At 68.0% G+C, this 57,671-nt stretch carries 43 protein-coding genes and 2 pseudogenes (2 of these 45 running past the window's edge); 26 read left to right on the top strand and 19 right to left on the bottom strand.

From position 1 onward, the window contains the following. From CFB82_RS38160 to CFB82_RS38150, 3 genes are all read left to right on the top strand, one after another. Nucleotides 1-2,110, top strand: the 3' portion of a protein-coding gene (locus CFB82_RS38160; RefSeq protein ID WP_089487448.1) for an adenylate/guanylate cyclase domain-containing protein. It extends 1,346 nt beyond the left edge of the window; 2,110 of the gene's 3,456 nt are visible here — the last part of the coding sequence; its start codon lies off the left edge, out of view; the stop codon is at nucleotides 2,108-2,110. A 76-nt stretch (nucleotides 2,111-2,186) separates the two neighbouring features. After that, complete coding sequence (locus CFB82_RS38155; protein ID WP_069250056.1) at nucleotides 2,187-3,236, top strand: patatin-like phospholipase family protein; 1,050 nt, start codon at nucleotides 2,187-2,189, stop codon at nucleotides 3,234-3,236. 63 nt (nucleotides 3,237-3,299) lie between these two features. Continuing rightward, nucleotides 3,300-3,914 carry an HD domain-containing protein gene (locus tag CFB82_RS38150; protein WP_089487447.1) on the top strand — a complete coding sequence of 205 codons (615 nt, stop codon included), beginning with the start codon at nucleotides 3,300-3,302 and terminating at the stop codon, nucleotides 3,912-3,914. Between the two features lie 186 nt (nucleotides 3,915-4,100). Here CFB82_RS38150 and CFB82_RS38145 read toward each other — a convergent pair whose 3' ends face one another. Together CFB82_RS38145 and CFB82_RS38140 are read right to left on the bottom strand one after the other, a co-directional pair. Beyond that, nucleotides 4,101-5,189, bottom strand: a complete 1,089-nt coding sequence (locus tag CFB82_RS38145; RefSeq protein ID WP_089487446.1) for an aldose epimerase family protein — start codon at nucleotides 5,187-5,189, stop codon at nucleotides 4,101-4,103. Nucleotides 5,190-5,216: 27 nt separating this feature from the next. Continuing rightward, a complete protein-coding gene (locus CFB82_RS38140) occupies nucleotides 5,217-6,416 on the bottom strand; it encodes a XylR family transcriptional regulator (protein ID WP_089487445.1) in 1,200 nt (399 codons plus the stop codon). A 265-nt stretch (nucleotides 6,417-6,681) separates the two neighbouring features. Here CFB82_RS38140 and xylA point away from each other — a divergent pair, with 265 nt between their 5' ends. The 5 genes from xylA (at nucleotide 6,682) to CFB82_RS38115 (ending at nucleotide 13,473) form a co-directional block, all read left to right on the top strand. After that, nucleotides 6,682-8,004, top strand: coding sequence for a xylose isomerase (gene xylA / locus CFB82_RS38135; protein ID WP_089487444.1), 1,323 nt, complete (start codon nucleotides 6,682-6,684; stop codon nucleotides 8,002-8,004). 4 nt (nucleotides 8,005-8,008) lie between these two features. Beyond that, nucleotides 8,009-9,487, top strand: a complete 1,479-nt coding sequence (xylB, locus tag CFB82_RS38130; RefSeq protein ID WP_089487443.1) for a xylulokinase — start codon at nucleotides 8,009-8,011, stop codon at nucleotides 9,485-9,487. Nucleotides 9,488-9,610: 123 nt separating this feature from the next. Then, a complete protein-coding gene (gene xylF / locus CFB82_RS38125; RefSeq protein ID WP_089487442.1) occupies nucleotides 9,611-10,639 on the top strand; it encodes a D-xylose ABC transporter substrate-binding protein in 1,029 nt (342 codons plus the stop codon). A gap of 66 nt (nucleotides 10,640-10,705) precedes the next feature. Beyond that, nucleotides 10,706-12,265, top strand: a complete 1,560-nt coding sequence (gene xylG / locus CFB82_RS38120; protein ID WP_089487441.1) for a D-xylose ABC transporter ATP-binding protein — start codon at nucleotides 10,706-10,708, stop codon at nucleotides 12,263-12,265. After that, nucleotides 12,262-13,473 carry a sugar ABC transporter permease gene (locus CFB82_RS38115; RefSeq protein WP_089487440.1) on the top strand — a complete coding sequence of 404 codons (1,212 nt, stop codon included), beginning with the start codon at nucleotides 12,262-12,264 and terminating at the stop codon, nucleotides 13,471-13,473. The genes xylG and CFB82_RS38115 overlap by 4 nt, the downstream gene beginning before the upstream one ends. Before the next feature lie 141 nt (nucleotides 13,474-13,614). Here CFB82_RS38115 and CFB82_RS38110 read toward each other — a convergent pair whose 3' ends face one another. From CFB82_RS38110 to CFB82_RS38090, 5 genes and pseudogenes are all read right to left on the bottom strand, one after another. Further along, nucleotides 13,615-15,720, bottom strand: coding sequence for a TonB-dependent siderophore receptor (locus CFB82_RS38110; protein WP_089487439.1), 2,106 nt, complete (start codon nucleotides 15,718-15,720; stop codon nucleotides 13,615-13,617). Between the two features lie 135 nt (nucleotides 15,721-15,855). Then, nucleotides 15,856-15,955, bottom strand: a pseudogene (locus CFB82_RS44290) (LacI family transcriptional regulator); the annotation flags it as partial. A gap of 292 nt (nucleotides 15,956-16,247) precedes the next feature. Beyond that, nucleotides 16,248-18,206: a phosphatase PAP2 family protein gene (locus CFB82_RS38100; RefSeq protein ID WP_089487438.1), complete on the bottom strand. Its 1,959-nt coding sequence runs from the start codon at nucleotides 18,204-18,206 to the stop codon at nucleotides 16,248-16,250. A gap of 186 nt (nucleotides 18,207-18,392) precedes the next feature. After that, a complete protein-coding gene (locus CFB82_RS38095) occupies nucleotides 18,393-19,979 on the bottom strand; it encodes a methyl-accepting chemotaxis protein (protein ID WP_089487437.1) in 1,587 nt (528 codons plus the stop codon). Between the two features lie 139 nt (nucleotides 19,980-20,118). Continuing rightward, a complete protein-coding gene (locus tag CFB82_RS38090; protein ID WP_089449201.1) occupies nucleotides 20,119-21,639 on the bottom strand; it encodes a sensor domain-containing diguanylate cyclase in 1,521 nt (506 codons plus the stop codon). A 350-nt stretch (nucleotides 21,640-21,989) separates the two neighbouring features. Between CFB82_RS38090 and CFB82_RS38085 the strand changes: the two genes are divergently transcribed. Both CFB82_RS38085 and CFB82_RS38080 read left to right on the top strand, forming a co-directional pair. Continuing rightward, nucleotides 21,990-23,285 carry an MFS transporter gene (locus CFB82_RS38085; RefSeq protein ID WP_089449202.1) on the top strand — a complete coding sequence of 432 codons (1,296 nt, stop codon included), beginning with the start codon at nucleotides 21,990-21,992 and terminating at the stop codon, nucleotides 23,283-23,285. Between the two features lie 55 nt (nucleotides 23,286-23,340). Continuing rightward, nucleotides 23,341-24,123, top strand: coding sequence for a substrate-binding domain-containing protein (locus CFB82_RS38080; protein ID WP_089487550.1), 783 nt, complete (start codon nucleotides 23,341-23,343; stop codon nucleotides 24,121-24,123). A gap of 24 nt (nucleotides 24,124-24,147) precedes the next feature. Here the strand turns inward: CFB82_RS38080 and dctA are convergent, their stop codons facing one another. From dctA to CFB82_RS38055, 5 genes are all read right to left on the bottom strand, one after another. Next, complete coding sequence (gene dctA / locus CFB82_RS38075) at nucleotides 24,148-25,482, bottom strand: C4-dicarboxylate transporter DctA (protein ID WP_089487436.1); 1,335 nt, start codon at nucleotides 25,480-25,482, stop codon at nucleotides 24,148-24,150. 34 nt (nucleotides 25,483-25,516) lie between these two features. Then, complete coding sequence (locus CFB82_RS38070; RefSeq protein ID WP_089487435.1) at nucleotides 25,517-26,440, bottom strand: LysR family transcriptional regulator; 924 nt, start codon at nucleotides 26,438-26,440, stop codon at nucleotides 25,517-25,519. Nucleotides 26,441-26,611: 171 nt separating this feature from the next. Then, on the bottom strand, nucleotides 26,612-27,793 hold the full coding sequence (locus CFB82_RS38065; protein WP_089487434.1) for a fumarylacetoacetate hydrolase family protein: 1,182 nt from the start codon (nucleotides 27,791-27,793) through the stop codon (nucleotides 26,612-26,614). Between the two features lie 32 nt (nucleotides 27,794-27,825). After that, nucleotides 27,826-29,607 (bottom strand): IlvD/Edd family dehydratase, encoded by a 1,782-nt coding sequence (locus CFB82_RS38060; RefSeq protein WP_089487433.1) that lies wholly within the window; start codon nucleotides 29,605-29,607, stop codon nucleotides 27,826-27,828. Between the two features lie 318 nt (nucleotides 29,608-29,925). After that, nucleotides 29,926-30,963 carry a LacI family DNA-binding transcriptional regulator gene (locus CFB82_RS38055; RefSeq protein ID WP_089487432.1) on the bottom strand — a complete coding sequence of 346 codons (1,038 nt, stop codon included), beginning with the start codon at nucleotides 30,961-30,963 and terminating at the stop codon, nucleotides 29,926-29,928. Nucleotides 30,964-31,259: 296 nt separating this feature from the next. Between CFB82_RS38055 and CFB82_RS38050 the strand changes: the two genes are divergently transcribed. Next, nucleotides 31,260-32,606 (top strand): MFS transporter, encoded by a 1,347-nt coding sequence (locus CFB82_RS38050; RefSeq protein WP_089487431.1) that lies wholly within the window; start codon nucleotides 31,260-31,262, stop codon nucleotides 32,604-32,606. A gap of 232 nt (nucleotides 32,607-32,838) precedes the next feature. Here CFB82_RS38050 and CFB82_RS38045 read toward each other — a convergent pair whose 3' ends face one another. The 5 genes from CFB82_RS38045 to CFB82_RS38025 form a co-directional block, all read right to left on the bottom strand. Further along, nucleotides 32,839-34,311, bottom strand: a complete 1,473-nt coding sequence (locus tag CFB82_RS38045) for an NAD-dependent succinate-semialdehyde dehydrogenase (RefSeq protein ID WP_089487430.1) — start codon at nucleotides 34,309-34,311, stop codon at nucleotides 32,839-32,841. A 109-nt stretch (nucleotides 34,312-34,420) separates the two neighbouring features. Continuing rightward, on the bottom strand, nucleotides 34,421-34,912 hold the full coding sequence (locus CFB82_RS38040; protein ID WP_006749694.1) for an Lrp/AsnC family transcriptional regulator: 492 nt from the start codon (nucleotides 34,910-34,912) through the stop codon (nucleotides 34,421-34,423). A gap of 91 nt (nucleotides 34,913-35,003) precedes the next feature. Continuing rightward, nucleotides 35,004-36,404, bottom strand: coding sequence for an aspartate aminotransferase family protein (locus tag CFB82_RS38035; protein WP_089487429.1), 1,401 nt, complete (start codon nucleotides 36,402-36,404; stop codon nucleotides 35,004-35,006). A 163-nt stretch (nucleotides 36,405-36,567) separates the two neighbouring features. Then, nucleotides 36,568-37,494, bottom strand: coding sequence for a 2-hydroxyacid dehydrogenase (locus CFB82_RS38030; RefSeq protein WP_089487428.1), 927 nt, complete (start codon nucleotides 37,492-37,494; stop codon nucleotides 36,568-36,570). 12 nt (nucleotides 37,495-37,506) lie between these two features. Continuing rightward, nucleotides 37,507-38,367, bottom strand: coding sequence for a GNAT family N-acetyltransferase (locus CFB82_RS38025; protein ID WP_089487427.1), 861 nt, complete (start codon nucleotides 38,365-38,367; stop codon nucleotides 37,507-37,509). Between the two features lie 467 nt (nucleotides 38,368-38,834). Here CFB82_RS38025 and CFB82_RS38020 point away from each other — a divergent pair, with 467 nt between their 5' ends. From CFB82_RS38020 to CFB82_RS37955, 15 genes and pseudogenes are all read left to right on the top strand, one after another. Continuing rightward, nucleotides 38,835-39,503 (top strand): haloacid dehalogenase type II, encoded by a 669-nt coding sequence (locus CFB82_RS38020; protein WP_089487426.1) that lies wholly within the window; start codon nucleotides 38,835-38,837, stop codon nucleotides 39,501-39,503. A 194-nt stretch (nucleotides 39,504-39,697) separates the two neighbouring features. Further along, nucleotides 39,698-41,236 (top strand): methyl-accepting chemotaxis protein, encoded by a 1,539-nt coding sequence (locus tag CFB82_RS38015; RefSeq protein ID WP_089487425.1) that lies wholly within the window; start codon nucleotides 39,698-39,700, stop codon nucleotides 41,234-41,236. Nucleotides 41,237-41,320: 84 nt separating this feature from the next. Further along, a complete protein-coding gene (locus tag CFB82_RS43540; protein WP_179255513.1) occupies nucleotides 41,321-41,812 on the top strand; it encodes a hypothetical protein in 492 nt (163 codons plus the stop codon). Nucleotides 41,813-41,915: 103 nt separating this feature from the next. Beyond that, nucleotides 41,916-43,502 carry an ABC transporter substrate-binding protein gene (locus CFB82_RS38010; RefSeq protein WP_089487424.1) on the top strand — a complete coding sequence of 529 codons (1,587 nt, stop codon included), beginning with the start codon at nucleotides 41,916-41,918 and terminating at the stop codon, nucleotides 43,500-43,502. Nucleotides 43,503-43,581: 79 nt separating this feature from the next. Continuing rightward, entirely contained in the window at nucleotides 43,582-44,535 is a 954-nt protein-coding gene (locus CFB82_RS38005) for an ABC transporter permease (RefSeq protein ID WP_069250081.1), read from the top strand. 30 nt (nucleotides 44,536-44,565) lie between these two features. Next, nucleotides 44,566-45,522: an ABC transporter permease gene (locus CFB82_RS38000; protein ID WP_089487423.1), complete on the top strand. Its 957-nt coding sequence runs from the start codon at nucleotides 44,566-44,568 to the stop codon at nucleotides 45,520-45,522. After that, nucleotides 45,522-47,396 (top strand): ABC transporter ATP-binding protein, encoded by a 1,875-nt coding sequence (locus tag CFB82_RS37995; protein ID WP_089487422.1) that lies wholly within the window; start codon nucleotides 45,522-45,524, stop codon nucleotides 47,394-47,396. Before CFB82_RS38000 ends, CFB82_RS37995 begins: the two co-directional genes overlap by 1 nt. A 196-nt stretch (nucleotides 47,397-47,592) precedes the next feature. After that, complete coding sequence (locus CFB82_RS37990; protein ID WP_441300177.1) at nucleotides 47,593-48,870, top strand: NAD(P)/FAD-dependent oxidoreductase; 1,278 nt, start codon at nucleotides 47,593-47,595, stop codon at nucleotides 48,868-48,870. A gap of 23 nt (nucleotides 48,871-48,893) precedes the next feature. Continuing rightward, nucleotides 48,894-49,327 (top strand): annotated as a pseudogene (locus CFB82_RS37985) (helix-turn-helix domain-containing protein). A gap of 120 nt (nucleotides 49,328-49,447) precedes the next feature. After that, nucleotides 49,448-50,182: a cupin domain-containing protein gene (locus tag CFB82_RS37980; RefSeq protein WP_089487420.1), complete on the top strand. Its 735-nt coding sequence runs from the start codon at nucleotides 49,448-49,450 to the stop codon at nucleotides 50,180-50,182. Nucleotides 50,183-50,184: 2 nt separating this feature from the next. Then, nucleotides 50,185-51,510, top strand: a complete 1,326-nt coding sequence (locus CFB82_RS37975) for an NAD(P)/FAD-dependent oxidoreductase (protein WP_089487419.1) — start codon at nucleotides 50,185-50,187, stop codon at nucleotides 51,508-51,510. A gap of 133 nt (nucleotides 51,511-51,643) precedes the next feature. After that, the gene (locus tag CFB82_RS37970; protein ID WP_089487418.1) at nucleotides 51,644-52,921 is read left to right on the top strand and encodes an NAD(P)/FAD-dependent oxidoreductase; all 1,278 of its coding nucleotides are present in this window, start codon (nucleotides 51,644-51,646) and stop codon (nucleotides 52,919-52,921) included. Then, nucleotides 52,918-54,375, top strand: a complete 1,458-nt coding sequence (locus tag CFB82_RS37965) for an aldehyde dehydrogenase family protein (RefSeq protein ID WP_089487417.1) — start codon at nucleotides 52,918-52,920, stop codon at nucleotides 54,373-54,375. Before CFB82_RS37970 ends, CFB82_RS37965 begins: the two co-directional genes overlap by 4 nt. 73 nt (nucleotides 54,376-54,448) lie before the next feature. Continuing rightward, nucleotides 54,449-55,636: a M20 aminoacylase family protein gene (locus CFB82_RS37960; protein ID WP_089487416.1), complete on the top strand. Its 1,188-nt coding sequence runs from the start codon at nucleotides 54,449-54,451 to the stop codon at nucleotides 55,634-55,636. Nucleotides 55,637-55,694: 58 nt separating this feature from the next. Next, nucleotides 55,695-56,597 carry a GNAT family N-acetyltransferase gene (locus CFB82_RS37955; protein WP_089487415.1) on the top strand — a complete coding sequence of 301 codons (903 nt, stop codon included), beginning with the start codon at nucleotides 55,695-55,697 and terminating at the stop codon, nucleotides 56,595-56,597. Between the two features lie 203 nt (nucleotides 56,598-56,800). Here the strand turns inward: CFB82_RS37955 and CFB82_RS37950 are convergent, their stop codons facing one another. Together CFB82_RS37950 and CFB82_RS37945 are read right to left on the bottom strand one after the other, a co-directional pair. After that, nucleotides 56,801-57,205, bottom strand: a complete 405-nt coding sequence (locus CFB82_RS37950) for a cupin domain-containing protein (protein ID WP_089487414.1) — start codon at nucleotides 57,203-57,205, stop codon at nucleotides 56,801-56,803. Nucleotides 57,206-57,209: 4 nt separating this feature from the next. After that, nucleotides 57,210-57,671: the 3' portion of a carboxymuconolactone decarboxylase family protein gene (locus CFB82_RS37945; protein ID WP_069250092.1), read on the bottom strand. 18 nt of this gene lie beyond the right edge of the window; only the last 462 of its 480 coding nucleotides appear in the window; the start codon falls outside the window, past its right edge; it ends in the stop codon at nucleotides 57,210-57,212.

The following is a 57,671-nucleotide window of genomic DNA, read 5'->3' as shown; positions in this document are numbered from 1 at the left end:
GAATCAGCCGGTCCATCTGCTGTTCGAGGATCTGCAATGGCTGGACCGCGAAACGGAAGCATTTCTCACCGGCCTGATCGACCACGTGCCGGACGCACGCATCCTGCTGCTGGTGAACTACCGGCCCGAGTACCAGCCCGTGTGGGCGCGCGCGGCGCATTGCAGCACGCTGCGGCTCGAACCGCTCGGCCCCGCCGATGCGCAAGGACTGCTCGCGGCGCTGCTCGGCGACGATCGCACGCTCGTGCCGCTGAAACAGCGCATCCTGGAGAAGACGGAGGGCAACCCGTTCTTCATGGAGGAAGTGGTCCAGACGCTCGTCGAGGAGCGGTCGCTGCTCGGCGATCCCGGCCACTATCGCGTCGTGGAGACGCCGGCCACGCTGCACATTCCGACCACCGTGCAGGGCGTGCTCGCGGCCCGGATCGACCGGCTTCCGGTCGACGAAAAGGAACTGCTGCAGGCACTCGCGGTGATCGGCCACGAGTTTCCGTTCAGCCTGATCCGGCGCATTTGCGGCGAGGCGCCGGCGCGGGACGACGAACTGCGGCGACTCCTCGCCCATCTGGAAGCGGCGGAGTTCATCTACGAGTGCCCCGCCTTCCCCGAAGTCAATTACTCGTTCAAGCACGCGCTGACCCAGGAAGTGGCAGGGCGCTCGTTGCTCACCGAGCGGCGTACCACGCTGCACGAGCGCACCGCGCAGGCGATCGAGGTGCTGTTCCCGACTCGCATCGCCGATTACTGCAGCGAACTCGCGCATCACTACAGTCAGAGCGGAAACATTCCCAAGGCGGTCGAATACCTGCATCGAGCGGCTCAGCAGGCGCTGCGCCATGCCGCCCATCACGATGCGATGAATCACCTCGAATCGGCGCTGGCGCTATTGAACGGCTTGCCGGACACACCGGTGCGCGCGCATTGGGAACTGACACTGCTGCTGTCCCTCGGGCCGGTCCTGATGGATGTGCGCGGGTATGGCGCGAACGAGGTGGGGCGGATCTACCGGCGCGCGCTCGCGTTGTGCGAGCACACCGGCGACGCATCGCAGCGTTTCGCGACACAGCTGGGATTGCGGATGCATCACGTGGTGCGGGGCGAGTATGCGCTCGCCATCGAGCTGGGCATGCAGATGCTCAGTACGGCGCGGGATGCGAACGATTCACGCTTCCTCACCGAGGCACATAGCGCGCTGGGTTCGTGCCTTTTCCTGCAGGGCGACTTCGACGCGGCTCGCACCCAGATGGAACGAGCGCTCGCGCTTTACGATCCCGAGCAGCATCAGGCGCATGTCTTTGCACACGGGGTGGATCCCGGCATCCGGGCGCTCAGTTTCCTGGTGCTGATCCTGTGGATACAGGGGTATCCCGACCAGGCGCTCAAGCGCAGTGCCGAAGCGCTTGCGCTCGCACGGAACTTTTCCTATGGCCCCTCCCTGGCGTTCAGCCTGACCTACACGGCGCACCTGCATCAACTGCGGCGGGAGCCGATGCTGGCCGCCGAGCGCGCGGAAGCGGTCATTGCCGTATCGACGGAGCACGGATTGCCGTACTGGCTCGCATGGGGGACGCTGCTGCGGGGCTGGGCGACGAGCGCGCAAGGCAACCTCCCGGACGGCATCGCGCAGATGCGGCTGGGCCTCGACGCGCAGCGGGCGGCCGGGGGCGAAGACCAGCGCCCTTATTCCCTCGCGTTGCTCGCCGACAGTTACTGGCGAGCGGGTGACAGGGAGGCGGCACTGGGCATGCTGGACGAGGCCATGGCGGTCGTCGAGCAATCCGGCGAGCACTGCTACGAGGCCGAACTGTTCCGTCTCACCGGCCTCTATCTGGCCGGCGGGGCCGACCAGGAAGGCACGGAGCCCGAATGCGTCGACGCAGCCATCGACTGCTTTCACCGGGCGATCGCGCGAGCGCGCCGGCAAGGCGCCCGGGCGCTGGAGCTGCGGGCAGCGTCGGACTTCGCCAGGCTGTTGCAACGGCAGGGGAAGACTGGGGAGGCCACGCAAGTGCTGCGCGACGTCTATACCTGGTTCACCGAAGGCTTCGATACACGCGACCTGCAAGAAGCAAAAGCGCTGCTGGACGCATTGGGCGCGCAGGCAGAATGAATGAACCCGCGGCGAACGACGGCGCATCGTGTGACCCCGTGCCGTCCGCGAACCGCCGCTGCTCGAGGAGACGGGCATGACAACCACGCACGCGAGACGCCGCCACGATGGTCCGCGCAAACCGATCGCGCTGGCGCTACAGGGTGGCGGGATGCACGGCGCATTCACCTGGGGCGTGCTCGACCGGCTGCTCGAAGACGGCCGGCTCGACATCGAGGGCGTCTGTGCAACCAGCGCCGGCGCGATGAATGCCGCCGTGCTCGCGTGCGGGCTGCTGAAGGGCGGCGAGGACGGTGCGCGCGAGGCGCTGCACGACTTCTGGCAGGCGGTCGCGCGATCGGCGGAGCGCTACAACCCGTTGCGCTGGGTGCCGTGGCTGAAGGGGACGCACAGCTTCGGGCTCGATCATTCGCCGCTTTATGCGTTCACCGACATGATGCTGCGCGTGTTCTCGCCGTATCAGTTCAATCCGAACAACCTGAATCCGCTGCGCGAAGTGCTCGAGCGCCAGGTCGACTTCGACGCGCTGCGCAAGCACTGTCCGATCCGGCTGTATCTCTGCGCAACCAACGTCGAGACGGGGAAGATCCGCGTCTTCACGGGAGCGGACGTGTCGGCCGACGCGGTGCTGGCGTCGGCCTGCGTGCCGACCTTGTTCCAGGCGGTCTCGATCGACGGCGAGTACTACTGGGATGGCGGCTACATGGGCAATCCGGCCATCTATCCGCTGATCTACAACTGCTCGACGCGCGACGTCGTGATCGTGCACATCAATCCGCTCGTGCGTCGCGGGGTGCCCGTCACGGCGGCGGAAATCCTGAACCGGATCAGCGAGATCAGCTTCAACTCGTCGCTGATGCGCGAGATGCGCGCCATCGCGTTCGTCACCGACCTGATCCAGCAAGGCACGATCAAGCGCGGCGAAATGAAGGAAATGCTGATCCATTCCATTCGCGCCGACGACGCGCTGAGCGCGTTGAGCGTATCGAGCAAGTACAACGCGGACTGGGGATTTCTGAGCGAGTTGCACGACCACGGGCGACGCGAAGCGGATGCATGGCTCGCGCATCACTACGGCAACATCGGGCAGCGGTCGAGCATCGACATACGCCGGGAATTTCTCTGAGCGCAGGGCGGTAACGTCGGCGCGGGGCGCACCGGTGCCGCCGCCACGGGCCAAGGAGCGAACGTGAACCAGACGCAGGCGCGGTTCGTCGCGTTGTGGTCGGGCAGCGGCGGAGCCCATGCCGAGGAGGTCTATCGCTTGGTGGCGGAAGGCTATTCGGAGCCGATGCGGCATTACCACACGCTCGCACATGTGAAACGCTGCTTGCGTCAGGTCGACCTCGCGCGCGGCGCGATGCCCGATCCGGATGCGGTCGAACTCGCGCTGTGGTTCCACGACGTGATCTACGTCCCGGGCGCGAAGAACAACGAGCAGCGCAGCGCCGACTGGTTCCGGCACCTGGCCGCCGGGCGCATCGGTGCGTGCGACCGGATCTGCGCGATGATTCTCGCGACGACCCACGTCGGAATCGCCGCGGATCCGGACACCCGTTTCGTGTGCGACATCGACCTGGCCGAGCTGGGCGCGTCTCACCGGCGATTTCGCGAAGACGGCCGCCTGCTCCGGGCAGAGCGCCCCGATCTCGACGACCGGGCCTACGACCTTCACGAACGGACGATTCTTCGCTGGCTGCTCGTCCGCCCGCGCATCTATCAGACCGACTTTTTCTACACGCGGTGCGAGGCGCGTGCGCGCGGGAACCTGAGCTGGCGGCTGGGCTTGCCGATTCAGGCGTGACGACGGGCAAGCTGTCGTGCATCGCAGGTGCCGCGTGCGTTGACGGGAAGCGGACGCCGCGAGCACCCGGTGCGCGCGTGCCCGCTTCGGCCGTGGTGGGCACGCTGCCTGTCGATCCGGCCGGTGGGGCGATCGACCGAAGCCGGCGCGAAGCGGACGGGGGCGCGACGATGCGGCCCGCGCACACTATGCGTGAACGGCTACCCGATACCGCGTGGTCTGCCGATAGACGGCGTCCGGATACAGGATCACGTCACCGCTCAGGCCGGCCATGTTGACCTGATCCGGAAAGCCGCCCGCCTCCAGGCACAGCGCCGCGTGTTGCGTGCACCGTGTACCGCCGCTCACGCGTACGCCGTCGAGATAGTTGCCCGTATAGAGTTGCAGGCCCCGCTGATCGGTCGACACGATCAGTTCGCGGCCGCTTTCCGGATCGTAGACGCGTGCAACGGGCCGGGCCTCGTGCGCACCGTCGCGCAGGACGAAGCAATGATCGAAGCCGCGCGCGCGGGCCAGTTGCGCGTGCGGCCAGTCGAGGCGCGCGCCGATCGGCGCGCTGTGCCGGAAATCGAACGCGGTACCCGTCACGTCGGCCGTGCCGGTTGGGATCAGCGCATCGTCCACTTCGAGAAACGCGTCGGCGTCGATCTGCAGCAGATGGCCGCGCACGTCGCTGCCCGGCCGCCCGTTCAGGTTAAAGTAGCTGTGATTCGTCAGGTTCAACGGCGTCGGTGCATCGGTCCACCCCGCGTAGTCGATTGTCAGCGTGCCTTCGTCGTCGAGCGTGTAGCGAACCTGCACGGTCACGTTGCCCGGAAAACCCGCGTCGCCTTCCGGCGAATCGAGCCGAAGCGTCAGCCCGCCGCAGTCGTCGATCACGTCCCAGCGCGCGCGATGAAAGCCGTTCGCGCCGCCGTGCAACAGGTTGCCGTTCTCGTTGCGGTCGAGCGGGTAGCCGATGCCGTCGAGTTCGAAGCGCGCACCGGCGATCCGGTTCGCCCAGCGGCCGATCGTCGCGCCGAGGTAGGCGCCGGATTCGAGGTACTCGGCCGGCGTGTCGTGTGCGAGCACGATATCGGCAAAGCGCCCCGTGCGGTCGGGGGCGAGCCACGACACGACGGTCGCACCGAGGTCGCTGATGCCGACGCGCATGCCGTGCGCGTTGCGCAGCGTGTAGCGCCGAACGGGCTCGCCGTCGGGCAGCGTGCCCCACGGCTCGGAAGGCACGCGCGCCGCGCCGTGCGTCAGGGATGAAGAATCGGTATCGATGTGCATGGGAGGAGGTCAGATGGGCGGCGGCCGTCAGTATGACGCTGAGGCGGCCGCGCGTTCCTGGTATTCGCGCGGCGTGCAGCCCAGCTCGCGCCTGAACACTGCGTACATGTACTGGAGCGACGTGAACCCGCAACGGATCGCGACCTCGGCGCTCGACGCCTGCCGGCCGGCGAGCAGCGCCTGCGCGGCTTCGAGCTTGTGGCGCAGGATTTCCTGGTGCACGGTGCGCTGCAATTCGCGCCGGAAGTGCTCCTCGAGCAGCGAACGCGATACGCCGACATAGTCGGCGACCTGTTCGGTCTTGATCCCCTGGCACGCGTACTGGCGGATGAAATGCCGCGCGCGCATCACGTGCGGGCTCGCCAGCGGCTGGTGGCGCGTCGATTCGAGCACGTTGATGCCGACCGGCGGCACGAGAATGCGCTGCCCGGGAAAGCGCGCGCCGCGCAGCATCCGGTGCAGCAGGTGCGCGGCGGTGCGGCCCATTTCCTCGGTGCCCTGGATGACGGACGACAGCGGAATGCGTGTCAGCGTGCGCGTGAGCGGGTCGTTGTCGATGCCGATGATCGCCACCTGTTCCGGCACCGCGATCCCGGCGATCAGGCAGGCCTGCAGCAGGTGCCGCGCACGCGCATCGGTCACGGCAATCACGCCGACGGGCTTCGGCAGCGCATGCAGCCAGCCGATCAGCTGTTCGATCGCGTGATTCCAGCCCGATGCGCTCGTCGACAGCCCGCGGTAGATCGGCGCATCGAGCCCGTCCGCGCGCGCGAGCCGGTCGAACGCGAGCTCGCGCTGCTGCGCCCAGCGGTTTTCCTGCGCGATGGGCAGGCTGTACATCGCGAAATGCGCGAGTCCCGCACCGATCAGGTGCGTGTACGCGAGCGACACGAGCTTCGGGTTGTCCGTCGCAATATATGGGACATCGTCAGGATACTGGGCCGGATCCTCGTACGACGAGCCGACCGCGACGATCGGCAGCGGCGAGCCGGCGAGCGCGTCGGCGACGGCGGGATCGTCGAAGTCCGCGATGATGCCGTCGCCGTCGAAGCGCTCGATGCCGGCGAGCCGGCAGCGGAAGTCGTCTTCGAGAAACAGGTCCCACACCACGCGCGTCGTGTGCAGGTACTGGCCGATGCCGCTGATGATCTCGCGGTCGTAGACCTTGTTCGCGTTGAACAGCAGCGCGATGCGATGCGGTGTCTGGGCGGAAGGGACGCGTGTCATCTCGATCTCGGGGCACGCGCGTCGGGGGCGCCGTGCCGTTGTCTCCGGGGCGCGCCCGGGTCGGCGGCGCGCGGTGTCTGGTGTTTGGCGATTGTAGGGCGGAACGTGCGCCGCGCGCAGCGGATGGCAAGAAACATTAAGCGTGCTGCGCAATTTCGCAATTGCCGCCCGGCAGGGGCGCGGGCACGATCCAGCCTACCGAATTCGGCCGCGTGCGCCACCACGACGCGCGTTGCGCCGCAACAAGACCCTGCACGGAGACGCCATGTCGTATTTCGAACACATTCCCGCGATTCGCTACGAAGGCCCGCAGTCGGACAATCCGCTCGCGTACCACCATTACGACCCCGAGCGGCGCGTGCTGGGCAAGACGCTCGCCGAGCATCTGCGGATCGCGGTGTGCTACTGGCACACGTTCGTGTGGCCGGGGCACGACATCTTCGGGCAGGGCGCGTTCCAGCGGCCGTGGCAGCAGCCGGGCGACGCGCTCGAGCGGGCGCGGATGAAGGCCGATGCGGCGTTCGAGTTCTTCACGAAGCTCGGCACGCCTTTCTATACGTTCCATGACACCGACGTCGCACCGGAAGGCGACAGCCTGCGGGAATATGCGGCGAATTTCGCGCGGATGGTCGACTATCTCGGCGAGCGTCAGCAGGCGAGCGGCGTGCGGCTCCTGTGGGGCACCGCGAACCTGTTCTCGCACCCGCGCTTCGCGGCCGGCGCCGCGACGAATCCGAACCCCGACGTGTTCGCGTGGGCCGCGACCCAGGTATGCCATGCGCTCGATGCGACGCACCGGCTCGGCGGCGAGAACTATGTGCTGTGGGGCGGCCGGGAAGGGTACGAGACGCTGCTCAATACGGACCTGAAGCGCGAACGCGAGCAGTTTGCCCGCTTCCTGTCGATGGTCGTCGAGCACAAGCACCGGATCGGCTTCACGGGCGCGCTGCTGATCGAGCCGAAGCCGCAGGAGCCGACCAAGCACCAGTACGACTACGACGTCGCGACGGTGCACGGCTTTCTCGTGAAGTACGGATTGCAGAACGAAATTCGCGTGAACATCGAGGCGAACCACGCGACGCTCGCCGGCCACTCGTTCCATCACGAGATCGCGAACGCGTTCGCGCTCGGCGTGTTCGGCAGCGTCGACGCGAACCGCGGCGATCCGCAGAACGGCTGGGACACCGACCAGTTCCCGAACAGCGTCGAGGAGCTGACGCTCGCGTTCTACGAAATCCTGCGTCACGGCGGCTTCACGACCGGCGGGATGAACTTCGATGCGAAGGTGCGCCGCCAGAGCATCGATCCGGAAGATCTGTTCTATGGCCACGTCGGCGCGATCGACGTGCTCGCGCTCGCGCTCGAACGCGCGGCGGTGCTGGTCGAGAACGACCGGCTCGACGCGCTGCGCCGGCAACGCTATGCGCAATGGGACGACGCGTTCGGCCGCAAGATCCTGTCGGGCGACTATACGCTGGAGTCGCTCGCGGCCGAGGCGCTCGCGCGCGGTGTGAACCCGCGGCACGCGAGCGGCGCGCAGGAGCGGTGCGAGAACATCGTGAACCAGGCGATCTACGGGCTGCGCTGACGCCATGTACATCGGACTCGATCTCGGCACGTCGGGCGTGAAGGCGGTGCTGCTCGACCGCGACGGCGCGGTGCGCGCGAGCGCGAGCCGCCCGCTCGCGGTGAGCCGGCCGCGGCCGCGCTGGTCCGAGCAGGCCCCGCGTGACTGGTGGGATGCCGCTTGCGGCGTGCTGGCCGCACTCGTTTCGGATGCGCGCGCGGCGGGTATCGATCCGCGCGACATCGACGTACTCGGGCTGACCGGCCAGATGCACGGCGCGACGCTGCTCGATGCGCACGGTGAGGTGTTGCGCCCCGCGATTCTGTGGAACGACGGCCGCGCGGATGCGGAATGCGCGGAACTGGAACGGCTCGCGCCCGCGCTGCGCGCCGTGGCCGGCAACATCGCGATGCCGGGTTTCACCGCACCGAAGCTGCTGTGGGTGCGTCGTCACGAACCTGACGTGTTCGCGCGCATCGCCCATGTGTTGCTGCCGAAGGACTACCTGCGCTACCGGCTGACCGGCGCGTTCGCGACCGATCCGTCGGATGCCGCCGGCACGCTGTGGCTCGACGTCGCGAAGCGCGACTACGACGACACGCTGCTTGCCGCATGCGGGCTGTCGCGCGCGCAGATGCCGGCCGTGTTCGAGGGCAATCGCGTCACCGGCACCCTGTTGCCGGCCGTCGCGCGCGCGCTCGGGCTGCGCGAGATCCCGGTGGTGGCGGGCGGCGGCGACAACGCGGCCGGCGCGGTGGGCGTCGGCATCGTGCGGCCCGGCGATGCGCTGCTGTCGCTCGGTACGTCGGGCGTCTATTTCGCGGTGTCGGACGGGTTCCGCGCGAATCCCGAATCGGCCGTGCACAGCTTCTGTCACGCGCTGCCGCAGACGTGGCACCTGATGTCCGTGATGCTGAACGCGGCCGGCTGTATCGACTTCACCGCGCAACTGGCCGGCTATGACGGCGTCGCGGCGCTGCTCGACGATGCCGAGACGAATGCACGCGCGAGCCGCCCGTGGTTTTTGCCTTACCTGAGCGGCGAGCGTACGCCGCACAACGACGTGAATGCGAAGGGCGTGTTCTATGGGCTCACGCCCGACACGCAGCGCGCGGATCTCGCGAACGCGACGCTCGAAGGCGTCGGCTTCGCGCTGCTCGACGGCATCGACGCGTTGCATGCGGCCGGGCTCGCGCCCGACAGCATCACGGTGATCGGCGGCGGCTCGCGTAGCGCGTACTGGACGCAGATGCTCGCCGACCTGAGCGGCCGTGCGCTGACCTTGCGCGCGGGCGGCGAGGTGGGGCCGGCGCTGGGCGCCGCGCGCCTCGCGCATCTCGCGCTCGAACCGGATGCGCCGCTCGACGACGTGTGCCCGCAGCCGCCGATCATCGCGGTGCGCGAGCCGGACATGGCGCGCCACGCGTGGTATCGCGACGTGCGGCGGCCGACGTTTCGCGCGCTTTACCGTGCGCTCGAACCGGTGTTTGCCACGGGCGTTTGACGTGCGGATCGCTGACGCGATGCTCATCGCACGTTGCCGTGCTTTGCAGTGACTCGATGCGGGCGGCGCATTTCGGCGTTCGCCCGGCGTTCGTGAGGTTGTCCAAAAACAAGGAGTGGAGACATGAGATCCGTGACGCGTCGTACCGTATTGAGTTCGCTTGCCGGCGCCGCTGCGCTGGCGATCCTCGCGCTGGGCACGCCGCTCGCGCATGCGAGCAAGGACAAACCCGAAATCGGCTTCTGCATCGACGACCTGCGCGTCGAGCGCTGGTCGCGCGATCGCGACTATTTCGTCGCGGCCGCGACGAAGCTCGGCGCGAAGGTGTCGGTGCAGTCGGCCGACGCGAGCGAGGAGCGGCAGATTTCGCAGATCGAGAACCTGATCTCGCGCGGCGTCGACGTGATCGTGATCGTGCCGTTCAACTCGAAGACGCTCGGCAACGTCGTCGCCGAAGCGAGGAAGGCCGGCATCAAGGTCGTGTCGTACGACCGGCTGATCCTCGACGCGGACGTCGACGCGTATATCTCGTTCGACAACGAGAAGGTCGGCGAGCTGCAGGCGCAGGGCGTGTTCGATGCGAAGCCGAAGGGCAACTACTTCCTGCTCGGCGGCGCGCCGACCGACAACAACGCGAAGATGCTGCGCGAAGGACAACTGAAGGTGCTGAAGCCCGCGATCGATCGCGGCGACATCAAGGTCGTCGGCCAGCAGTGGGTGCCCGAATGGAGCGCGTCGACCGCGCTGCGCATCACCGAGGATGCGCTGACCGCGAACAACAACCGGATCGACGCGATCGTCGCGTCGAACGACGGCACGGCCGGCGGCGCGATCCAGGCGCTCGCCGCGCAGCATCTGGCCGGCAAGGTGCCGGTATCCGGGCAGGACGCGGATCTCGCGGCGGTCAAGCGTGTGATCGCCGGCACGCAGACGATGACCGTCTACAAGCCGCTCAAGCTGATCGCGAGCGAAGCGGCGAAGCTTGCCGTGGATCTCGCGAAGGGCGCGAAGCCCGCGTTCAATGCGCAATACGACAACGGCAAGAAGAAGGTCGACACGGTGCTGCTGCAGCCGACGCTGTTGACCAAGCGCAACGTCGACGTCGTCGTGAAGGACGGCTTCTATACCCAGGCGCAGCTGGCGAGCCAGTAAGCGTACGACGGACGCGATGCGCGGCCGCCGCGACGGCGGCCTCGCTTACTGCGAGGCAATGAACGAATGACGGAACCCTTGCTGACGATGCGCGGCATCGTCAAGGCATTCGACGGCGTGAAAGCGCTCGACGGCATCGACCTCACGGTGCGGCCCGGCGAATGCGTCGGGCTGTGCGGCGAGAACGGCGCGGGCAAGTCGACGCTGATGAAGGTGCTGTCGGGCGTCTATCCGCACGGCACGTGGGACGGCGAAATCCGCTGGGAAGGCGCGCCGCTCGCGGCAACCGGCGTGCGCGACACGGAGCGGGCGGGCATCGTGATCATCCACCAGGAGCTGATGCTCGTGCCCGAACTGTCGGTTGCCGAGAACATCTTCCTCGGCAACGAGATCACGCTGCCGGGCGGGCGCATGAACTTCGCCGCGATGGTCCGGCGCGCCGAGGCGCTGCTGCACGAATTGCGGATCGACTCGATCAACGTCGCGCAGCCGGTCATGAATTATGGCGGCGGCCACCAGCAGTTGATCGAGATCGCGAAGGCCTTGAACAAGGACGCGAAGCTGCTGATCCTCGACGAACCGTCGTCGTCGCTGAGCGCCGCCGAAACGCGCATCCTGCTGGACATCGTGCGTGACCTGAAGCGCCGCGGCGTCGCGTGCGTGTACATCTCGCACAAGCTCGACGAGGTCGCGGCCGTCTGCGATACGGTCACCGTGATCCGCGACGGCCGGCATGTCGCGACCGAGCCGATGCGCGCGCTGACCACCGACCGGATCATCGCGATGATGGTCGGCCGTGAGATCCGCGACCTGTATCCGCGCGAGCCGCACGAGATCGGCGAGGTCGTGCTGGAGGCGCGGAACGTGACCTGTCGCGACGTGACGAACGCGCGCCGCAAGCGAGTCGACGACGTGTCGTTCAGCGTGCGGCGCGGCGAGATCCTCGGCGTCGCCGGGCTCGTGGGCGCGGGCCGCACCGAGCTGATGCAGGCGATCTTCGGCGCGTATCCGGGCGCGTGCACGGCGACCGTGCTGATGAACGGCCGGGTGTTGTCGATCCGTTCGCCGGCCGACGCGATCCGCGCCGGGATCGCGATGGTGCCGGAGGACCGCAAGCGCCATGGCATCGTGCCGCAGCTCGGCGTGGGCCACAACATCACGCTGGCGGTGCTGCGGCGCTTCGCGGCGCGCGGGCGGATCGACGCGGCCGCCGAACTCGATGCGATCCGCACCGAGATGCAGCGGCTCTCGGTGCGCGCCGCGCATCCGTTCCTGCCGATCGCGAGCCTGTCGGGCGGCAACCAGCAGAAGGCGGTGCTCGCCAAGATGCTGCTGGCCGAGCCGCAGGTGCTGATCCTCGACGAGCCGACGCGCGGCGTCGACGTGGGCGCGAAGGTGGAGATCTACCGGCTGATCTTCGCGCTGGCGAAGCGTGGCGTCGCGCTGATCGTCGTGTCGTCGGAGCTGCCCGAGGTGCTCGGGCTGGCCGATCGCGTGCTGGTGATCGGCGAAGGCGAGCTGCGCGGCGATTTCGTCAACCAGGGCCTCACGCAGGAACAGATTCTCGGCGCCGCGCTGAAGCCCGCGCGGCTGTCCACCGAACCCACCGCAATGAGCGCGACATGAATTCCGAACTCTCTTCCTCGACCCCGGCGACGCCGGATGCCGAAGCGCATCGTTCCGCCGGCCGCCCGGCGGGGCTGCCGCTTCGCCAGATCTTCGCGCGCTACAAGCTGCTTGCGCTGCTGCTGGCGGTCGTCGTGATCTGGACGTTTTTCTCGGTGCTGACGGACGGCGCGTTCGTCACACCACGCAACGTATCGAACCTGCTGCGGCAGATGTCGATCACCGGCATGCTCGCGTGCGGGATGGTGTTCGTCATCATCGCGGGCGAGATCGACCTGTCGGTCGGCTCGCTGCTCGGGCTGCTCGGCGGTGTTGCCGCGATCCTCGACGTCAACCGCCACTGGCCGGTCGCGGCGACGATCCCTGCCGTGCTCGCGCTCGGCGTGCTGATCGGGCTCTTCAACGGCTGGTGGTCGACCTATCGGCGCGTGCCGTCGTTCATCGTCGGGCTGGGCGGGATGCTCGCGTTTCGCGGGATCCTGCTCGGCGTGACGGGCGGCTCGACGATCGCGCCGGTGTCGGACGGCTTCGTGTTCATCGGACAGGGCTATCTGCCGCGCCTGGTGGGGGACGGCCTCGCGATCCTGCTGTTCGCGCTCGTGTTGCTGCTGGTGGTGCGGCAGCGCGCGACGCGGCGGCGCTACCGGCTCGCGGTCGCGCCGCGGTGGCAGGACGTCGCGAAGATCGTCGGCGCCGGCGCGGTGCTGTTCGCCTTCGTCGCGACGCTCGACCGCTACGGCGGTATCCCGGTGCCCGTGCTGCTGCTGCTCGTGCTGCTCGGTGCGTTCACGTGGATCGCGACGCAGACCGTGTTCGGCCGGCGCATCTACGCCGTCGGTTCCAACCTGGAGGCGACGCGGCTCTCGGGCGTCGATACCGATCGCGTGAAGCTCGCGATCTTTGCGCTGATGGGGCTGATGTGTGCGTTTGCCGGCCTGGTGAACACGGCGCGGCTGGCGGCGGGGTCGCCGTCCGCCGGCACGATGGGCGAACTCGATGCGATCGCCGCGTGCTTCATCGGCGGCACGTCGATGCGCGGCGGGTCGGGCACCGTCTACGGCGCGCTGATCGGCGCGCTCGTGATGGCGAGCCTCGACAACGGCATGTCGATGCTGGACGTCGACGCGTACTGGCAGATGATCGTCAAGGGCGCGGTGCTGGTGCTGGCGGTGTGGATCGACGTGGTGTCGCGGTCCAATCGGCGGTGAGGCGGGGCTCGGTCTGGGCAATCCGCGCGACCGGCGCATCACGGCGGATGCACTGCGCGCGCTGCTGCTGGAGCGCGCCGAAGCGCTCGCGTTCGCGATGCGGATGGCGGACGAACGCGATCGACCGAGGCCCGATGCGACCTAGAACGAATAGGCCAGCGAAGCAAACAGGCTGCGCGGCGCACCCGGCGTGACCCACAGGCTGTTGTACGAGCTGACGTAGGTCGTGCGGTTGAACAGGTTGTTCAGCACGACCGACGCCCGCAGGTGCTTGTTGACCTGAACGTAGCCGTTGAGCTGGACGGTCGCGTAGGCCGGCAGTTCGAACCCGTCCTGCGTGTTGGCCGTGTTGCCGGCGCGGCGCCCGACATAGATCACGCCGGCGCCGGCACCGGCCTTGTCCGCGAACGGAAGGGTCGTCTCGTACATCAGCAGCGCGCTGCCGCTCAGCCGCGGTACGTCGACGAGGCGTGAGCCGGGCGCCAGCACGGTATCGCGCGTGACCTCGGCGTCGACGTACGCGAAGTTCGCGATGCCGCGCAGGCCGTGACCGAGGTCGCCGCTCCATTCGAATTCGACACCGCGGCTGCGCACTTCGCCGGCCGCGCGCGAGAAGCCGGCATTCGCGGGATCGGCGGTGAGCACGTTGCGCTTGGTCACGTAGAACGCCGAGACGGTCGTGAGCGAGCGCGCGCCCGCCCATTTCGCGCCGGCTTCGTAGCCGTGGCCTTTTTCGGGATCGAACGCGTTGCCGCCGACGTCGGCGCCGTTGTTCGGCCGGAACGAGTACGCGGTGTTCGCATACAGCGACCACGCGGGGCTCATTTCATACACGACGCCGATACGCGGGCTCACCGCGGTCTGCAACTGGCTCGTCGTCACACCCTTCAGGCGGTTGTCGATCGACTGGTGGAAGCGATCCCAGCGCAGCCCGGCCAGGATTTTCCAGTGCGGCCCGAACGCGAGCGTGTCCTGCGCGTAGACGCCTTGACCGTCGTCGCGTTCGAGCAGGTTGGTCGCGGTGCGCGGCGTCGGCGCGGGCTGGCCGTAGACCGGATCGAAGATGTCGATCGCATAGGGCGCCGCGGCGCTCGGCGTGGAGCGCGTGACGAACTGGTCGTAGTTGAAGCGATACGCATCGACGCCCATCACGAGCGTATGGCCGATGCCGCCCGTGCGGAACGTGCCGGTCGTCTCGAGGCGGCCTTGCAGGTCGTTCGAGTGAAACGCGACTTGCCGGTAGCGGCGCCACAGCGTGCGGCCGTCCGGCTGCAATGCGAATGCCTCGGACGAGCGCCCCGACAGGTCGGTGTTGCGTTGCGCGACGCCCGCGTTGATCGACCAGGCTGAATCGATGCGATGTTCGAGCGTGAACTGATGGCCCGTGTTGCGCACGTCGTAGTCGCCGTCGCGCGGCTCGCCGAGGAAGCGCGACGCGGGGATCACGCCAAGCTGCCCGTTGACCGCCAGCACGCCGCGATCGAGCGGCGCGCGCTGACGGGCGCTCTCGAACTCGTAATGGAGCGTCGTGTCCGCGCCGATGTCCCACGTGAACGACGGCGAGAACAGGTAGCGTTTGCTCGATACCGTGTCGCGGAAGCTGCCGTTGTTCTCGTTCATCGCGACGAAGCGGTACGCGAGCGATTTCGTGACGGGGCCGGTCGAATCGAGTGTCTGACGCAATGCGCCGTAGCTGCCGGCCGACACGCCGATGGTGTTCGCGCGTGCGAACTGCGGCTGCTTCGTCGTATAGCTGATGATCCCGCCCGGATCGCCGCGGCCATACAGCGCGGACGCCGGCCCCTTGAGCACTTCCATGCGCTCGAGGTTGACGGTGTCGCGCGGCACGCTCATCCCGCGATTCCACGAAAAGCCGTTGACCAGGTAGTCGGTGCCGGACGTGTTGCCGTCGCCGGCGAAGCCGCGCACCGCGTAGTTGTCCCACAGGCCGCCGAAGTTGTTCTGGCGCGACACGCCCGCGACCCAGTCGTAAAGATCGTCGCCGCGCGTGGCGGCCACGGTCTGGATCAGCTTCGTATCGACACTGCTGACCGCGAACGGAATGTCCATCACGTCCGCCTCGCTGCGCGTCGCGCTCGTCGATTCGCGTGTGCGAAACGGCGCCGTCGCGCGTTGCGCGGACACCTCGATCGCAGGCAGCGCCGTTTCCTGTGCGTCCGCTGCACCCATGCCGGCCGTGCCGACGACGATGGCCATCGGTGCGGCCGCCCAGTTCCTCCTGCTCATACCTGTCCCTTTTTGTCTCGTTCGCGTTCGGGCACGGCGGGCGGCCTTGCGCCGACATCGGTGTTCCAAACAGTACATTCGCGCGGCAATTTAATGCAAATGAGAGGCATTTGCAATCGTAATTTTGAGATGGGCCCGACAGCCCGTCGGTCGTCCGGTTCGGCGCGGTCGCCATTTGCGATTGCGAGTAGTACGGGCCGACGATCCGCACCTTCGAATGGGTCTCGATGTACTGGCCGCGGCGATCAACTGTCGGAACCGGAGAAGGGCTTGCTCGGCGAGGCGCTGCGGTTGCTCGCCGAGACGCGCGCGTGCGCTGGAATTCCGTGTCGAGGTGAACCGGCGCCACGCCGGATGTCCACGACTTCAACCGGCCGACGATCATCGAGCGGCAGCGACGCTTCGGCACGCGGTCTTGCCCGTCGGGCGAAGCCGGCACGGCGGCGCCCGCCCGTTTCGCGTGAGCCGGGGCTCACGCGAAGCCGCCCCCGAGCGGCCTCGCTGCCAGGATCGATGCCCGGCGCCGGTTACGCCGCCGACAGCGTGACCGACACACCCGTCGCGGTATAAACGGGCGTTGCCTTGAACCCGTCGACCGTCACCGTCGCGAACTTCGCGGCCGCCGCCGCGCCGTCGATCAGCGCGATGGTGTCGCCGGCCTTCGGCGCGTAGCCGTTCACGAATTTCACGTGCAGCGTGCCGCCCGTGACGGTGAGCGGGCCGCCCACGCGCAGGCGTCCGCCGCCGTTGCCGTCGATGTCGAGTTCGAGCGTCGTGTTGTCGAGCTGCGTATAGCGGGTCGCGATCGTCACCGGTGCATTGGCCGCGATCTTCACGCCGCCGCCCGGGCCGACGTACACGTCGCCCTTGCCGAACGCCGTCGTCGACGCGGCCGCGAGCGTGCCGCCGCTCACCTGCGTGCCGCCCGTGTAGCTGTTGTTGCCCGCCAGCGTCAGCGTGCCGCTGCCTTGCAACGTCAGCTTGCCGGCGCCCGCGACGTCGTTGCGCCACAGGTCGGCCGCATTGAGCCCGCCCTGCGACGCATCCATCGACACGACCACGTTGCCGTTGAACGCGCCGTAGCCGTCGGCGGCCGCGAACAGGTTCAGGCGCCCCCAGCCTTCCGCATCGTCCATGACCGGATAGCCGGACGGCAGTTCGGTCGTCTTCAGCACGACGCGCCGCTGCTCGGCGCTCAGGTACGGGAAGCGCGTCTGCAGCAGGATCTCCGCGCCCTTCGGCACGACGGGCGGCGCGTCCGTCGATTCGATCGCGCCGAAGCCGAACGTCATGCGGCGCAGGAATGCGGCCTTGTTCGTCGCGTAGTCGGCGAACCGGTCGGTCGTCGCCGTACCGGAGTGCGCGAAGGCGGAGAACGTCGTGGCGCTCGTCCCCGTCAATTGCTGCAGCGCCTGGTGGGCTTGCGTGTAGGCGGTCTGTGCGTCATTGGCGTACGCGGTCAGGTTCGCCGCGCTGACGGCCAGCGCGAGCATGCGGCCGCCGATCACGTCGAGCGGCGAGTGCATGCCGGCGAGGATCCGGTTCTCGCCGAGCTCGAGGCCGCGGCTGATCATTTCCTGGAAGCGCTCCGGCACGAGCCACGCCATCGTCGTCGCATCGCGCACCGCCTCGGCCGTGTGGCCGCTGATGAAGCCGCCGTCGGTCGCGGGCGTCGTGCTTTCCGCCGGCACGAGCGTTGGCGCGACCACCACGCTCGTGCTCCAGCGGTACGGACGCGCGTATTTGAAGAAGCGTTTGGACGGTTCGGTCGACGCGTTGTTGCCCATTTCGTTGAGCAGGTCGACGACTTTCCCGAAGCTCGCGTTCGTGCTGCTGCCGACGCCGACGTTGTTGCCCGAGTCGTTGTACAGCACCGTCGTCGCGTCGGACGGAATGCTGGTGATGCTGGTCGTCTGCTGGGCCGCGGTGCGCCACGCGGCGGTGAGCGGGCCCATGCCGTCGGTCACGCTGTAACCCTTGCCGCGCCGGTCGTCGTAGTACGCGGCATCGGCCTGCTGCGGCGTGCGGGCGGTCGTCGCGTTGACCACGTACTGCACGTTGGCCGACAGCACCGCATCGTTCAGGATCGTGCCGCACGATACGCCGCTGTTCGGCAGCCCGGAGCAGGTCGACGGCGAGATGGCCGGGAACGCGCCGAACGCCTGCGCGCTCACGCCTGCGTCGACCAGCATCGTCGCCGGTTGCCAGAGATCGAGGTAGCGGCCCAACATGCGCACCGCGGCGTTGGTCGACAGCGTCGCATAGCGCGCGTCGCCGCGCTGGTTGGTCGCGACGTTGTCGACGAAAGCGGGCGCGCTCGGGATCGGCGCACTGTCGACGAAGCCGGGGTCGGCGGGCGGCGCGGGAACGGCCGCGGCCAGGGTGCTGGTCGACGCGACATCATCGCCGCCGCCGCACGCAGCCAGCACGATCGCACTCGACAAGGCTGCGACGTGCAGCGGGAAACGGCTTCGTGACGCAAACATGCAAGACTCCATCCTGATGGTCGAAGATGGCGAATTGTGGTGATGGATCGTTACGCGGCCGTTACGGATTTGTTTCGCGCCGGATTCAATGCGCGCGAATTCCCACTATCTGGTTAATTCCCGATGCTTAGCATGTCGGGTGACGGATTGGATGCGTCCATCGACGGCACGTGCGCGGCGGGGGGGCTAGGCGCCGGCCGCGCGCGCGTCGAGCCGGAACAGCGATACCGCCTCGGCAAGCCGGCCTCCCTGTTCCTCGAGCGACCTCGATGCGGCGGCTGCCTGTTCGACGAGCGCCGCGTTCTGCTGGGTGACTTCATCCATTTGCGTAATGGCCAGGTTCACCTGCTCGATGCCTCGGCTCTGCTCGTTCGACGCGGCCGCGATCTCGCCCATGATGTCGGTCACACGCGAGATTGCGTGCGTGACCTGGTTCATCGTCTCGCCCGCGTTGTTCGCGATTTGCGAGCCGTCCTGGATTTTCCGGACCGATTGCGAGATCAGCTCGCGAATTTCCTTCGCGGCGCTCGACGAGCGCTGCGCAAGACTTCGGACTTCACTGGCCACCACGGCAAAGCCGCGGCCCTGTTCGCCGGCGCGGGCGGCCTCCACGGCCGCGTTGAGCGCGAGAATGTTGGTCTGGAATGCAATCCCTTCGATGATCGCGGTGATCTCGGCGATTTTGGCGGAGCCGGCGCTGATGTCCGTCATCGTGTCGACCATCAGGCCGACTGCCGTGCTGCCGCGCTGGGCGACCTCCGATGCGTTGTTGGCCAGCCCGCTCGCCTGCTGCGCATTGTCGGCGTTCAGGCGCACGGTGGACGTCAGCTGCTCCATGCTCGATGCGGTCTCCTGCAGCGATGCGGCCTGCTGTTCCGTGCGGGAGGAGAGGTCCTGGTTGCCGGACGCGATTTCGCCGGCGCCTGTCGCGACGTTGCCGGATGCGGTCCGGACTTCCGAGATCAGGCGGGTCAGGTTCGCCTGCATGTCCCGCATGGAAGCCAGTACGCTGCCGGCCGGCGCGGCACCGGTCGAGGATTCCATGCCGAGATCGCCGGCGGCGATACGGCGCGCGATGTCGCTGAGCGCGGCAGGCTCCGTGCCGAGCGAGCGCAGCAGGCCGCGGGTGATGAAGACGCCCAGGATCGCGGCGGCGGCTGCCGCCGCGATACACATGACGATCAGCATCAGTCGTTGTGAGGCATAGCGGTCGGCCGATTCCGTCACGAGTTGCGCGCCCAGCGTGCGGGCGTACGTCGCATAGGCGTCGGTGGCGGCGACGAGCCTGGCCAGCAGCGGTCGACACTGTTCGTTGATCATCGTGATGGCCTGATCGCGCCGGTTGTTCGCCGCCGCATCGACGATGGCGCGCGCCACCGGGCCGTACTGCGCTTCGACCACGCCGATTTGCCGGACCAGTTCGCGGGCCTTGTCGGAGGCGCCGCTTCCCTCGCGGACCGCATTCGTCAGTTCGCCGAGCAGCGCGCCGACCTCGCGGTCGGCCTGCAGCGCCGCGTCCTTTTCGAGGTCCGCGTCGCGCGGTGCGGTCGCGAGCACCTGGTTGCGGGCGGCGATCGCGCGCCGGTCGACCGCGACGCGAACCTTGTCCGCCAGGAGTGCACGGGCGTTGGTGCCGTTGACGTAATTCTCGAATGCCGCGTTCGCATTGCCGAGCGATACGATGCCGAAAATGGAGACGAGCAGGACCATGCAGGTCAGGAGGCTGAAAGCCAGGGTCAGCTTCGTGCGAACCGTTAATCGTTGATTATTCATGTGAGCAGTCCTGTTTCATTGATTCAAATAGCTTTCCTTATTATCGGATTGGTACATGAACAATTTAGGACCGTTGTCCGAAGCAATCGTTTGCGTACGCTCTGCTGCCGAAAAAAATGCAGACCCGGCCCGTGACCGGTCAAGCCAGGCGAGCGATTGGCTCGGTTTCCGCGCAACACACCCGGTTGCGGCCTTCGCGCTTCGCCCGATAAAGCGCCATGTCCGCCTGATGCGACAGCGCATGCACGGACGGGGGGCGCGCGCGATGGCCGGTCGCGCAGCCGATGCTGACGGTGAAGGCCGGAACGGTTTCCGCGAACCCGTCGAGCCGGTTGCGTTCGACTTCGCGGCGAATCGCCTCCGCGACCTGCGCGGCACCGCTTTCGTCCGTATCCGGCAGCACCGCGACGAACTCCTCGCCGCCGTAGCGTGCGGCGAGATCGCCGCGCCGTCGCGTGTGGGTGCGGATGCATTCGGCGAGAAAGCGCAGTGCCGTGTCGCCTTCCGCATGCCCGTGCCGGTCGTTGTACTGCTTGAAGTGGTCGGCATCGATGAACAGGATCGACAGGCTGCCGTTGCTGCCCCGCTGCAGCCGTTCCCATTCGTCGGCCAGCGCGATATCGAGGGCGCGGCGGTTGCACAGTCCCGTCAGCGGATCGGTTCGCGTGAGATCCATGAGCAGCGTCTGCTTGCGCAGGTTGTCGCGTAGCGCAAACGCAAGCAGCCAGACCACCGCGCAGAAGAATGCGCTGATCACGAAGGCGGACACCCCCACCGTCCACGACAGGCGCGTGATGCTCGCCAGCACGTCGCCCTCGGCCGGCGCGACGACGGCGATCAGCGGCGTGCCCGGCACCCGCTGGTACGTATACAGCCGCATGACGCCGTCGATGGTCGAACGAGCGGGGTAGAAGCCCGATTCACTGTGCACCATCCGGTCGAACGCTTTCGAGCGACGCAGGTGGTTCATCTGGTTGTCGTTCAACGACGGATTGCGCGCGAGGATCGCGCCGTCCGCGCGCAGGATCGCGCTGACCCCGTTCGGCCCGACATCGAGACCGGACAGGACCTGCTCGAAATAGGCGATGTCGATGGCGACCACCGCGATGCCGTTGAACGTATGATCCGGCCGTTCGATGCGCCGCGACAGCGCGATGGATTCCTTGCCGCCGCGCGAGCGCGCGCGATAGGCCTCGGACACGTAGAGGCCGACGTTGTCGGCGTCGCGATGGACCTTGAAGTAGTCGCGATCGCTGAAATCCCAATGATGGGTCGTGCCGCAGCATCCGTCGATCATCTGGCCGTGCCGGTCGGTCACGCCCATGCCGGTCACGTATTGCGCGGCGGTGCGCTCGAACAGCAGGTCGTGCCGCAGCCCGGCATCCATCCGCCGCACCGCGGGCTTGCCGAGATCGGACGCGAGTGCGACCAGCGCGTTGTTCGACGTTTCGACGGTGCGCGCGATCTGGCTCACCAGGACGGCTGCGACGTTGCGCGACGTCTCGTGAGCGTGTTCGATCACTTCGTTGCGCCCGACCCACAGTGTCGCCGCGCTGATCCCGAGCGCCGCCAGCGACATCAACGTGCCCAATGCCCCGACGACAAGATGGTTGCGTCCGGCCCAGTCGGCAATTTTCTCGATCGAGGTGAATGCGGGCATGCTCGTGCTCGTATGGGAAGCCGGCTGCAACGGTGCCGACGCGGGTCAAATCCGGGTTAACGGCACGGTTAACGGAAAATCGAGTGCGCCAGTGGACGCGTGCGATCGCGCATGGAAGCGCAAACGTGTGCGAGTTCGTCCGGCCGGTCGTGCAATGTCGTGCATCGGGCGCGTGCCGCCGCCCGGAGCGATGTGCGGCGACACGCGCCGCCGGCACGTCGATTGATAACCCATCGACATCAATCCTTCCAAAAATTGCACTTATCGTTTGCCCGGCGACGAGCGAACATGCCGGAAAACGACAATCGATCCACCTCCCGCGTATTTCCGGATTTTCAGGAGACACCCCGATGCACCCCTCGTCCAGCCTTCCGAACGAACGTTCGAAGGCCGCTGCAGTTTTCCGCGTCACCGCCGGGAATTTTCTCGAGCAGTTCGACTTCTTCCTGTTCGGCTTCTACGCCACGCAGATCGCCAACGTTTTCTTTCCCGCGCAAAGCGAGTTCGCGTCGCTGATGATGACCTTCGCCGTGTTCGGCGCCGGCTTCCTGATGCGGCCGCTGGGCGCCATCGTGCTGGGCGCGTACATCGACGACGTCGGCCGCCGCAAGGGCCTGATCGTCACGCTGTCCATCATGGCGAGCGGCACCATCCTGATCGCGTTCGTGCCGGGCTACGCGACCATCGGCCTGCTGGCGCCCGCGCTCGTGCTGCTCGGGCGGCTGCTGCAGGGCTTCTCCGCCGGCGCGGAACTGGGCGGCGTATCGGTCTATCTCGCCGAGCTGGCCACACCCGGCCGCAAGGGGTTCTTCACGAGCTGGCAATCCGCCAGCCAGCAGGTGGCGATCGTCGTCGCGGCGGCCCTGGGCTTTGCACTGAATCAATGGCTGAGCGCGTCGGCCATCGCCGCATGGGGATGGCGCGCGCCGTTCTTCGTCGGCTGCATGATCGTGCCGTTCATCTTCATGCTGCGCCGCAACCTGGAGGAAACCCAGGAATTCAAGGCGCGCAAGCATCGTCCGGGCATGAAGGAAGTGTTCGGCACGCTGGTTCAGAACTGGGGCGTCGTCGTGGCCGGCATGATGCTGGTCGCGATGACCACCACGAGCTTCTATCTGATCACGGTCTACGCACCGACCTTCGGCAAGACGGTGCTGCACCTGAGCACCGCCGACAGCCTGCTCGTGACGCTCTGCGTCGGCGTGTCGAACTTCGTGTGGCTGCCGATCGGCGGTGCGCTGTCCGACCGGATCGGCCGCCGGCCGCTGCTGGTCGGCATGACGGTGCTCACCGTCGTGACCGCCTACCCGGCGCTGTCGTTGCTTGCTCACGCGCCGTCGTTCGTCAACATGCTGCTCGTCCTCCTGTGGCTCTCGTTCATGTACGGGATCTATAACGGTGCGATGGTCGTGGCGCTCACGGAGGTGATGCCGGTGCAGGTGCGCGTGGCAGGCTTCTCGCTCGCGTACAGCCTCGCGACGGCCGTGTTCGGCGGCTTCACGCCCGCGATCTCGACCGCGCTCATTCACATGACGGGCGACAAGGCCGCACCGGGCTACTGGATGAGCTTTGCCGCCGTGTGCGCGCTGCTTGCGACGTTCGCGCTCTATCGTCGCCGCACGGCGACGCTGACGCCTGCGCATTGATGCCCGGCCCATCCGGAATGTTCATCAACCCACGCGAATCCGCATGACCAAGATCATGAGAAATCTGCTCCCGAAATTTTGCGCGGCCGCGCTCGTCCTTGCCACGGCCGTGGCTGCCAACGTGCAGGCCGCCGAACTGCACGTGATGAGCTCGGGCGGCTTCACCGCCGCCTACAAGCTGCTCGGCCCCCGGTTTGCTTCCACGACGGGCAATACGCTCGATACCGCGCTCGGCCCGTCGATGGGCAAGTCGCCTGAGGCGATTCCAAACCGGCTCGCGCGCGGCGAGCCCGCCGACGCGGTCATCATGGTCGGCTATGCGCTGGACGACCTGATCAAGCAGGGCAAGGTCATCCCCGGATCGCGGGTCGAGCTGGCCGACTCGCGTATCGGCGTGGTCGTGCGCGACGGCTCGGCACAACCCGACATCGGTTCCCCCGAAGGCCTCAAGCAGGCACTGCTGCACGCGAAGTCGATCGCCTACTCGGACAGCGCGAGCGGCGTGTATATCGAACGCGAGCTGTTCAGGAAGCTCGGCATCGAGAACCAGGTGAAGTCGAAGGCGAAGATGATTCCGCGGATTCCGGTGGCATCGGTCGTCGCGAACGGCGACTACGAAATCGGCTTCCAGCAGGTGAGCGAACTGCTGCCGGTCAAGGGGGCGACCTTCGTCGGCAAGATTCCCGAATCGCTGCAGTCGGTCACGCGCTTCGCGGCCGGCATCCCCGTCGGCGCGCAGCATCCGGCGGAAGCGAAGGCGCTGCTCGACTATCTTGCGTCGCCGGATGTTCAGGCCGACGTGAAATCGACCGGGCTGGATTCCGTCCCCGCTCATTGAGCCTGATCGACGGGAAGGTTTGCGTCATACCGCCTTCCCGTCACCGTCACCGTCGGCATCGGCGGCGGCACGGTCTGCATCGACCCCGTTCGGGGATACCGGCCCCCCTGCAGCGAGCCGCTGCGCAAGACGCGCACGATCGCATGCCCGTTCCCACATCGACACGAAGATCACCGCGCACGCATTGCTGATCACGCTCGTCAGTGCGCGTGCCTCGGACATGAAGCGATCGATGCCGACCAGCAGTGCCACGCCGGCGACGGGCAGGTCGGGGATGACGACGAGCGTGGCGACCAGCGCCACCAGCCCGCTACCGGAAACACCGGCCGCGCCCTTGGACGTGAGCAGCATGACGGCGAGCATCACGGCGATCTGCGACGCGGAAAGGGGCACGTCGCACGCCTGCGCGATGAACAAGGCAGCGAGCGTCAGATAGATCGCGGTGCCGTCCAGGTTGAACGAATAGCCCGCCGGCAGCACGAGCCCCACGACGCCCTTGTCGCACCCGAGCGATTCCAGCTTGACGATCAGACGCGGCAGAACGGGCTCCGACGAGGACGTCGCGAGGACGATGAGCAACTCTTCGCGCAGGTAGCGCAACAGCCGCCACAGCGCGAAGCCGTGCAGGCGTGCGAGCGGTGCGAGCACGAGTGCGACGAACAGCGCGCATGCCGCATAGAAGGACACCACCAGCTTCGCGAGCGAGCCGACCGAACCGATCCCGAAGCGGCCCACCGTGAAGGCCATCGCGCCGAACGCGCCGAGCGGTGCGAGCCGCATGATCATCGCGAGCACGCGAAAGACAACCTGGGCGACCCCGTCGATCAGCGCAAGCACGGGCTGGCCGGCCTGCCGGTGCGCATTCAGCGAGAAGCCGAACAGCAGCGACAACAGCAGCACCGGCAACACCTCGCCTTGCTCGAACGCGCCGAGCATCGTATCGGGGATCACGCTCAGCCCGAATGCCACGAGCCCGCGCGGCTGCGCTTCCTTCGCGTACTGCGCGAGGATGCTCGAATCGAGATGGTGCACGTCGATGTGCAGGCCGGCGCCGGGGCGCAGCACGAACGCGGTGACGAGCCCGATCGCGAGCGCGACGGCGGTCAGCAGATAGAAGAGCGCCAGCGACCGAACGATCGTGCGGCCGATGGCCTTCCCGTTCGCGAGTGACGTGATGCCCGAGACGATCGTGCAAAAGACGATCGGCGCGATGGTCATTCGCACGAGGCCGACGAACGCGTCGCTGAGGGGCTTGAACGTCGCGCCTGCGGCCGGCCATACATGACCGACGGTCACGCCGAGCAGCATCGCGAGCAGGACCTGCACGTAGAGCGATTTGAGCAGCCTGGCCAACCTCACGGGACGGTCTTCCTTCGTGTCTCTTGTGTCGTTGTCACGCCGATGCATCGCTGCTTACGATGCTGTCGCGCTTCGCGTCGACGATCATCCGGTGAAACGCTTCGGCGGCCGGCGTGAGCGGTCGCCCGCGCCGCTTGACGATGCCCACGCGGCGTTTGACGACCGGCTCGACGAGCGGCACGCTCGTGAGAATGGGATGGTCGTGCCCGGGCATCGCCATCGAGGGCACCGCGGCGACGCCGAGCCCCGCCTCGATCAATCCGAGCAGGGTCGTCACGTGGCGCGCTTCGCACACGCTCGGCCCGCGCGGCGCCACGGCGGCGAGCGCCTGATCGAGCAACAGGCGGTTACCGGAAGTCTTGTCCACCGACACGTATTCGTGCTCGTACAGTTCGTTCCAGGTGACGCGCTTCTTGCGCGCGAGCGGATGGTCGCGGCGGCACGCAGCGACGAACCGCTCCTGGAGCAGCATCTTGAACTCGATCTCGGATTCCTGGCTGCCCATGAAGCTCACGCCGAAATCGGCTTCGCCGCTGATGACGGTGCCCAGCACCTCGTTCGCGCTCGCGTCCAGCAGCTTGACCCGGATGCGCGGAAAGCGCTGATGATAGCGCGCGATGATGGCCGGCAGAAAGTAGTAGGCCACCGACGGCACGCACGCGATGGTCACATGGCCCAGGCGGCTCGACGACACGTCGCGAATGCCGAGCAGGGCCGCGTCGAGATCGTCGAGCAGCTGTTCGGCGCTCTGCGCGAACACGCGGCCGACCGTGGTGAGCGCCACGCGACGCGTGGTGCGCTCGAAGAGGCGCACGCCGAGCGCTTCCTCGAGCTTGTCGATCCGGCGACTCAACGCGGGCTGGGAAATGCTGACCGCTTCCGCGGCCTTTCGGAAGCTGCCCGTTTCCACGACCGCGCGAAACGCCTGCAAGTCGTTCAAGTCGAAGTTGATCCCCACGGGCGCGTCTCCGCATCTCAGATGGGGCGTATTTTGCATGATTTCGCCGGGCCGACCGTATCGGCGCGGCACGCATCCGCGCAACGCGTGATCGCAACCGCGTGCGTGAGGGGGCGGTCTTGCCGTCGATCCGCTGCTCGTCGATGCCGATGGGGCGTCGAGGCCCGGGCCTTACGGCGCAAGCAGGCCGCGTGCGGCCAGATTGGCATACAGCGCGCGCACGCCGAAGGTCCACGGCGCGATCTCGGTGCACAGCCGCACGGTGTTGACGAGTGCGCCGAGTGTGGGCGTGGAGATGGTGACGCGGTCGCCCAGGTGATGCGTGAATCCGCCGCCGGGCGCGTCGCGGTCCTGGATCGGCGAGAACATCGTGCCGAGGAACAGCATGAAGCCGTCCGGATACTGGTGATGCGCGCCGCAGGTCTGCGCGACGAGGTCGGCCGGGTCGCGGCTGATCTCGCGCATGTGGCTGATGCCGTCGAGGACGAAGCCGTCGTCCGCGCCTTCGACGTGCAGCGACACGCTGGCCTGCCGTACGTCGTCCAGCGTGAAACCGTCGTCGAACAGCCGCACGAACGGGCCGATCGCGCACGAGCCGTTGTTGTCCTTGCATTTGCCGAGCAGCAGCGCCGAGCGGCCTTCGATGTCGCGCAGGTTCACGTCGTTGCCGAGCGTGGCGCCCACCGGCCTGCCGTCGCTACCGACCGCCAGCACGATCTCCGGTTCCGGGTTGTTCCACACCGACACGGGCAGCAGGCCCACGTCTGCCCCGAAGCCCACGGCGGACATCGGCTGCGACTTCGAGAACACCTCGGCGTCCGGGCCGATTCCGACCTCCATGTATTGCGACCACGCGCCGCGGCGTTCGAGTTCCGCCTTCAGGCGCATCGCGGCTTCCGAACCGGGAACGAGCTTCGACAGATCGGTGCCGAGGGTCGCGGCCAGCGTTTCGCGCACGTCCCTCGCCTTGGCGGGGTCGCCGCCGGCCTGTTCTTCGATGACGCGTTCGATGAGGCTGACGGCGAAGGTCACGCCGCAGGCCTTGATGGCCTGCACGTCGCATGGTGCGAGCAGGTGCGTGGCGCCGGGCGCGCCATCCAGCGCCGCCTGCAGCAACGGCTCGACGCGGCCGAGCGATTCACCCGGGGCGGTGCGGGCGACAGCGACGGCGTCGGGCCGGTCGAACAGGTCCGCGGTGGTCGCCACGGTACGCGTGATGTCGAACACTTCTCCGCCGCGCACGGCGACGACGCTCGGGCCCGAACGGGCCCCATCGTGGCGCCAGACACGGCCGATCAACAGGGCCCGTGCCAGGTCGTGCGGCAGGCAGTCGGAAACGGAAAGAGTACGCATGGTCGGCTCGGCAAGGGGTGTGGGCGGTTGGGTCAGTGCGAATGGCGCGGGTTGCCGCGCTGCTCGATCACCTTCAGGTACAGCGTGGCCGGTTCGAGGCAGCCGCCGGTGGACAACTGGCCCACCAACTGCCGGTAGAGTGCCTGCCAGGGCGTTTGCGCCTGCGGCACGTTGAAGCTTGCCGTCTCGCGGCGGCGTGCGAGTTCGTCGTCATCGACGAGCACGTCGACGCTGCGGCGATTCAGGTCCACGCGAATGCGGTCGTTCGTGCGCAGCAGCGCGAGGCCGCCGCCGACCGCCGCCTCCGGCGACACGTTCAGGATCGACGGGCTGGCCGACGTGCCGCTCTGGCGCCCGTCGCCCAGGCACGGCAGCGACGTCACGCCGCGCTTCACCAGATCGGCAGGCGGCGCCATGTTAACGACTTCTGAACTGCCCGGGTAGCCGACCGTGCCGCAGCCGCGAATCACCAGGATGCAACGCTCGTCGATACCGAGCCCGGGGTCGTTGATGCGGGCGTGGTAGTCCTCCGGGCCGTCGAAGACGATGGCGCGGGCCTCGAACGTGTTCTCCGCGCCCGGCTCGGCAAGGTAGGTCCGGCGGAAGGCCTCGCCGACCACCGACATCTTCATGATCGCGCTGTCGAAGAAGTTGCCCGACAGCACCATGAAGCCGGCGCCATGCTTGAGCGGTGCGTCGGGCGTGTGGATCACGTCGCGGTCGGCGTCCTGTGCCGTGTCGGCGATCTCGCCGATCGCGCGGCCGGACACGGTGAGGCAGTCGCGCCGCAGCAGGCCGGCCGCATCGAGCTGGCGCAGCACCGCGGGCACACCCCCGGCGCGGTGGAAGCTCTCCCCGAGGTATTCGCCTGCCGGCATGCAGTTCACGAGCAGCGGCACGGATTCACCGAGGCGCTGCCAGTCGTCCAGGCTCAGTTCGACGCCCATGTGGCGCGCAATGGCGATCAGGTGCGGCGGGCAGTTGGTCGATGCGCCGAGCGCGGACGCGACGACGATGGCATTCTCGAACGCCGCGCGGGTCATGATCCTCGACGGCCGCAGGTCCTCCCGAACGAGTTCGACAGCGCGCTTGCCGGTGGCGTAGGCCATCTGGCCGCGCTCGCGATAGGCGGCGGGAATGCTCGCACACCCCGGCAGCGACATGCCCAGCGCCTCGGCCAGGCTGTTCATCGACAGCGCCGTGCCCATGGTGTTGCAATGGCCGATCGACGGCGACGATGCCGTGGTCAGCTTCATGAAGCCTTCGTAGTCGATCTCGCCGGCCGCCAGCAGGTTGCGGGCATGCCAGATCACGGTGCCCGAGCCGACGCGCTTGCCCTCGTGCCAGCCGTCGAGCATCGGTCCGCCCGACAGCACGATGGCCGGCATGTCCACGGTGGCGGCCGCCATCAGGCAGGCGGGGGTGGTCTTGTCGCAACCGGTCGTCAGGACCACGCCATCCAGCGGAAAGCCATGCAGCACTTCCACCAGCCCGAGATAGGCCAGGTTGCGGTCGAGCGCGGCGGTGGGCCGGCGGCTTTGTTCGGCCAGCGGATGGACGGGGAATTCCATCGGAATGCCGCCCGCGTCGCGAATGCCCGCCTTGGTCCGCTCGGCCAGTTCGATGTGGTGGCGGTTGCATGGCGCCAGGTCGCTGCCCGTCTGGGCGATGCCGATGACGGGGCGGCCCGATTGCAGTTCATCGCGCGTCAACCCGTAGTTCATGAAACGCTCGACATAAAGCGCGGTCATGTCCGCGTGCGCGGGGTCGTCGAACCACTCCTGGCTGCGCAGACGGCGCGGGGTCTGTGACATGGCGGGCTGTCTCCGAAGGGGCCTCGTTCATTCTTGCGTGCCGGATTGGTACCGGTAACATCGAGCGGATGTTAGCACGGGGTTTTTGCGTGGCGGAACAGAATTTTGCGTGCGGGAGGCGCAGGGAAGGGAGAACGCGCGGCGCGCGATGCACCGGTTTCGATCCCGTCGAACGGCGCCGTATCGACGCGCATCGGCCGCCAACGCGGCCTTGCCGTCATGCGACGGCGGGGCGGCGTGAGGGCAGGGGGGCGGTTCGCGCGCGCCTCGAGGGCACGCCGGTTCTCGCCGGGCGCGACCGGCCCGGTCGCCGGCCCGTCACGCGCTTTCCCGCGCGACGATCGTGTAGTCGATACGGATGCTGTGCGAATCGACCGGCTCGCCGCCGTCGCGCGCCTGCAGCGCGGCCAGCAGCGCCTCGCCCGTGCGCAGGCCGATGCCGTATGCGTCGACCGACACGGTCGTGATGGCAGGGTGGCAGCACGTCGCCACTTCGAAGTTGCCGAAGCCGGCCACCGCGATGTCCGCGGGCACGGACAGCCCGCGCCGGTGGCATTCCATGATCGCGCCGAATGCCGACATGTCGCTGACGCACATCACGGCATCGGTGTCCGGCCACTGCGCGAGCAGGGCCGCCATCGCGGGCCCGCCGTGGCTCATGGTGATCGGCGATTCGCCGAGGCGCACGGCGCGCGGCTCGCCCAACCGCAGCGCCTTGATTTCCGCCTGGTACCCCTTGAGCCGGTCCAGGCCACGGCGATCCAGTTCGCTGGCGCCGCCGAGAAAGCCGATGCGGCGGTAACCGCGCTCGGCCAGGTGCCGCACCATCGCACGTGCGGCGCGCACGTTCGAGAAGCCCACGGCGGTGTCGATGGGATGCGTGGGCAGGTCCCACATCTCGACCACGGGAATCGCCGAGCGCGCCAGCACCTTGCGTGTCGCATCGGTGTGTTGCGCACCGGTCAGCGCGACGCAGCGCGGCTGGTGACGCAGCATCGAACGGACCAGGCGTTCTTCGCGTTCCAGGTCGTAATCGGTGTCGCCGAGCAACAGTTGCAGGCCATGCGGTTCGAGCGCATCGGTCAGGCCGCGCACGGTGTCGGAGAAGTTGGAGCTCGACAGCGACGGCACCAGCACCGCGACGAATTCCGAGCGCCCCGACGACAACGCACCGGCGGCCGCGTCGGCCACGTAGCCGAGCTGGTCGATGGCCTGGCAGACGCGTGCGCGCGTCTCGGCTGCCACGCTGTGGCCGGCAAGCACGCGCGACACGGTCATCTTCGATACGCCGGCGAGGCGCGCTACGTCGGACATGCGGGGCGGTCCGGCAGGCCGGACGGCGGTGGGGCTGGGCATCGGATCGCGATCGGGAAAGCCTGGAAAGGCTACATCATACCGGTGCGGCGTACGGGGCAGGCCGCCCGCGGCGCGCCCGTCGCAGCGCGGTCCGCACTAGGGAAACCACGCGTTCGGCGACGCTTGAACACGCCTGTCGCGGCATGCTACCGTGCTGCTTGTTACCGGTATCAGAGTGCCCGTTTCTCCCGTCGCCCCATCGGCGATTTTTTTGGTCGTGGGATGTTATCGGTAACATCGATGCATCAGAGAACCCGCCGGTACGAAGAAGACCTACACAATCAGGAGACAAACCGATGCCGTCCATCACGCAGACCGCTGCCGCGCCGGCCGCGGCCGACTCATCCGAAGACGCGCTCTATCGCAAGGTCATGCGGCGCATCCTGCCGTTGCTGCTGCTCTGCTACGTCGTGGCCTACCTGGACCGCGTCAACGTCGGCTTCGCGAAGCTGCAGATGCTCGACGAGCTGAGCCTGAGCGACAGCGTTTATGCGCTCGGCGCCAGCGTCTTCTTCTGGGGCTATTTCCTGTTCGAGATGCCCAGCAACCTGCTGCTGCATCGTTACGGCGCGCGCTTCTGGATCGCGCGGATCATGATCACGTGGGGCATCGTCTCGTCGTCGATGGCGTTCATCGTGCCGCTCGCGCAGTTCTTCCACGTGCAGACGACCACCATGTTCTACACGCTGCGCTTCCTGCTGGGCCTGTGCGAAGCCGGCTTTTTCCCGGGCGTGATCCTGTACATGAACTACTGGTTTCCGGCGCGCCGCCAGAGTGTGGCCATGTCGGGATTCCTGGTGGCGATCCCGCTGAGCCTCACACTCGGCAGCGTGGTGTCCGGCTGGCTGATGGAGCAGACGCACGGCCTGTCGGGCATGAGCGGCTGGCAATGGATGCTGCTGCTCGAAGGGCTGCCGTCGATCGTGGTGGCGTTCATCGTGCTGGCCTGCCTGGGCGACGGCCCGAAGTCGGCGAAGTGGCTGTCCGCGGACGAAAAGGCCGTCCTGTCGCGCAATCTCGAATCCGAGGCGACGCACAAGTCGCACAGTATCGGCGCCGCGCTGCGCAGCCCGCGTGTCTGGCTGCTCACCTTCATCCTGCTCACCTTCAATACCGGCTTCTACGGGCTGGCGTTCTGGCTGCCGTCGATCATTCGCGCGTCAGGAGTGCGGAGCCCGCTGCATATCGGCGTGCTGACGGCCATTCCGTACCTGACGGCCATCTTCGCGATGGTGTGGAACGCGTCGCACTCGCGCAAGACCGGTGAACGCCGCCTGCACGCGGCGATTCCCGCGCTGATCGGTGGCGTCTTCCTGATCCTGAGCGCGGCGTTCGCGCACAACGTGGCGCTGTCGATCGTATTCCTGACCATCGCCACGTGCGGCATCCTCGCGCTGATGCCGATCTACTGGACCTTTCCGGGGCAGATCCTGTCCGGCACGGCTGCGGCCGCCGGCATTGCGCTGATCAATTCGGTGGGCAACCTGTCCGGCTTCACGGGCTCGATGATCACCGGCATGGCCAAGGAAATGACCGGCAACATCAACAACGGCACCTATGCACTGGGCGCGTGCCTGCTGGTCAGCTGCGTGCTGATCGCATTGATTCCGCGCGACGTGCTGCAGCCGCCGGCCGGCCGGTGAGGGCTTCGCAGTCCGTTGCACCTCGGGGTTTGCGCATCGCGCCGACCCCGCAGCGGACGCGACGGGCAACACGTGCGCGGATCGAAACGTCCGCCGCCATCCCGCCGCTGCGAGACAGTCGACCACGTGGGCGAGTGCATCCCGGGCCGGATCGAACCGATCGATTCCCGTGTCGACGCGTGCATTCCGGCCGGGGACACGGCGGGCCGCCCGCGCGGACGGCAACACCCGCTCAGTCGAGCCCGCCCTGGCACAGATACTTGATCGACAGGTAATCGTCGAGGCCGTAACGCGAACCTTCGCGGCCATAGCCCGATTCCTTCACGCCGCCGAACGGCGCGGCCTCGCTCGCGAGCGCGCCTTCGTTGATCCCGACGATGCCCGTTTCGAGCCGTGCCGACACGCGCGCGATGCGCCGTACGTCCTGCGTATAGAAATACGCGGCGAGCCCGAACGGCGTGTCGTTCGCGGCGTCGACGGCTTCGTCCTCGGTATCGAAGCGAAACAGCGCCGCGATCGGGCCGAAGGTTTCCTCGCAGTTCAATTGCATGTCGGCGGTGGCGTCGGCGAGCACCGTCGGCGCGTAATAGTTCGCGCCGAGCTCGGCCAAGCGCTTGCCGCCCGTCAGCACACGCGCGCCGCGCTCGATCGCATCGCCGACGTGGCGCGCGATCTTGTCGACCGCACGCGCGTTGATCATCGGGCCGATCTGCGCGGCCGGGTCGGTCGCCGGCGCAACCTTCAACGCGGCGACGCGCGCGGCGAGCTTCTGCGCGAACGCATCGTAAACGCCGGCCTGCACGTACACGCGGTTCGGCGATACACACGTCTGCCCGCCGTTGCGGAACTTCGCGGCCATCAGCCCGTCGACCGCGGCGTCGAGCTCGGCATCGTCGAACACGATGAACGGCGCATTGCCGCCCAACTCCAGCGACAGCTTCTTCAGCGTCGCGGCCGAATCGCGCGCGAGCAGCTTGCCGACGGCCGTCGAGCCGGTGAACGTGATCTTGCGCACGCGGCCGTCGGCGAGCCAGTCGGCCGCAGCTTCGACGCCGCGTTCGCGCGACGCGGTAACCAGGTTCAGCACGCCGGCCGGCACGCCGGCTTCCTGCGCGAGAAACGCGAGCGCGAGCGCGGTCAGCGGCGTGTCCTCCGCCGGCTTCGCGACCACTGTGCAGCCGGCCGCGAGCGCGGGCGCGATCTTGCGCGCGATCATCGCGAGCGGGAAATTCCACGGCGTGATCGCGGCGACGATGCCGATCGGCTCCTTCACCGCGCTGAGCCGCTTGCCGCGCTGCTGCTGCGGAATCAGGTCGCCATACGTGCGGGTCGCTTCCTCGGCGAACCACAGCACGTACGACGCACCGTACGCGACTTCGCCGCGCGCTTCGGCGAGCGGTTTGCCCTGTTCGCGCGACATCAGCTTCGCGAGATCGTCGGTGTGCGCGACGATCGCCGCATGCCATGCACGCAGGATCGCCGCGCGTTCGCGCGCGGGCGTCGCGCGCCACGCGGGCAGCGCGCGGGCCGCCGCGTCGGTCGCCGCGCGTGCGTCGGCGCCGCCGCTGTCGGGTGCGTGGGCAACGGTCTCGAGCGTGGCCGGATCGGTGACGGCGAAGCGGCGGCCGTCGAGCGCATCGCGCCAGGCGCCGTCGATCAGGTTGGCGGTGCGAACGAGTTCGGTTCGGGACAGCGTAAGCGGCATGACAGGTCCTTGAATGAAGCGGTTCGGCGACGCTGGCGGCCCGGCGCGGGCGTGACGCCCCCCGCGCGGACAGCGGGCTGCCGCGTGACGGGGTGACGCATGCCGGGTGTCAGTGACGTTCGCCGAACAGCGATTCGAGCGGGTAGTGCCGTTTGACGAACGGCGACTTGATGATCACGTAACTGAAATACTTCTCGATGCCGATGTTCTGCTCGAGCAGCCCTTCGACGATCGTCTGGTAATGGCTCACGCTGCGCGTGATGAACTTCAGCAGATAGTCGTAGCCGCCGCTCGCGAGGTGGCATTCGACGATCTCGTCGACGTTGCGAATCGCCGCGACGAAGCGGTCGAAATCCTCGCGCCGGTGGTCGGCCAGCGTGACTTCGGTGAACACGACCTGCACGTCGCCGAGTTTCTCGAGCTGGATGTGCGCGCCGTAGCCTCCGATGTAGCCGGCCTTCTCGAGCCGCTTCACGCGGATCAGGCATGGACTGGGCGACAGCCCGACCGCATCGGCCAGCTCGACGTTGGTCATGCGGCCGCGCTTCTGCAACTGGGAGAGGATGCGCAGGTCGATGCGATCCAGCTTGCTGTCCGTCATGTTCACGTGCGTCGGGAGTCGGAAAAATGGAATGTCCGGTTACTTTAGAGTCGAACGATGACGGCCACAAGCCCGGCTTTCCCTTGGCCGGTCAGGCCGGCTGCGCGTGCGCGGCGTCGAGCGCGCGCTGCACGCCCGCGTCGGCCAGCACGTCGTCGAGCGTCTTGCGCACGCGTTCGAACAGCAGGTCGAACTCGCCCGCGGTGAAGCTCAGCGCCGGCGCGAAGCCGAGCACGCCGTCGCCGAACGCGCGGAACACCACGCCGTTCGCGTACGCGGCGGCCGCGATCTTGTCCGGCACGTTCAGCGCCGGGTCGAAGCGCGTCTTGTGCGCCTTGTCGGCCACCAGTTCGAGCGCGCCGAGCAGGCCGACCGAACGCGCGTCGCCGACGAGCGGATGCGCGCGCAGCGCATCGAGCCCCGCGGCGAAGCGCGGCGCCAGCGCCTGGCCGTTCGCGAGCAGCCCGCCTTCGTGATAGAGCTTCAGCACCTCGAGGCCGATCGCCGCGCTGACCGGATGCGCGGAATACGTATGGCCGTGGCCGACCACCGGCGAATCGGCGCGGTCGCCCGCGATCCCTTCGTAGATTTCGTCGGACATCAGCACCGCGCCCATCGGCGCATAGCCGGCCGTCAGGCCCTTCGCGACGGTCATCAGGTCCGGATCGACCTGTTCGGCCTCGCAGGCGAACAGCGGGCCCGTGCGGCCGAAGCCGGTGATCACCTCGTCGGCGACGAACAGGATGCCGAGGCGCCGGCACGCGTCGCGCATCGCCTTCAGCCAGCCGGCCGGCGGCACGATCACACCGCCCGAGCCTTGCACCGGCTCGCAGAAGAACGCGGCGACGTTGTCCGCGCCGAGTTCGGCGACCTTCGCTTCGAGCGCGGCGACCGACGCGGCGATCAGCGCCTGCGGATCGTCGCCGAGCGGATGGCGGTACGGGTAGGGCGACGGAATATGGTGCTGGTCCGCGCGCGGCAGGTCGAAATGGCGGTGGAACGCCGGCAGCGCGGTGAGCCCGGCGCCGATCGACGACGAGCCGTGATAGCCGCGCTCCAGCGCGATCATCTGCTTTTTCGACGGGCGGCCGGTCGCGTTGAAATAGTGCGTGATGAAACGGATCGCGGAATCGACCGCGTCCGAGCCGCCGAGCGTGAAGTACACACGGTTCAGCGACGGCGGCGCGAGCGCGGCGAGCCGTTCGGCGAGTTCGATCGCCGGCTGCGAGCCGAAATGGAAATAACCGGTCGCGTAGGGCAGCTTCGCCAACTGGTCGGCGGCGGCCTTCACGATGCTGTCGCGGCCGTAGCCGACGTTCACGCACCACAGGCCCGAGAACGCGTCGAGCAGCGTGTGGCCCGCGGCGTCGCGCAGGAACACGCCGTCCGCGGATTCGAGCACGGTGACGCCGCGCGCTTCGTGCGCACGGTAATTGACGACGGGGTGGATCAGGTGTTGACGATCGGCTTCGATCAGCGCGGCTTGGTTCATGGGATGGCGGGACTCTCGTCAGGTGTCAGCGGTGAGTTCATGCTAACGGGCGAGAAATCCGGATGCGTCTTCAATTTGCGGCCCGAAACGTATGCGCGCGGCGTTTGTGCGGGGCGCTTCGGCATTTTCTGCTGCGCGCCCGGCGGGCCGGGCGCGCGTCAGGTCAGTAGCCGCGCGCGCGATCGACGACGCCGATCATCGGCTGGCCCGCGCGATGGCGCGCGAGGTTCGCGAGCACCGCGTCGACCGCGGTGTCGGGCCGCGTCGCGCTGGCGATGTGCGGCGTGATCCGGATGCGCGGATGGGTCCAGAACGGATGGCCGGCCGGCAACGGTTCGGGGACCGTCACGTCGAGGATCGCGCTGTCGAGCCGGCCGCTCGCGAGCGCGGCGAGCAGCGCGGCGTCGTCGAGCTGCGGGCCACGCCCGACCTGCACGAGCGACGCGCCGGCCGGTAGCGCATCGAACACGCGTGCGCCGAGCAGCCCGCGCGTGCTGTCGGTCAGCGGCAGCAGGCAGATCAGGATGTCGGTGCGGGCGAGGAACGCGTCGAGCGCCGCATCGCCCGCGTAGCACTCGACGCCGTCGAGCGTGCGCGGCGTGCGGCTCCAGCCGGCGCACGGGAAACCGAAGCGCCGCAGCGTGTCGAGCACGGCCTGGCCGAGCGTGCCGAGCCCGAGCACGCCGATGCGCCGCGATGCCGACGCCCGTACGGGTTTCTCGTGCCATACCTGGTCGCGCTGCTGGGCCGCATAGTCGAACAGGTCGCGATGGATCGTCAGCACGGCCTGCGTCACGTATTCGACCATCCCTTCGACGATGCCCGGCTCGATCATCCGCACGACCGGAAGGTGCGCGGGCACGCGCGACAGGTCGAACTGGTCGATGCCGGCGCCGACGGAGAACACGACTTCGAGATTCGGCAACAGCGCGACCGGATCGTCCGGCGGCTGCCATGCGGCGAGATAGCGAACGGCCGCGGCGTCGCCGAGGTCCGGCCAGATCCGGAACGGCAGATCGGGCGCCTGTTGCGCGAAGCGCGCCGCCCACTGCGCGCCGCGCACCGGGTCGGCCTTGTAGAGAAAGCTCATCGTGTGTCCCGTTCAGCCGAGCGCCTGGCTCACGATCGCGAACGCGCGCAGTTCCGGGTCGCGCGCGGGCGTCGTGCCGCGCGCCATCGTGACGACGGTATCGACGCGCGGCAGCCCGAGCCCGTCCAGCCAGTCGGACAGCCCGCTGTCGCTCGGCAGGTCGACCCGCACGAACATCCCTTCGTTCAGCGCGAGCCAGTGGCTGATGAGCGCCTGCGCGCGCAGCGCATCCGGCGCGATCACCGGGCCGATCACGTGGCCGGGGCCGAAGCGGCGGAACAGCGCGAAGCCGAGCAGTTCGCCGTCGCGATCGAGCGCGATGCCGTTCGCGACGTCGAGCAGCGCATCGGTCACCGCGCCGCGTTCGTAGCCGGCCGCGCGCGATGCGAGCGCGGCGAGGCGCGGCCCGTCGTTGGTGCCGAGCGGGCGCAGGCGCTCGCCGGGCGGCAGCGAGATCAGCGGTGGCCGGAACGCCGCGCCCTGATGCTGGTTGATCGTATCGATCGGCTCGAAGCCGAACGCCGCGTACAGCGGCTCGCGTCCCGGCATCGCATGCAGAAAGACGGTTCGTGTGCCGAAGCCGTCGAGCGCGCGGGCGAGGAGCTCGCGCTCGATGCCGCCGCCCGCGCGCTCGGGCGACACGATCACCATGCCGAGCGCCGCGTGCGATTCGCCGAGGCGCCAGCCCAGCGCGGTCCCCACGACGCCGGTCTCGTCTTCGGCCACGATGCCGCCGCCGAGCTGGAGCACGAAGCGCCAGTCCTCGAGCCGGTGCGGCCACTTGACCGCCTCCGACAGCCGATGGGCGGCGGGCAGGTCGGTTTCGGCGAACGGGCGATAGGTGAGCGTGCGGGAAGGGTTGAGGTCGGACACGCCGGACTCCGGATGGGTGGAAATGACGCATTCACTCTGCCAGCGCGGGTGCGGCGCGGATAGGACGATTCGCCTGTTTTCCGGCGGTGACGGGCGCGCCCGCGAGATCGATGCAAACCCGTTCGATCGACGCGGACGAACGCGCTGATCGTGCCGGTGCGGCCGGTCAATCCCGCCACTCGTGCTGTGGGAGTACCACTACGATGAATGCACGGCCGCGCTGCCGCCTGCCGGAGCGCCGCGCAGACAGGCGAGCCCGCTGCGGCAGCACGGCGCCCACCGGCCGGCCCTGCCGCGCCGCGCCCGATCGCACCGCAGATCGTGCTGCATGTGCCGGGCAACTTGCGGCGATTGTGCGTTTTGAGCGGCGCCGAACGATGCGCGAACGACTTTTTGCCCTGATTCAATTTCGTTAAACCCAGCCCATCCCCGGCCCTGCCGGGGCTTCACACCGACAGGACCTGACCATGATCCAGTTTGAACCGAAGTACATCACCTTCGACTGCTACGGCACGCTGACCCATTTCCGGATGGCCGAGACGGCGCGCGAAATCTATGCGGATCGGTTGTCGCCGGCCACGATGGAGGCCTTCGTGCGCGCGTTCGCCGCCTATCGGCTCGACGAGGTGCTCGGCGCGTGGAAGCCGTACCGTGACGTCGTCGTCAACTCGGTCCGTCGCACCTGCGCGCGGCTCGGCGTGACGTTCGACGAAGCCGAGGCCGAGCTGTTCTATCACGCGGTGCCGACGTGGGGCCCGCACCCGGACGTGCCGGCCGGGCTGTCGCGGCTGGCGTCGAAGTACAAGCTGGTGATCCTGTCGAACGCGATGGACGACCAGATCATGAGCAACGTCGACAAGCTCGGCGCGCCGTTCCATGCGGTGTTCACCGCGCAGCAGGCGCAGTCGTACAAGCCGCGGATGCAGGGCTTCGAATACATGTTCGACAAGCTCGGCTGCAAGCCGGAGGACGTGCTGCACGTGTCGTCGAGCCTGCGCTACGACCTGATGACGGCCGAGGATCTCGGGATCAAGCACAAGGCGTTCGTGAACCGCGGCCACGAGCCGGGCACGCCGTTCTACAACTATTACGAAGTGTCGGACATCGGCCAGCTCGCGACGCAGCTTGGGCTGTAAGTCGGCTGCGCCGGCCGATTCATCGAGCGCCGGGACGGGACCTGACCTGACCGCGATGCCGTCCGAGCCCGTCGCGTCCCGTCGCGCGTTCCATCAGCGTACGAAACGAGGGTAATTACCGATATCGAGTCGTTCAAGGCGGGGCCGCCCGGGCCGATATATGTACCGAACGGTTAATATTTCGAGGCCCCCGCATGAAGTTGTCCACCAAACTGCTGATGCTCGTCGCCGCGGCGCTGCTCGGCGTCGTCCTGCTCGCCGCGTTGTCGCTGCACACGCTGCGCGACGCGCTGATCGACAGCCGCCGCGAAGAGATCGTCATTCTGCTGACCAAGGCCGAGCATCTGGTCGATTCGTATCGCGCGATGCAGACCAGCGGCACGCTCACGCAGGAGCAGGCGCAGCAGCAGGCCAAGGCCGCGCTGGCGGCGCTCAACGCGAATTCGAAGAGCTACTTCTGGGTCACGACGTCCGACGGCGTCAACCTCGTCCACCCGAACGCGAAGTTCATCGGCACGCGCGCGAAAGGCAACCGCACGACCAGCGGCCTGACCGACAGCGAGGCGTACCGCGCGGGCATGGCGCAGTCGCATTTCGCGCTCGTCGACGTGCTGATCAAGCGCAGCCCCGACGCGGACCTTGAGCCGAAGCTGCAGGGCGTGGTCGCGATTCCGGACTGGGACTGGTGGATCGGCACGGGATTCTTCTACGACGACATCAATGCCGCCTTTACCCGGCTCGCGACGGTGCTGGGCGTCATCACGCTCATCATCGCCGCGGCGCTCGCGGCTATCGCATGGGGCGTGCTGCGCAGCGTCAGGCGTACGCTGGGCGGCGAGCCCGCGCATGCGACGCAGATCGCCGCCCGCATCGCCGCCGGCGAACTGGACGTGCAGTTCGATACGGCGCACGCCGCGCCCGGCAGCCTGCTCGTCGCGCTGGGCGACATGAAGGCGCGGCTGACCGACACCATCGCCGAGATCCAGACCACGACCCACTCGATCGCCACCGGTACCGGCGAGATCGCGCAAGGCAACCTGGATCTGTCGCAGCGCACGGAGCAGCAGGCCGCGTCGCTGCAGGAAACGGCCGCGAGCATGGAGCAGATCACGTCGACGGTCAAACAGAACGCCGACAACGCGCGCCAGGCGAATGCGCTCGTGGCCCAGGCGAAGGGTGCGACCGAACTCGGCGGCGCTGCCGTGCAGGCGGTCGTCGAAACGATGCGGCAGATTTCGGACGGATCGGTGCGGATCGCCGACATTACCGTCGTCATCGAAAGCATCGCGTTCCAGACCAACATTCTCGCGCTCAACGCCGCGGTGGAAGCCGCGCGGGCCGGCGAGGAGGGGCGCGGGTTCGCCGTCGTCGCGTCGGAAGTCCGCTCGCTCGCGCAACGCAGCGCCGCGGCCGCGAAGGACATCAAGGGATTGATCGACGCGTCGGTCGAGCGGGCCGGCAGCGGCAGCCGGCTCGTCGAGACGGCCGGCGCGCGCATGACGGAGATCGTCCGGTCGATCGACCGGGTGGCCGACATCATGGGCGAGATTTCGGCGGCATCGGCCGAGCAAAGCACCGGCATCGAACAGATCGGGCTGGCGGTCGCGCAAATGGACGAAGTCACCCAGCAGAACGCCGCACTCGTCGAGCAGGCGGCTGCGGCCGCCTCGTCGCTGGACGAGCAGGCGGCGCGCCTGCGGGCCGCCGTATCGGTATTCCGGCTCGCTGCGTGACGGCTTCGCGCCGTCCGCAGGTGGCTGGCGCGTCCTCCTGCCTTCGGTGCGCCGCGCCGGCACACGCCCGGCGTGCGCGCCGACATGCCGGTGATGGACGCGTCGCCGCCTGGCGGCGCGGCTCCTGACGGCTGCACGGGCCTGGTTTCCGTGCAGTGCCGTCTTCCCCCAAAGCCGTTCCGATCGAGCGGCATTCTTCTGAACTTTCCTGCGCGACGTCCCGTCGCGATTCCCACCGTCGGCGCCCGTGCATGCGGCGATCTGCCGCAATACACCGCGCGTTTCGGCTTTCGTCGGCAGGCGCGCACGCATTCGACACAAACGTGCGGTTTGCGTGAGCCAAACGCGCGCCGGATGCCGAACGGGCAATTTTGTCGGCGCAATCTGCGGCGGCTGCGGCCTTACGATTTCCTGCATCGACACGGGTTCGGCAGCCGCCGCGACACACCGCCGGGCACACGGCGACTCGGATGCGCACGCAGCAATTCATGCTGCGCGGGCGGCTCAAAACGGTCGATTCGTATCGTGCGGGCCGCCCGAATCGCGACAAACCGCATTTTGGCGATGCTTAAATGAATTGCATGACGACGTTGCGACCGCCACCAGCACGCGGGCGCGGCGGGATTCGAGAACCACGCTGGACCCAAGACCCCACTTTCCACAGTCAGGAGCAGTTCGGATGAGCGACGATATCGACAACGGCGGCGGCAAGGGCGGCATCACGCGCCGCGACATGATGAAGGTCATGGCGGCGAGCGGCATGATGGCCGCCGGCGCCGGCGGACTGCTGATGACCCCCGGCTCTGCGTTCGCCGCACCCGCGCCGAAGCGCGGCGGCAAGATCCGGGTCGCGAACGAAGCCGGCTCGACGGCCGATACGCTCGACCCGGCCAAGGGCTCGACGGGCGCGGACTACACGCGCTTCTTCATGTTCTACAGCGGCCTCACGCAGCTCGATGCGAGCCTGACGCCGCAGATGAACCTCGCCGAATCGCTGCAGACGACCGATGCGAAGACCTGGATCATCAAGCTGCGCAAGGGCGTCACGTTCCACGACGGCAAGCCGGTCGGCCCGGCCGACGTGGTGTTTTCGCTGATGCGCCACAAGAACCCGGCCACCGCGTCGAAGGTCAAGACGCTTGCCGAACAGTTCACGGATGCGAAGGCGACCGGCCCGGACGAAGTCACGCTCACGCTCGCCAGCGCGAACGCCGATCTGCCGGTGATCCTCGCGACGCCGCAGCTCGTGATCGTCAAGGACGGCACGACCGACTTCTCGACCGGCATCGGCTGCGGCCCGTACAAGCTGAAGTCGTTCAAGCCGGGCGTGTCGACCGTCGGCGTGCGCAACGACAGCTACTTCAAGCCGGGCAAGCCGTATCTCGACGAGATCGAGCTGATCGGCATCAGCGACAGCGCCGCGCGCCTGAACGCGCTGCTGTCGGGGGACGTGCACCTGATCAACGCGATCGACCCGCGCTCGACGCAGCGGGTCTCGTCGACGCCGGGCTACGCGCTGAAGGAAACCAAGTCGGGCCTCTATACCGACCTGATCATGCGCAGCGACAACCCGATCGTCGCGAACCCCGATTTCGTCGAAGGGATGAAGTACCTGTTCGATCGCGAGCAGCTCCGCACGGCGGTGTTCCGCGGCTACTCGGTGATCGGCAACGACCAGCCGATTCCGCCGGGGCACCGCTACTTCAACGCGTCGCTGCCGCAGCGGCCGCACGATCCGGACAAGGCGAAATTCCTGCTGCAGAAGGCCGGTGCGCTGGGCGCCGCGCTGCCGCCGATCTATGCGACGTCCGACGCGAACGGGTCGATCGAAATGGCGGTGCTGCTGCAGCAGGCCGGCCAGAAGATTGGGCTGAACCTGCAGGTCAACCGCGCGTCGCCCGACGGCTACTGGTCGAACCACTGGATGAAGCACCCGCTCACCTTCGGCAACATCAACCCGCGCTCGAGCGCCGACGTGCTGTTCACGCAGTTCTTCAAGTCGGATGCGCCGTGGAACGAGTCGGGCTGGAAGAACGCCAAGTTCGACCAGTTGCTGCTCGCCGCGCGCTCGGAAACCGACGACGCGAAGCGCAAGCAGATGTACGGCGACATGCAGGTGATCGTCGCGCAGCAGGGCCGGGTCGGCATTCCGGCGTTCATCAGCTTCCTCGACGGCTACGACAAGCGGCTCGCGGGCCTGGGCTCGATCCCCACCGGGCCGATGATGGGCTTCACGTTCGCCGAGAACGTGTGGTGGAACGCATGACGTTGTGGCTGGCCGCCGTCGCGCGGCCGGTGCGGACCACCGCGCCGGCCACGCGCGGTTTTTTCTGGAGTGCCGCACCATGAACCGAATTCTCATCGGGCTGATCGGCCGGCGCATCGCGGTCACCGCGCTGACGCTGCTGATCGTGTCCGCGATCATCTTCACGATCACGAACCTGCTGCCGGGCGACGCCGCGCAGGCCGCGCTCGGCCAGTCGGCGACGCCGGAGACGGTCGCCGCGCTGCGCCAGCAGTTCGGCCTCGACATGCCGGCGCACGTGCGTTACGTGCACTGGCTCACCGGCCTGTTGCACGGCGATTTCGGCCGATCGCTGTCCGGCGACATGCCGGTGTCGGAGCTGATCGGCGGGCGCCTGCCGAAGTCGCTCACGCTGGCGGCGATCACGACCGCCGTGTCGGTGCCGATCGCGCTGTTGCTCGGGATCCTCGCGGCGGTCAAGCGCGAGTCGGTGATCGACCGCGTGATCAGCCTCGGCACGTTGTCGCTCGTCGCGACGCCGGAATTCCTGATCGCGACGGTCGCCGTGCTCGTGTTCGCGGTGAAGCTGCGCTGGCTGTCCGCATTGTCGTACAGCGGCCCGATCGAAAGCCTGCACGATTTCCTGCGTGCGTACGCGATGCCGGTGCTGACGCTGTGCGCGGTCGTGATCGCGCAGATGGCACGCATGACGCGCGCCGCGGTGATCGAGCAATTGAGCGCGTCGTACGTCGAGATGGCCACGTTGAAGGGCGCGAGCCCCGCACGCGTCGTGCTGCGCCATGCGCTGCCGAACGCGATCGGCCCGATCGCCAATGCGATCGCGCTGAGCCTGTCGTATCTGCTCGGCGGCGTGATCGTCGTCGAGACGATCTTCAACTATCCGGGCCTGGCGAGCCTGATGGTCGACGCCGTCAGCAACCGCGATTTCCCGTTGGTCCAGGCGTGCACGCTGATCTTCTGCGTCGCTTACCTGACGCTCGTGCTGTTCGCCGACCTGTGCTCGATCGTGTCGAACCCGCGACTGCGCACCTGAGTGTTTCGTCTTTTTTCCGAGATGTCGCCCATGCAACCGATCGAACCCGTACAACGCAGCAGCGCGCTGCCGCCCTCCGGCGATCCGCCCCTGGGGCGGGGCAGCGTGCCGCCTGCCGCGCCTGCTCCCGACCAGCCGCGCAAGCGCCGCGCCGCGCGCATCGCGTTGACGACCGGCGGCCGCGTCGGCGCGTCGATGGTCGGCCTGATGCTGTTCGTCGCCGTGTTCGGGCCGCTGATCGCGCCGCATGACGTCGGCGCGATCGTCACGCCCGACGTGTTCGCGTCGTTCAGCGCGAAGCTGCCGTTCGGCTCCGACTTCCTCGGCCGCGACATGCTGAGCCGGATCCTGTACGGCACGCGGCTGACCGTGCTGCTCGCGCTGGCCGCGGTGCTGCTCGCCGCGGTGACCGGCACGACGCTCGGGCTGCTCGCGACCGTGTCGGGCCGCGCGGTCGACGAGACGATGAGCCGGCTGCTCGACGCGCTCACGTCGATTCCGTCGAAGATGTTCGCGCTGATGCTCGTCGCCGCGTTCGGCTCGTCGCTGCCGCTGCTGGTGCTCACCGCCGCGATCAGCTACATGCCCGGCTCGTACCGGATCGCGCGCGCGCTGGCCATCAACATCAGCACGCTCGAATTCGTGCAGGTGGCCAAGGCGCGCGGCGAAAGCGCGCTGTACATCGCGTGCGTCGAGATGCTGCCGAACATGATCCACCCGATGCTGGCGGACACCGGGCTGCGCTTCACGTTTGTCGTGCTGCTGCTGAGCGGCCTGAGCTTTCTCGGGCTCGGCGTGCAGCCGCCGTATGCGGACCTCGGCTCGCTCGTGCGCGAGAACATCGCGAGCCTCGGCGACGGCTCGGCCGTCGCGATCATGCCCGCGGTCGCGATCGCGATCCTGACGGTGGGCGTCAACCTGATGATCGACGGCTTGCCGCATCGCGGCCGCCGCAAGGGCGCGGCCGGCGCCGCCGGAGGACACTGATGCGACACGAATCGAACCCGCTCGTCGAGGTGCGCGGGCTGCGCGTGGTCGGCGGCCGGCCGGGCGGCGAGGAAACGACGATCGTCCACGGCGTCGACTTCGAGATCGGGCGCGGCGAGGTGCTCGCGCTGATCGGCGAATCGGGCTCCGGCAAGACGACGATCGCGTTGTCGCTGATGGGCCATGCGCGCGCCGGATGCCGGATCGCCGGCGGCTCGGTGAAGCTCGACGGCACCGACGTGTGCACGCTTTCCGCGGAGGCGCTGACCGCGCTGCGCGGCCGCAAGGTCGCGTATATCGCGCAAAGCGCGGCCGCCGCGTTCAACCCGTCGCGCACGATTCTCGACCAGGTGATCGAGAGCGCGCTGATCCACAAGACGATGACGAAGCGCGACGCGCAGGCGAAGGCGATCGAGCTGTTTCGCGCGCTCGCGCTGCCGGAGCCGGAGACGATCGGCAAGCGCTATCCGCACCAGGTGTCGGGCGGTCAACTGCAGCGGCTGATGGCCGCGATGGCGCTGATCACCGATCCGGAGCTGGTGATCCTCGACGAGCCGACCACCGCGCTCGACGTGACCACGCAGATCGACGTGCTGCAGGCGTTCAAGAACGTGATCCGGCGCTACGGGATGAGTGCGGTGTACGTGTCGCACGACCTGGCCGTGGTCGCGCAGATGGCCGACCGGATCGTCGTGCTGAGCGACGGCGTGATCCGCGAGGCGGGCGCGACCGAACAGATCCTGCATGCGCCGACGCATCCATACACGCAGAGCCTGATCGCGGCGGTCACGCCGAACGATGCCGAACGCGACGCGCCGGCGCAAGCACAGGAGCCGGCCGCGCCGGCGCCGCTGCTCGACGTGCGCGGCGCGATCGCCGGTTACGGCGGCCGTACCGCGAAGGGCTGGCCCGCGAAGGTGATCCTGCATGAAGTCGACCTGCGCATCGGGCGCGGGCAGACGGTCGGCGTGATCGGTGAATCGGGTTCCGGCAAGACGACGCTCGCGAAGGTGATCGCGGGCCTCGTGCCGGCGACCGGCGGCGCGATCCTGCTCGACGGCGAGCCGCTCGCGCGCGATATCGCCAAACGGACGAAGGAGCAGCACCGCCGCGTGCAGATCGTGTTCCAGAACGCCGATACCGCGCTCAATCCGGTGCATACCGTCGAGCGCACGCTCGCGCGGCCGCTCGCGTTCTACCACGGGATCAAGGGCGCGCGTGCACGCCAGCGCGTCGCGGAGCTGCTCGAACTCGTGCGGTTGCCGCCGGCGGTCGCGTCGCGGCGTACCGGCGAGCTGTCGGGCGGGCAGAAGCAGCGCGTGAACCTCGCGCGCGCGCTCGCGGCCGAGCCCGACCTGATCCTGTGCGACGAGGTCACGTCGGCGCTCGACACCGTGGTCGGCGCCGCGATCATCGAGCTGCTGCGCGACCTGCAGGCGAAGCTCGGCGTGTCGTACGTGTTCATCACGCACGACATCGCGAAGGTGCGCGCGATCAGCGACGACATCGTCGTGCTGTATGCGGGCCGCCGCGTGGAGACGGGCAGCCGCGACGCGCTGTGCGCGCCGCCTTATCACCCGTATTCGCATCTGCTGGTGTCGTCCGCGCCGGAGTTGCGCGCGGGCTGGCTCGACGATGCGGCCGAGCGTTGCCACCGGCCGCTGGTGCCGATCGGCGAGCGCGAGAACGAGGCCGAGCTGTGTCCGTTCCTGTCGCGCTGCGCGATGCGCGTGGACGGCGTGTGCAACCGGACGGCCCCGTCGCTGCGCACGCTCGGCAACGGCGCGCAGGTGCTGTGCCATCGCAGCGAGGAGGATCTCGCGCGCTTCCAGGCGGAGCCGATTCCCGCGGGTGTCACGCCGGTGCAGCTGTAGTGCGTGGCGCGCGAACCGTTCATCGCGCGGTGCGGTGAACAGGCCGCCGCATAGTCTGCTGCGGCGGTCGCGCAAAACGGCAATTTGCACGCGTGCCGCGCGCGAATACGCGGCAACTGCGGTTTTTGACGGTGATTAAATGATTCTCATTGAACGGTCGCCGATCGTCGTTGCCGGCATGCACAAGAAGGACCCAATGAAACTGGAATCGTACTGGCTGGATACCCGTCCGGCGTTTCGCGCCGGCAGCGAAGGGCCGGTCGAAGGGCGCGCGGACGTGGTCGTGATCGGCGGCGGTTTCACCGGCTTGTCGGCGGCGCTCGCGCTCGCGCAGCGCGGCGTCTCGGTGGTCGTGCTCGAAGCCGCGCAGGTCGCCGGCGAAGCGTCCGGCCGCAACGGCGGCCAGTGCAATACGGGCGTCGCGCAGGATTACGCGTCGCTGGCCGCGCGCATCGGCGTCGCGCAGGCGAAGCAGTTTTATCTCGCATACGAAAGCGCGGTGAAGAGCGTCGAGACGATCGTGACCGAACAGGCGATCGACTGCGATTTCCGGCGCGCCGGCAAGCTGAAGCTCGCCGCGAAGCCGCAGCATTTCGCGGGGCTCGAAAAGACCTTCAACGCGTTGCGGCGCGACGTCGATCCGGACATCGAGCTGATCGAGCCGTCGCGGATTCGCGATGAAATCGCATCCGACGGCTTTTACGGTGGGCTCCTGCAGCGCAACGGCGCGCAGATGCACATGGGCAAGTTCGGCGTCGGGCTCGCGCAAGCGGCCGTGCGCGCCGGCGCACGCGTGTACGAGGAAGCGGCTGTCACACAGATCGACAGGCTGGACGGCGAGCGCCACCGGATCACCTGCGCCCGCGGCACGATCGTCGCCGACCGCGTGCTGGTCGCGACCGGCGCATCGCAGCACGGGCCGTTCGCGTGGTTCCGGCGACGCATCGCGCCGGTCGGCAGCTTCATCGTCGTGACCGAGCCGCTGCCCGACGCGCAGTTGAACCGGCTGTTTCCGCATCGCCGCGCATACGTGACGTCGCGCCAGATCGGCAACTACTTCCGCGTGACGCCCGACAACCGGCTGCTGTTCGGCGGCCGTGCGCGCTTCGCGATGTCGAGCCCGCGCTCCGACGCGAAGAGCGGCGACGTCCTGCGTGCCGGCATGGCCGGCTACTTCCCGGAACTGGCCGGCGTGCGGCTCGACTACTGCTGGGGCGGCCTCGTCGACATCACCGCCGACCGGCTGCCGCGCGCGGGCCAGCACGACGGCCTCTATTACTCGATGGGCTACAGCGGCCACGGCGTGCAGATGTCGGTGCACATGGGCCGCGTGATGGCCGACGTGCTGTATGGCGCGGCCGCGTCGAACCCGTGGCGCGAGCTCGAATGGCCGGCGATACCGGGCCATTTCGGGCACGCGTGGTTCTTGCCGCTCGTCGGCGCGTATTACCGGATGCAGGATTTCCTGCATTGAAGCGAGCGCCGGGAGAAATCGATATGACAGTGCAATTCGTTGGCTCGCCGCGTGTCGCGCGGCCGGTCTCGCCGGCGATCGGCGACGTGCTGCGCACGATCGACGCGTCGTTCGCGCAGCCGCTGAACCTGGACACGCTCGCGGCGGTGGCCGGGTTGAGCGTGTCGCGTTTCACCGCGCGTTTTCGCAGCGAAACCGGGCTGTCGCCGCACCGGTATCTATGTCTCGTGCGGATACGGCGGGCGCAGGACCTGTTGCGCGCCGGTCTCGCGCCGTCGGTCGTCGCGACCGACGTCGGCTTCTTCGATCAGAGCCACCTGTGCCGGCATTTCCGGCGCGTGCTCGGGATCACGCCGCGCGATTACGTGGTCGCCCGAACAGGCGGCGCGCCGGTGCGAACGCCATCGACGCGCGCCTGCGCGCCGAACGCCGCGAAGCGTCGTGTCACGCGGCATAAGCGCACGCATGGACGATATGCGCCGCTGAGGGTGTCCGGCAGAAACGCCGGCGAACGACGATTTCCGATATCGCGTGACAGCTTTTGAACGAATCCGTCACGCACTGCACAGGAGCAGAAATGACCGCAGTTTTCGTGTTGCACCGGGCCGACGGCGCACCGTCTTCCACCGCATTCCGCAAGCAGGCGTTCGGCGCGAGCGATCCGTTCGCGTCGCATCGCGAGATTGCGTGGGAAGGCCCCGACGCGATGGCCGCGGGGCGGATCGTTTTCGTCGGCGAACTGGACGTGTCGAGCTTTCCGCACATCGAAACCGTCGTCGTCATCCAGGGCGAGCTGACGCTCGAAGCGGCCGGGGCCGCGCCGCTGGTGGTCGGCCCGGGGCAAGGCGCCGTCATCGGCGGCGGCACCGCACTGCGCATCGCCGCGCAATCGCCGGTGCTGCTGACGTTCTGCGCGGTAGCGTGCGCGCAACCGACGAAACGCGGCCTCTTCGAGCTCCACGCCGACGCCGACTTCAAGCCGTCCGCGACGCTGCCGGCCGAGGTGCTGCTCGGCCCCGCGCCGCAATGCCGCAGCGACAACGTGTTCACCGACGACGGCGCCGGATACTGCGCGGGCACGTGGGATTCGACGCCGTATCACCGGATCGTCCGGCCGCATCGCGCGAACGAGTTCATGTTCCTGCTGGACGGCGGCGTCCGGTTCGCGGCGCCCGACGGCAGCGTGGAATCGCTCGGTACCGGCGACGCGCTGTTCGTGCCGCGCGGCGCGTCGATCGGGTGGGAAAGCAGCGAACGCGTGGCGAAGTTCTACGTGATGCAGAACGTCAAACCCTCCACCGAACGAGACTGAGCATGTCCCCTCCGCTGCGCCATATCGAAACTTCGCCCACTCTGCCGGCTTCGGCCGACGTCGTCGTGATCGGCGGCGGCATCATCGGCGTCTTCACCGCGTACTACCTGGCCCGGCGCGGAGTGTCGGTCGCGCTGGTCGAGAAGGGGCGGATCGGCGCCGAGCAGTCGAGCCGCAACTGGGGCTGGTGCCGGCAGCAGAACCGCGATGCGCGCGAGTTGCCGATGGCAAGCAAGAGCATCGATCTGTGGGAACGATTCGCCGCCGAATCCGGCGAGGACACGGGCTTTCATCGCTGCGGGCTGCTGTATCTCAGCAATGACGAGGCCGAGCTGTCCCGCTGGGCCAGCTGGGGCGAATTCGCGAAGACCGCGGGCGTGACCACGTACATGCTAGACAGCAAGCAGGCCGCCGAACGCGGACGGGCAACCGGGCGGCAGTGGAAGGGCGGCGTGTTCTCGCCGACCGACGGCACGGCCGATCCAGGCAAGGCCGCGCCGGCCGTGGCCGCCGCGCTGATCAAGCTGGGCGGCAGTGTCCACCAGCACTGCGCGGCGCGCGGCATCGAACTGGAGGGTGGCCGCGTCGCGGGTGTCGTCACGGAGGCCGGCGTCATCAAGACGAAGACGGTCGTGATGGCCGGCGGCGCATGGGCGTCGTCGTTCTGCCGCCAGCTCGGCATCCGGTTTCCGCAAGCGTCGATCCGTCAGTCGATCCTGAGCGTGTCGCCCGTCGACACGCCGCTGCCGGATGCGATGTACACGTCCGGCGTGTCCGTCACGCGCCGCAGCGACGGACGCTACGCATTGGCGATCAGCGGCCGCGCGCGCGTGGACCTGACGCCGCAGTTCCTGCGCTTCGCGCCGCAATTCGTGCCGATGTTCGCGAAACGCTGGCGCAACCTGCTGCCGGGCGGCCTCGAAGGCGTGCGCGGCGGCCACGAAACGTTGAAGCGCTGGCGCCTCGACGCGCCGACGCCGATGGAAGCCGTGCGCATTCTCGATCCGAAGCCCGACATGCCGACGGTCGCCGAAACGTACCGCCGCGCGGCCGAACTGTTGCCCGAACTGCGCGACGCGAAGATCACGCACGCGTGGGCGGGGTTCGTCGACAGCACGCCGGACGGCGTGCCGGGCATCGGCGAAGTGCCGGGTGTGCCGGGGCTGATCCTCGCGGCGGGCTTCTCGGGGCACGGCTTCGGGATCGGGCCGGGCGCCGGGCACCTGATCGCCGATCTGGCGTCCGGTGCGCAACCTTTCGTGGACCCGGCGCCGTACCGGCCCGGCCGGTTCAGCGAGTCCGCATGGGGCAAGGTCGCCGATTTCTGATGCAACGCCGTCACATGGATGAGAGGCCGCCTGTATTCGACGCACATCGAGCCGGACCGCCCGCGCGCGGCCGGATCGGTGCGGTGAGCGTTCGCCGGTCCGACAGTGCGATGCGACAGCCTGGGAGTGCCTGATGCGTTTCAGTTCGTACTGGCTCGATACGTCGGAGCCATTCATGAGCCACTCGCCGGAGTTGCCCGACGGCAGCTGCGACGTGCTGGTGGTGGGCGGCGGGATCACGGGTTCGGCCGCCGCGCTGGCGCTGGCCAGGAAGGGCGCGCGCGTGATCGTCTGCGAGGCGGGCACCGTCGGCCAGGCGGCGTCGGGTCGCAACGGCGGCATGTGCAACAACGGCTTCGCGCAGGACTACGCGTCGCTGTCGCAACGCCTCGGCACGGAACTGGCCAACCGGCTCTATCTCGCGTTCGACGCGGGCGTCGACACGGTCGAGCGGCTCGTCAGGGAAGAGTCGATCGATTGCAATTTCGCCCGCACCGGCAAGCTGAAGCTCGCGGCGAAGCCCGAGCACTACGACAAGCTCGCGCGCAGCCAGGCATTGCTCGCGGCGAGCGTGGACCCCGACACGCGTCTGGTGACGAAGGCCGAGCTGCGCGACGAGATCGGCTCGGATCGTTATCACGGCGGGCTGCTGTTCGGCAAGAGCGCGGGGATGCATGTCGGCCGTTACGTACGCGGCCTGGCGCGCGCTGCGCAGGCGCGCGGCGCGCACATCGTCGAGCAGGCGCCGGTGCTGGAATTGAAGCGGGACACGCGCGGCACCTATGCGGCGCGGACCCCGCTCGGCGAGATCCGTGCGCGCCAGGTCCTGCTCGCGAGCGGCATTTCGCACGTCGGGCCGTTCGGCTGGATTCGCCGCAGGGTCGTGCCCGTGGGCGCCTTCATCATCGTCACCGAGCCGTTGCCGCGCGAGCTGCTCGATCGCCTGCTGCCGACGCGCCGGATGGCCACCGACACGAAGAACTTCGTCAACTTCTTCCGGACGACGCCCGACGGCCGTCTGCTGTTCGGCGGCCGCGCGCGGTTCGCGACGTCGAACCCGCGTTCGGACGAAAAGAGCGGCGCGATTCTGCGGCGTCAACTGGCCGCCGTGTTTCCCGAGCTGGCCAGCGTGCGCATCGACTATTGCTGGGGCGGAATGGTCGACATGACGGCCAACCGGCTGCCGCGCGCGGGCGAGCGGGACGGCGTTTACTACTCGATGGGCTATAGCGGCCACGGTACGCACATGGCCACGCTGATGGGCACGTTGATGGCCGAGATCATGGACGGACGCGCTGACCTCAACCCGTGGAAAGGTTTCGACTGGCCCGCGATTCCGGGTCACTTCGGCAAACCGTGGTTCCTGCCGTTCGTCGGCGCCTGGTATCGACTCAAGGACAAGCTGCAATGAATTCACCCGTTGATCATCTGCTGCAAGCCGGCCGGCTGGAGCGCTTCTTCATCGACGGCGACTGGGTGCTGCCCGACGGCGGCGAGCGGTTCGCGGTCGTCAGCCCGTCCACCGAAGACACGCTGGGCGAGATCCCGCTCGGCAGCGCGCGCGACGCGGACCGCGCGGTGCAGGCTGCGCGCAATGCGTTCGAACGCTGGTCCGCGACTTCACCGCAAGAACGCGCCGCGCTGCTCGATCGCATCCATGCGCTGATCCTGGAGCGTGCGGAGCTGTTCGCCACCGCGCTCGCGATGGAAATGGGTGCACCGATCAGCTACGCACGCGCCGCGCATGTACCGCTCGCGGCCGAACATATCCGCGTCGCACGCGACAACCTCGCGCGCTACCCGTTCGTCGAGCGGCGCGGCACGACCGCGGTCGTGCGCGAGCCGATCGGCGTGTGCGCGCTGATCACGCCGTGGAACTGGCCGATCTACCAGATCACCGCGAAGGTCGGGCCGGCGCTCGCGGCAGGCTGCACGGTGGTGCTGAAGCCGAGCGAGCTGTCGCCGCTCAGCGCGCTGCTGTTCGCGGAAGTGATCGCCGATGCGGGCGTGCCTGCCGGCGTATTCAATCTCGTGAGCGGTAGCGGCGAAACGGTGGGCGCCGCGCTGTCGTCGCACCCGGACGTCGACATGGTGTCGATCACCGGATCGACGCGCGCCGGCGTGCTCGTCGCGCAGGCGGCGGCGACGACCGTCAAGCGCGTCGCGCAGGAGCTCGGCGGCAAGTCGCCGAATATCGTGTTGCCGGATGCGGACCTGTCGCGCGCGATCCCGCCGGGCGTCGCCGCCGCGTTCCGCAACATGGGGCAATCGTGCAGCGCGCCGACCCGCATGATCGTGCCGCGCGCCGTGCTCGGCGCGGTCGAGGCGCTGGCCGTCGCGACCGCGCAAACGCTCGTGGTCGGCGATCCGTTCGACGAAGCCACCACGCACGGGCCGTTGGCCAATCGCGCGCAGTTCGGGCGGGTTGCGCAGATGATCGACGTGGGCATCGGCGAACGCGCGAAGCTGATCGCCGGCGGCCCTGGGCGGCCCGCGGGTCTCGACCGGGGCTTTTATGCGCGGCCGACGATTTTCTCCGACGTGCGCACCGACATGGCGATCGCGCAGCAGGAGATCTTCGGCCCGGTGCTCGCGATCCTGCCTTACGACACCGTCGACGAAGCGATCGCGATCGCGAACGACACGGTCTACGGGCTCGGCGCGCACGTGCAGGGCACCGACAAGGAACACGTACGCGCGGTGGCTGCCCGCATCCGGGCGGGGCAGGTGCATCTGAACTACCCGGCATGGGACCCCCAGGCGCCGTTCGGCGGGTACAAGCAGTCGGGCAACGGCCGCGAGTACGGGATCGAAGGGATGGAGGAGTATATGGAGATCAAGTCGATCGTCGGCTTTTACGACTGACACGGCGGCCGCGCGCGATCGCGCCGGCAGTACGGCTGAACCCTTTTACTTTCCGCAGGTGCCGAAATTGGAATTGGACAACCCCGTCATCCCCGACCCGTCGCTGCATGCGCATCACGCGCACTGGGCGAAGCTGCGCCGCGACCTGCATGCGCATCCCGAGTTGCGATTCGAAGAACACCGGACGGCCGACGTCGTCGCCCGCGAGCTCGAAGCGCTCGGCTATGCGGTGTCGCGCGGGCTGGGCGGCACGGGCGTCGTCGCGAGCCTGCCCGGCGCCGATCCGACCCGCGGCATCGTGCTGCGCGCCGACATGGACGCGCTGCCGATCCACGAAGCCAACGACTTCGCGCATGCATCGTGCACGCACGGGATCATGCACGCGTGCGGCCATGACGGCCATACCGTGATGTTGCTCGGCGCCGCACGCGTGCTGAAGGAACTGCCGCAGTTGCCCGGCACCGTCCATTTCGTGTTTCAGCCGGGCGAAGAGGGCGGCGCGGGCGCGCGCAGGATGATCGACGACGGGCTGTTCGAGCAATACCCGACGGAAGCGGTATTCGGCATGCACAACTGGCCCGGGTTGCCGGCCGGGCATTTCGGGTTGCGCACGGGCCCGATCATGGCCGCGGGCTCGCGCTTCAGGATCACGGTGACGGGCAAGGGTGCGCACGCGGCGCAGCCGCATCTGGGCATCGATCCGGTGCCGCTCGCGTGCTCGATGGTGCTGCAGTGTCAGACCATCGCCGCGCGGCACAAGGATCCGGTGGATCCCGCGGTCATCTCCGTCTGCATGTTCCATGCGGGCACGACGGACAACGTGATTCCGGACACCGCCGAGCTGCGCGGCACGATCCGCACGCTGTCGTCGGCATTGCAGCAGAAGCTGCAGCACGACGTGCGGCTCGCGTGCGAAGGGCTCGCGGGGGCCTATGGCGCGCAGGTCGACGTGGAATTTTTTCAGTACTACCCGGCGACGGTCAACACGCCGGCCGAGACGGCGCTGTGCGAAGCGGTGATTCGCGACACGTTCGGCGACGCGCGCGTCGACCGCGACGTGCCGCCGAACATGACGTCCGAGGACTTCGGCTTCATGCTGGAGGAGCGGCCGGGCGCGTACGTGCTGATCGGCAATGCGCAGGACGGCGCGAGCGCACCGGCGCTGCACCACCCGAAATACGACTTCAACGACGAGATCATTCCGGCCGGCGTCCGCTATTGGGTCGCGTTGGCGCAGCAGTACTTCACGCGATCGCCGTGATGCGCGAAGCCGGCATTGAAGTCGGGCCGTGGCGCACGACGACACTTTTGATTGCTTGATGAAACGGGAAAACGAGATGAACGATTCCGATACGATGCCGGCGCTTCGCTACCGGCGCTTCACCGCGGCGGACGTCCCCGCGGCCCATGCGCTTACCATCGCGCTTCGCTGGCCGTTCAGGGCGGAAGACTGGCAGTTTTCCGCGGATACGTCGACCGCGTTCGCGGCCGAGGAAAACGGCGTGGTGATCGGCACGGCGATGTGCTGGAAGTACGGTGCCGATCGCGGCGCAATCGGGCATGTCATCGTGTCCGACGCGCATCAGGGGCGAGGCATCGGCCGCAAGCTGATGGAGATGCTCATCGACGAGCTGGGGCCGCGCATCACGTTTCTGCATGCGACGCCGGCCGGCCGGCCGCTGTACGAGAAGCTCGGCTTCAACGTGTGTGGATCGCTGGGCCAATATCAGGGGAACGTGGTGCGGCCGGCCGACGTGGTTCTGCCCGAAGGCGTGCGGCTGCGGGCCGGAACGCCGGCCGACTGGCCGCGCCTCGTCGAGCTGGACGCGCGCGCGTCCGGACTCCAGCGCGATGCGCTGATGGCCGCGCTGTTCCAGCGCGGTGAAAGCGTCGTGCTCGAACGCGATGGCGAGGTGGTCGGGTTTTCGGTGCTGCGGCGCTTCGGGCGCGGCGACGTGATCGGCCCGGTGGCCGCACCGCGCGCGAGCGACGATGCGTATGCGAAGGCGCTCGTCAGCCATTGGCTGACGCAACGGGAAGGCGAATTCGTCCGCATCGACGTGCCGGACGGGACCAGTTTGCCGGACTGGCTGGCCGAACAGGGTTTGGCGCGGGTCGATACGTGTTCGAAGATGGTGCGCAACGCGCCGGCGTCGGCGCACGAAGGGCCGGCCGACCCGGCCTGCGGACAGTACGCGCTCGTCAGCCAGGCGATGCTGTAGCCCGCGGCGACGCCAGTGGGATTGGCTCGCACGCGCGGTGACCTCGGCGCGCCCGGCCCGGTTGCTCGTCGATCGTGCTGGGCCAACGGCGACCGGAACACGGGCGTGCAAGCCCGATCGCGCTTTGCCTGACGGCGCTCCCTGCTTGCCGTCAGGATGCCTGCGTGGCGGCCCGGCATTGCCGGGCCCGGGCGGCGATCGCTTTACTTCACCGGGGTAAGAACCGGCGCGCCCTTGTTCTTGAGCAGAACCACGATGAATTTCGCCGGCTTCGTGCTGCTGGCGTTTCGTCCGACCGTGTGCACATCGTCCGGTCCTTCATGGTACGTGTCGCCGGCATGGAGCGTGACCGTTTTCCCGCCGTTCAGGCCCATCACGATGCTGCCGTCGAGCACGTAGACGAATGCGTGTGCATCGTGGCGATGCACGGGATCGACGGCGCCGGGCGGATAGTCCACGGCGATCATCTCCACTTCCTTGCCCGGATACTCGGGCAACGGCTCCGTGGTCAGTTGCGTCACCGTGGCGTGGGGTGCGGCGGCGGCCGGCTGAACGGGGGCCAGGAGCGACAGCGCGAGCGGTGCAAGCGCGAGCATGAGGCGTTTCATGTCGTTACTCCAGGTTGGCCTTGTCGAGCCCGAACATCTTGTCGAACGAGCCGGGCACGACGCGGAACGCGACGTTCAGCCGGTTCCAGCAGTTGATGGCGCCCACGAGGACGGTGAGATCCGACAGCTCCTTCTCGGAATAGTGGCCCCGCACGCGTTCGTAGAGCTCGTCGGGCACGCCGTGCGACGGGATCTGCGTCAGCGCTTCGGTCCATGCGAGCGCGGCGCGCTCGCGCGGCGAGAACAGCGTCGACTCGCGCCAGATCGCGACGTGATGCAGGCGCAGTTCGCGCTCGCCGTGGATCTTTGCCATCTTGGTGTGCATGTCGACGCAGAACGCGCAGCCGTTGAGCTGCGACGCGCGAATCTCGACGAGCTCGCGGATCGGCGTCTCGATCGTCGTCTTCTGAAACAGCCCGTCGAGTTCGACGAGCTTCTTGGTCAGTTCCGGCGATTGCTGGAAGTA

The organism is Burkholderia sp. HI2714, from assembly GCF_002223085.1.
Lineage (GTDB): Bacteria > Pseudomonadota > Gammaproteobacteria > Burkholderiales > Burkholderiaceae > Burkholderia > Burkholderia lata_D.
The sequence above is the reverse complement of the archived record's forward strand: the minus strand, read 5'-3'. Positions and strand labels throughout refer to the sequence as shown.

What these genes read in the sequence shown, in the direction of transcription:
- CFB82_RS38155 (WP_069250056.1), top strand. Translation starts at nt 2,187, where the DNA reads ATGACAACCACGCACGCGAGACGCCGCCACGATGGTCCGCGCAAACCG.
- CFB82_RS38145 (WP_089487446.1), bottom strand. Translation starts at nt 5,189, where the DNA reads ATGCACATCGATACCGATTCTTCATCCCTGACGCACGGCGCGGCGCGC.
- CFB82_RS38140 (WP_089487445.1), bottom strand. Translation starts at nt 6,416, where the DNA reads ATGACACGCGTCCCTTCCGCCCAGACACCGCATCGCATCGCGCTGCTG.
- xylA (WP_089487444.1), top strand. Translation starts at nt 6,682, where the DNA reads ATGTCGTATTTCGAACACATTCCCGCGATTCGCTACGAAGGCCCGCAG.
- xylB (WP_089487443.1), top strand. Translation starts at nt 8,009, where the DNA reads ATGTACATCGGACTCGATCTCGGCACGTCGGGCGTGAAGGCGGTGCTG.
- xylF (WP_089487442.1), top strand. Translation starts at nt 9,611, where the DNA reads ATGAGATCCGTGACGCGTCGTACCGTATTGAGTTCGCTTGCCGGCGCC.
- xylG (WP_089487441.1), top strand. Translation starts at nt 10,706, where the DNA reads ATGACGGAACCCTTGCTGACGATGCGCGGCATCGTCAAGGCATTCGAC.
- CFB82_RS38115 (WP_089487440.1), top strand. Translation starts at nt 12,262, where the DNA reads ATGAATTCCGAACTCTCTTCCTCGACCCCGGCGACGCCGGATGCCGAA.
- CFB82_RS38110 (WP_089487439.1), bottom strand. Translation starts at nt 15,720, where the DNA reads ATGAGCAGGAGGAACTGGGCGGCCGCACCGATGGCCATCGTCGTCGGC.
- CFB82_RS38100 (WP_089487438.1), bottom strand. Translation starts at nt 18,206, where the DNA reads ATGTTTGCGTCACGAAGCCGTTTCCCGCTGCACGTCGCAGCCTTGTCG.
- CFB82_RS38095 (WP_089487437.1), bottom strand. Translation starts at nt 19,979, where the DNA reads ATGAATAATCAACGATTAACGGTTCGCACGAAGCTGACCCTGGCTTTC.
- CFB82_RS38090 (WP_089449201.1), bottom strand. Translation starts at nt 21,639, where the DNA reads ATGCCCGCATTCACCTCGATCGAGAAAATTGCCGACTGGGCCGGACGC.
- CFB82_RS38085 (WP_089449202.1), top strand. Translation starts at nt 21,990, where the DNA reads ATGCACCCCTCGTCCAGCCTTCCGAACGAACGTTCGAAGGCCGCTGCA.
- CFB82_RS38080 (WP_089487550.1), top strand. Translation starts at nt 23,341, where the DNA reads ATGAGAAATCTGCTCCCGAAATTTTGCGCGGCCGCGCTCGTCCTTGCC.
- CFB82_RS38065 (WP_089487434.1), bottom strand. Translation starts at nt 27,793, where the DNA reads ATGCGTACTCTTTCCGTTTCCGACTGCCTGCCGCACGACCTGGCACGG.
- CFB82_RS38060 (WP_089487433.1), bottom strand. Translation starts at nt 29,607, where the DNA reads ATGTCACAGACCCCGCGCCGTCTGCGCAGCCAGGAGTGGTTCGACGAC.
- CFB82_RS38055 (WP_089487432.1), bottom strand. Translation starts at nt 30,963, where the DNA reads ATGCCCAGCCCCACCGCCGTCCGGCCTGCCGGACCGCCCCGCATGTCC.
- CFB82_RS38050 (WP_089487431.1), top strand. Translation starts at nt 31,260, where the DNA reads ATGCCGTCCATCACGCAGACCGCTGCCGCGCCGGCCGCGGCCGACTCA.
- CFB82_RS38045 (WP_089487430.1), bottom strand. Translation starts at nt 34,311, where the DNA reads ATGCCGCTTACGCTGTCCCGAACCGAACTCGTTCGCACCGCCAACCTG.
- CFB82_RS38040 (WP_006749694.1), bottom strand. Translation starts at nt 34,912, where the DNA reads ATGACGGACAGCAAGCTGGATCGCATCGACCTGCGCATCCTCTCCCAG.
- CFB82_RS38035 (WP_089487429.1), bottom strand. Translation starts at nt 36,404, where the DNA reads ATGAACCAAGCCGCGCTGATCGAAGCCGATCGTCAACACCTGATCCAC.
- CFB82_RS38030 (WP_089487428.1), bottom strand. Translation starts at nt 37,494, where the DNA reads ATGAGCTTTCTCTACAAGGCCGACCCGGTGCGCGGCGCGCAGTGGGCG.
- CFB82_RS38020 (WP_089487426.1), top strand. Translation starts at nt 38,835, where the DNA reads ATGATCCAGTTTGAACCGAAGTACATCACCTTCGACTGCTACGGCACG.
- CFB82_RS38015 (WP_089487425.1), top strand. Translation starts at nt 39,698, where the DNA reads ATGAAGTTGTCCACCAAACTGCTGATGCTCGTCGCCGCGGCGCTGCTC.
- CFB82_RS43540 (WP_179255513.1), top strand. Translation starts at nt 41,321, where the DNA reads ATGCCGGTGATGGACGCGTCGCCGCCTGGCGGCGCGGCTCCTGACGGC.
- CFB82_RS38010 (WP_089487424.1), top strand. Translation starts at nt 41,916, where the DNA reads ATGAGCGACGATATCGACAACGGCGGCGGCAAGGGCGGCATCACGCGC.
- CFB82_RS38005 (WP_069250081.1), top strand. Translation starts at nt 43,582, where the DNA reads ATGAACCGAATTCTCATCGGGCTGATCGGCCGGCGCATCGCGGTCACC.
- CFB82_RS38000 (WP_089487423.1), top strand. Translation starts at nt 44,566, where the DNA reads ATGCAACCGATCGAACCCGTACAACGCAGCAGCGCGCTGCCGCCCTCC.
- CFB82_RS37995 (WP_089487422.1), top strand. Translation starts at nt 45,522, where the DNA reads ATGCGACACGAATCGAACCCGCTCGTCGAGGTGCGCGGGCTGCGCGTG.
- CFB82_RS37990 (WP_441300177.1), top strand. Translation starts at nt 47,593, where the DNA reads ATGAAACTGGAATCGTACTGGCTGGATACCCGTCCGGCGTTTCGCGCC.
- CFB82_RS37980 (WP_089487420.1), top strand. Translation starts at nt 49,448, where the DNA reads ATGACCGCAGTTTTCGTGTTGCACCGGGCCGACGGCGCACCGTCTTCC.
- CFB82_RS37975 (WP_089487419.1), top strand. Translation starts at nt 50,185, where the DNA reads ATGTCCCCTCCGCTGCGCCATATCGAAACTTCGCCCACTCTGCCGGCT.
- CFB82_RS37970 (WP_089487418.1), top strand. Translation starts at nt 51,644, where the DNA reads ATGCGTTTCAGTTCGTACTGGCTCGATACGTCGGAGCCATTCATGAGC.
- CFB82_RS37965 (WP_089487417.1), top strand. Translation starts at nt 52,918, where the DNA reads ATGAATTCACCCGTTGATCATCTGCTGCAAGCCGGCCGGCTGGAGCGC.
- CFB82_RS37955 (WP_089487415.1), top strand. Translation starts at nt 55,695, where the DNA reads ATGAAACGGGAAAACGAGATGAACGATTCCGATACGATGCCGGCGCTT.
- CFB82_RS37950 (WP_089487414.1), bottom strand. Translation starts at nt 57,205, where the DNA reads ATGAAACGCCTCATGCTCGCGCTTGCACCGCTCGCGCTGTCGCTCCTG.